The organism is Rhodoligotrophos defluvii (assembly GCF_005281615.1).
In the GTDB taxonomy this organism is placed as follows: Bacteria; Pseudomonadota; Alphaproteobacteria; order Rhizobiales; family Im1; genus Rhodoligotrophos; species Rhodoligotrophos defluvii.
This window is the reverse complement of sequence record NZ_SZZM01000005.1, coordinates 1-57,671: the sequence shown is the minus strand read 5'-3', so window position 1 is coordinate 57,671 and position 57,671 is coordinate 1. Positions and strand designations below refer to the sequence as shown.

At 65.3% G+C, this 57,671-nt stretch carries 48 protein-coding genes (1 of these 48 running past the window's edge); 25 read left to right on the top strand and 23 right to left on the bottom strand.

Going from position 1 to position 57,671, the window contains the following annotated elements; translation table 11 throughout:
* The 3 genes in view from E4P09_RS19335 to crtI are tightly spaced (at most 5 nt apart) and all read right to left on the bottom strand, a layout consistent with a single transcriptional unit that may run on beyond the window.
* Nucleotides 1-771, bottom strand: partial view of a lysophospholipid acyltransferase family protein gene (locus E4P09_RS19335; RefSeq protein WP_170984512.1) — the 5' portion only. 27 nt of this gene lie to the left of the window's left edge; 771 of the gene's 798 nt are visible here — the first part of the coding sequence; it begins with the start codon at nt 769-771; its stop codon lies off the left edge, out of view.
* A complete protein-coding gene (locus E4P09_RS19330; protein WP_137391595.1) occupies nt 768-2,294 on the bottom strand; it encodes a phytoene desaturase family protein in 1,527 nt (508 codons plus the stop codon). The genes E4P09_RS19335 and E4P09_RS19330 overlap by 4 nt, the downstream gene beginning before the upstream one ends.
* Before the next feature lie 5 nt (nt 2,295-2,299).
* Entirely contained in the window at nt 2,300-3,835 is a 1,536-nt protein-coding gene (crtI, locus tag E4P09_RS19325; RefSeq protein ID WP_239025274.1) for a phytoene desaturase family protein, read from the bottom strand.
* A gap of 186 nt (nt 3,836-4,021) precedes the next feature.
* Between crtI and E4P09_RS19320 the strand changes: the two genes are divergently transcribed.
* The 4 genes from E4P09_RS19320 (at nt 4,022) to E4P09_RS19305 (ending at nt 8,244) form a co-directional block, all read left to right on the top strand.
* The gene (locus tag E4P09_RS19320; protein ID WP_137391283.1) at nt 4,022-5,491 is read left to right on the top strand and encodes an aldehyde dehydrogenase family protein; all 1,470 of its coding nucleotides are present in this window, start codon (nt 4,022-4,024) and stop codon (nt 5,489-5,491) included.
* 15 nt (nt 5,492-5,506) lie between these two features.
* Complete coding sequence (locus E4P09_RS19315; RefSeq protein ID WP_205042198.1) at nt 5,507-6,544, top strand: ABC transporter ATP-binding protein; 1,038 nt, start codon at nt 5,507-5,509, stop codon at nt 6,542-6,544.
* On the top strand, nt 6,541-7,338 hold the full coding sequence (locus E4P09_RS19310; protein ID WP_170984510.1) for an ABC transporter permease: 798 nt from the start codon (nt 6,541-6,543) through the stop codon (nt 7,336-7,338). The genes E4P09_RS19315 and E4P09_RS19310 overlap by 4 nt, the downstream gene beginning before the upstream one ends.
* An 87-nt stretch (nt 7,339-7,425) precedes the next feature.
* The gene (locus tag E4P09_RS19305) at nt 7,426-8,244 is read left to right on the top strand and encodes a phosphodiesterase (protein ID WP_137391281.1); all 819 of its coding nucleotides are present in this window, start codon (nt 7,426-7,428) and stop codon (nt 8,242-8,244) included.
* 15 nt (nt 8,245-8,259) lie between these two features.
* Here the strand turns inward: E4P09_RS19305 and E4P09_RS19300 are convergent, their stop codons facing one another.
* Nucleotides 8,260-8,631, bottom strand: a complete 372-nt coding sequence (locus E4P09_RS19300) for a hypothetical protein (RefSeq protein ID WP_137391280.1) — start codon at nt 8,629-8,631, stop codon at nt 8,260-8,262.
* A 43-nt stretch (nt 8,632-8,674) separates the two neighbouring features.
* Entirely contained in the window at nt 8,675-10,129 is a 1,455-nt protein-coding gene (locus tag E4P09_RS19295; RefSeq protein ID WP_137391279.1) for an amidase, read from the bottom strand.
* Between the two features lie 220 nt (nt 10,130-10,349).
* Here E4P09_RS19295 and E4P09_RS19290 point away from each other — a divergent pair, with 220 nt between their 5' ends.
* Nucleotides 10,350-10,877: a hypothetical protein gene (locus tag E4P09_RS19290; RefSeq protein WP_137391278.1), complete on the top strand. Its 528-nt coding sequence runs from the start codon at nt 10,350-10,352 to the stop codon at nt 10,875-10,877.
* A 119-nt stretch (nt 10,878-10,996) separates the two neighbouring features.
* Here the strand turns inward: E4P09_RS19290 and E4P09_RS19285 are convergent, their stop codons facing one another.
* On the bottom strand, nt 10,997-12,565 hold the full coding sequence (locus tag E4P09_RS19285; RefSeq protein ID WP_137391277.1) for a trimethylamine methyltransferase family protein: 1,569 nt from the start codon (nt 12,563-12,565) through the stop codon (nt 10,997-10,999).
* Between the two features lie 1,702 nt (nt 12,566-14,267).
* On the opposite strand from E4P09_RS19285, the gene E4P09_RS19275 reads away from it, so the two are divergent.
* The 3 genes from E4P09_RS19275 to E4P09_RS19265 are packed head-to-tail and all read left to right on the top strand — an operon-like array spanning nt 14,268 to nt 17,611.
* Entirely contained in the window at nt 14,268-14,573 is a 306-nt protein-coding gene (locus E4P09_RS19275; protein ID WP_137391275.1) for a virulence factor, read from the top strand.
* A 39-nt stretch (nt 14,574-14,612) separates the two neighbouring features.
* Nucleotides 14,613-15,551 carry a methyltetrahydrofolate cobalamin methyltransferase gene (locus E4P09_RS19270; RefSeq protein ID WP_137391274.1) on the top strand — a complete coding sequence of 313 codons (939 nt, stop codon included), beginning with the start codon at nt 14,613-14,615 and terminating at the stop codon, nt 15,549-15,551.
* Nucleotides 15,552-15,556: 5 nt separating this feature from the next.
* A complete protein-coding gene (locus E4P09_RS19265) occupies nt 15,557-17,611 on the top strand; it encodes an ASKHA domain-containing protein (RefSeq protein ID WP_137391273.1) in 2,055 nt (684 codons plus the stop codon).
* 136 nt (nt 17,612-17,747) lie between these two features.
* Here E4P09_RS19265 and gcvA read toward each other — a convergent pair whose 3' ends face one another.
* On the bottom strand, nt 17,748-18,680 hold the full coding sequence (gcvA, locus tag E4P09_RS19260) for a transcriptional regulator GcvA (RefSeq protein ID WP_170984509.1): 933 nt from the start codon (nt 18,678-18,680) through the stop codon (nt 17,748-17,750).
* 240 nt (nt 18,681-18,920) lie between these two features.
* On the opposite strand from gcvA, the gene E4P09_RS19255 reads away from it, so the two are divergent.
* The 4 genes from E4P09_RS19255 to E4P09_RS19240 all read left to right on the top strand — a co-directional run bounded on the left by E4P09_RS19255 (nt 18,921) and on the right by E4P09_RS19240 (nt 21,474).
* Nucleotides 18,921-19,874, top strand: a complete 954-nt coding sequence (locus E4P09_RS19255) for a DMT family transporter (RefSeq protein ID WP_170984508.1) — start codon at nt 18,921-18,923, stop codon at nt 19,872-19,874.
* A gap of 4 nt (nt 19,875-19,878) precedes the next feature.
* Nucleotides 19,879-20,556 carry a hypothetical protein gene (locus tag E4P09_RS19250; RefSeq protein WP_137391270.1) on the top strand — a complete coding sequence of 226 codons (678 nt, stop codon included), beginning with the start codon at nt 19,879-19,881 and terminating at the stop codon, nt 20,554-20,556.
* 118 nt (nt 20,557-20,674) lie between these two features.
* On the top strand, nt 20,675-21,079 hold the full coding sequence (locus E4P09_RS19245; protein ID WP_137391269.1) for a hypothetical protein: 405 nt from the start codon (nt 20,675-20,677) through the stop codon (nt 21,077-21,079).
* A 44-nt stretch (nt 21,080-21,123) separates the two neighbouring features.
* Complete coding sequence (locus E4P09_RS19240; protein WP_137391268.1) at nt 21,124-21,474, top strand: hypothetical protein; 351 nt, start codon at nt 21,124-21,126, stop codon at nt 21,472-21,474.
* On the opposite strand, the gene E4P09_RS19235 is transcribed toward E4P09_RS19240, so the two are convergent.
* On the bottom strand, nt 21,425-22,054 hold the full coding sequence (locus tag E4P09_RS19235; RefSeq protein ID WP_137391267.1) for a DUF1638 domain-containing protein: 630 nt from the start codon (nt 22,052-22,054) through the stop codon (nt 21,425-21,427). The two genes, E4P09_RS19240 and E4P09_RS19235, sit on opposite strands and share 50 nt — an antisense overlap.
* A 245-nt stretch (nt 22,055-22,299) precedes the next feature.
* Here E4P09_RS19235 and E4P09_RS19230 point away from each other — a divergent pair, with 245 nt between their 5' ends.
* Nucleotides 22,300-22,665: a hypothetical protein gene (locus E4P09_RS19230; RefSeq protein WP_137391266.1), complete on the top strand. Its 366-nt coding sequence runs from the start codon at nt 22,300-22,302 to the stop codon at nt 22,663-22,665.
* A 7-nt stretch (nt 22,666-22,672) separates the two neighbouring features.
* Here E4P09_RS19230 and E4P09_RS19225 read toward each other — a convergent pair whose 3' ends face one another.
* Complete coding sequence (locus E4P09_RS19225; RefSeq protein ID WP_137391265.1) at nt 22,673-23,374, bottom strand: corrinoid protein; 702 nt, start codon at nt 23,372-23,374, stop codon at nt 22,673-22,675.
* Nucleotides 23,375-23,605: 231 nt separating this feature from the next.
* On the opposite strand from E4P09_RS19225, the gene E4P09_RS19220 reads away from it, so the two are divergent.
* Nucleotides 23,606-24,028 carry a hypothetical protein gene (locus tag E4P09_RS19220; protein ID WP_137391264.1) on the top strand — a complete coding sequence of 141 codons (423 nt, stop codon included), beginning with the start codon at nt 23,606-23,608 and terminating at the stop codon, nt 24,026-24,028.
* A gap of 21 nt (nt 24,029-24,049) precedes the next feature.
* Here the strand turns inward: E4P09_RS19220 and bmt are convergent, their stop codons facing one another.
* Nucleotides 24,050-25,081, bottom strand: coding sequence for a betaine--homocysteine S-methyltransferase (gene bmt, locus E4P09_RS19215; RefSeq protein WP_137391263.1), 1,032 nt, complete (start codon nt 25,079-25,081; stop codon nt 24,050-24,052).
* A gap of 132 nt (nt 25,082-25,213) precedes the next feature.
* Here bmt and ald point away from each other — a divergent pair, with 132 nt between their 5' ends.
* Entirely contained in the window at nt 25,214-26,332 is a 1,119-nt protein-coding gene (gene ald / locus E4P09_RS19210) for an alanine dehydrogenase (protein ID WP_137391262.1), read from the top strand.
* Nucleotides 26,333-26,493: 161 nt separating this feature from the next.
* On the top strand, nt 26,494-28,146 hold the full coding sequence (locus tag E4P09_RS19205) for a thiamine pyrophosphate-dependent enzyme (protein WP_137391261.1): 1,653 nt from the start codon (nt 26,494-26,496) through the stop codon (nt 28,144-28,146).
* Between the two features lie 1,125 nt (nt 28,147-29,271).
* Here E4P09_RS19205 and E4P09_RS19200 read toward each other — a convergent pair.
* Nucleotides 29,272-30,621 (bottom strand): glutamine synthetase family protein, encoded by a 1,350-nt coding sequence (locus E4P09_RS19200; RefSeq protein WP_137391260.1) that lies wholly within the window; start codon nt 30,619-30,621, stop codon nt 29,272-29,274.
* A 176-nt stretch (nt 30,622-30,797) separates the two neighbouring features.
* Here E4P09_RS19200 and E4P09_RS19195 point away from each other — a divergent pair, with 176 nt between their 5' ends.
* Together E4P09_RS19195 and E4P09_RS19190 are read left to right on the top strand one after the other, a co-directional pair.
* Nucleotides 30,798-32,189 carry a glutamine synthetase family protein gene (locus E4P09_RS19195; protein WP_137391259.1) on the top strand — a complete coding sequence of 464 codons (1,392 nt, stop codon included), beginning with the start codon at nt 30,798-30,800 and terminating at the stop codon, nt 32,187-32,189.
* Nucleotides 32,186-33,493, top strand: a complete 1,308-nt coding sequence (locus E4P09_RS19190) for an NAD(P)/FAD-dependent oxidoreductase (RefSeq protein WP_205042197.1) — start codon at nt 32,186-32,188, stop codon at nt 33,491-33,493. The genes E4P09_RS19195 and E4P09_RS19190 overlap by 4 nt, the downstream gene beginning before the upstream one ends.
* A gap of 150 nt (nt 33,494-33,643) precedes the next feature.
* Here the strand turns inward: E4P09_RS19190 and speB are convergent, their stop codons facing one another.
* The 6 genes from speB to E4P09_RS19160 all read right to left on the bottom strand — a co-directional run bounded on the left by speB (nt 33,644) and on the right by E4P09_RS19160 (nt 40,546).
* A complete protein-coding gene (speB, locus tag E4P09_RS19185) occupies nt 33,644-34,633 on the bottom strand; it encodes an agmatinase (RefSeq protein ID WP_137391257.1) in 990 nt (329 codons plus the stop codon).
* Nucleotides 34,634-34,649: 16 nt separating this feature from the next.
* Nucleotides 34,650-35,732, bottom strand: a complete 1,083-nt coding sequence (locus tag E4P09_RS19180) for an ABC transporter ATP-binding protein (RefSeq protein WP_205042196.1) — start codon at nt 35,730-35,732, stop codon at nt 34,650-34,652.
* Nucleotides 35,733-35,746: 14 nt separating this feature from the next.
* Nucleotides 35,747-36,643, bottom strand: a complete 897-nt coding sequence (locus tag E4P09_RS19175) for an ABC transporter permease (protein WP_137391256.1) — start codon at nt 36,641-36,643, stop codon at nt 35,747-35,749.
* Nucleotides 36,644-37,561 (bottom strand): ABC transporter permease, encoded by a 918-nt coding sequence (locus E4P09_RS19170; protein ID WP_137391255.1) that lies wholly within the window; start codon nt 37,559-37,561, stop codon nt 36,644-36,646. It lies immediately after the preceding gene.
* Nucleotides 37,562-37,686: 125 nt separating this feature from the next.
* On the bottom strand, nt 37,687-38,766 hold the full coding sequence (locus E4P09_RS19165) for an ABC transporter substrate-binding protein (protein ID WP_137391254.1): 1,080 nt from the start codon (nt 38,764-38,766) through the stop codon (nt 37,687-37,689).
* Nucleotides 38,767-39,160: 394 nt separating this feature from the next.
* Complete coding sequence (locus E4P09_RS19160; protein WP_137391253.1) at nt 39,161-40,546, bottom strand: aspartate aminotransferase family protein; 1,386 nt, start codon at nt 40,544-40,546, stop codon at nt 39,161-39,163.
* A 301-nt stretch (nt 40,547-40,847) separates the two neighbouring features.
* On the opposite strand from E4P09_RS19160, the gene hpnC reads away from it, so the two are divergent.
* The 6 genes from hpnC to E4P09_RS19130 all read left to right on the top strand — a co-directional run bounded on the left by hpnC (nt 40,848) and on the right by E4P09_RS19130 (nt 48,951).
* Nucleotides 40,848-41,720 (top strand): squalene synthase HpnC, encoded by an 873-nt coding sequence (hpnC, locus tag E4P09_RS19155; protein ID WP_137391252.1) that lies wholly within the window; start codon nt 40,848-40,850, stop codon nt 41,718-41,720.
* Nucleotides 41,721-41,989: 269 nt separating this feature from the next.
* Nucleotides 41,990-43,909, top strand: a complete 1,920-nt coding sequence (gene dxs, locus E4P09_RS19150) for a 1-deoxy-D-xylulose-5-phosphate synthase (RefSeq protein WP_137391251.1) — start codon at nt 41,990-41,992, stop codon at nt 43,907-43,909.
* A 58-nt stretch (nt 43,910-43,967) separates the two neighbouring features.
* Complete coding sequence (gene hpnD / locus E4P09_RS19145) at nt 43,968-44,870, top strand: presqualene diphosphate synthase HpnD (protein WP_137391250.1); 903 nt, start codon at nt 43,968-43,970, stop codon at nt 44,868-44,870.
* 53 nt (nt 44,871-44,923) lie between these two features.
* Nucleotides 44,924-46,192 carry a hydroxysqualene dehydroxylase HpnE gene (hpnE, locus tag E4P09_RS19140; RefSeq protein WP_137391249.1) on the top strand — a complete coding sequence of 423 codons (1,269 nt, stop codon included), beginning with the start codon at nt 44,924-44,926 and terminating at the stop codon, nt 46,190-46,192.
* 73 nt (nt 46,193-46,265) lie between these two features.
* Complete coding sequence (gene shc, locus E4P09_RS19135; RefSeq protein WP_137391248.1) at nt 46,266-48,266, top strand: squalene--hopene cyclase; 2,001 nt, start codon at nt 46,266-46,268, stop codon at nt 48,264-48,266.
* Nucleotides 48,267-48,282: 16 nt separating this feature from the next.
* Nucleotides 48,283-48,951 (top strand): phosphorylase family protein, encoded by a 669-nt coding sequence (locus tag E4P09_RS19130; RefSeq protein ID WP_137391247.1) that lies wholly within the window; start codon nt 48,283-48,285, stop codon nt 48,949-48,951.
* On the opposite strand, the gene hpnH is transcribed toward E4P09_RS19130, so the two are convergent.
* Both hpnH and E4P09_RS19120 read right to left on the bottom strand, forming a co-directional pair.
* Nucleotides 48,922-50,121: an adenosyl-hopene transferase HpnH gene (gene hpnH / locus E4P09_RS19125; RefSeq protein ID WP_137391246.1), complete on the bottom strand. Its 1,200-nt coding sequence runs from the start codon at nt 50,119-50,121 to the stop codon at nt 48,922-48,924. The genes E4P09_RS19130 and hpnH overlap by 30 nt on opposite strands.
* A gap of 209 nt (nt 50,122-50,330) precedes the next feature.
* Nucleotides 50,331-52,916 (bottom strand): MMPL family transporter, encoded by a 2,586-nt coding sequence (locus tag E4P09_RS19120; RefSeq protein ID WP_137391245.1) that lies wholly within the window; start codon nt 52,914-52,916, stop codon nt 50,331-50,333.
* Nucleotides 52,917-53,017: 101 nt separating this feature from the next.
* Here E4P09_RS19120 and E4P09_RS19115 point away from each other — a divergent pair, with 101 nt between their 5' ends.
* Complete coding sequence (locus E4P09_RS19115) at nt 53,018-53,368, top strand: hypothetical protein (RefSeq protein WP_137391244.1); 351 nt, start codon at nt 53,018-53,020, stop codon at nt 53,366-53,368.
* On the opposite strand, the gene pssA is transcribed toward E4P09_RS19115, so the two are convergent.
* The 4 genes from pssA to E4P09_RS19095 all read right to left on the bottom strand — a co-directional run.
* The gene (gene pssA / locus E4P09_RS19110) at nt 53,348-54,211 is read right to left on the bottom strand and encodes a CDP-diacylglycerol--serine O-phosphatidyltransferase (RefSeq protein WP_137391243.1); all 864 of its coding nucleotides are present in this window, start codon (nt 54,209-54,211) and stop codon (nt 53,348-53,350) included. The two genes, E4P09_RS19115 and pssA, sit on opposite strands and share 21 nt — an antisense overlap.
* Nucleotides 54,212-54,249: 38 nt before the next feature.
* The gene (locus tag E4P09_RS19105) at nt 54,250-54,954 is read right to left on the bottom strand and encodes a phosphatidylserine decarboxylase (protein WP_137391242.1); all 705 of its coding nucleotides are present in this window, start codon (nt 54,952-54,954) and stop codon (nt 54,250-54,252) included.
* 32 nt (nt 54,955-54,986) lie between these two features.
* Nucleotides 54,987-57,029, bottom strand: a complete 2,043-nt coding sequence (locus tag E4P09_RS19100) for an ABCB family ABC transporter ATP-binding protein/permease (protein ID WP_137391241.1) — start codon at nt 57,027-57,029, stop codon at nt 54,987-54,989.
* A gap of 248 nt (nt 57,030-57,277) precedes the next feature.
* Nucleotides 57,278-57,671 (bottom strand): LysM peptidoglycan-binding domain-containing protein (locus tag E4P09_RS19095; RefSeq protein ID WP_137391240.1); only part of this gene is annotated, 394 nt, incomplete at its 5' end.

Sequence of the window (57,671 nt, the reverse complement as noted above, 5' to 3'; positions counted from 1 at the left end):
CTCGCCCCTGACCCTGGCCCTGAGCCAGCGCCATCCGTCATAGGCGGGGCTGACCCGCGCCCGGCCGACCACCAGCTCATCGAACCGTTCGGGATCGCGGGCAATGGCCGCTGCGGCAAGCCGCTCCATCTGATCAATCATGCGCTGTTCGAGCAGCGCATTCCACTGCGCGGCAGTCCGGTCGCCATGGTCGCGCGGATCGATGATCGGGCCGAACGAGAACAGGGCCTCCGGCCGCCGCTCGCTCCAGAAGGGGTATTCGAGCGCCACCGGCACCAGCACGGCGTCCGGCACGTCGCGGGCGAGATGGGCAAGCCCCGGACGGAACGCGATGGGCCGCTCGCGGCTGTCGGCAAAACGGCCTTGCGGGGTGATCCAGAGCGCCGTGCCCGGCGCAGCGAGCAGCCCACGGGCCGTGGTGAGGAACTGCGCGGCGCCGCGGGCCGTGTTCTGCTCGACAGGGAAAATCCCCAGGCGCCTGAGAAAGCGGTATTTGCGCAGGGATGCCGCATCGATCGGGCCGAAGCTCCGGTACCCGGGAAGCAGCCGGGCCGCGATCAGCACATAGAAGATCGGGTCCCACCAGCTCACATGATTGCTGAAGAAGATGGGCGGCCGGCCGGCTGGGAGATGGGGAAGCCCCGGCTTCAGAACGCGCACGGCGGTGAAGTTTGCCGCGAAATAGCGGTCGAGATAGCGCGCGAACAGCTTGAAGAGAAACGGCGAATAGGCATTCAGCGCCGCCGTCGCCCCTGTCGCGCGTCCGCTCAAGCCGCTATACGCCCCTTGGCGTCCTGATCGAGGGCATCGGCGGCGATCCAGCCGGACATCATCACCATGGGCATGCCGGGACCGGGATGGGCCGCCCCGCCCGCGAGATAGAGCCCTTGCACATGGCGGCTGCGGTTGCCTGGCTTGAACGCGCCGAGAAAGCGGCCGTGGCTGGCGAGCCCGTAGATGGCGCCGTTGAGCACCTTGTAGCGGTCGTGAATGCCCTGGGGCGTCAGGCTGTCTTCGAACACGATCCGCTCCTCGATATCCTCCATGCCGGCCGAGCGCTTGAGCTTGTCGAGGATGATCCGGCGGTAGGCCGGCAGCATCTTGGACCAGTCGTGGTGCGGACGCAGGTAAGGCGTGTGCACGAGCACGTAGAGCGCCTCGCCACCTTCCGGCGCCACGCCCTTTTCGGTGCGCGCCGTTGCCGCGAGATAGCAGGTGGGGTCCGGCGCCGGCTCGCCTTCGTTGTAGATCGCGTCGAACTCCTCCTCGGGGTCGCGGGAGAAGACGAAGCAATGGTGCAGCAGATGGTCGTAAGCCTTGCTGAGGCCGAGATAGAGCACCACGCCCGAGCAGGCCGGCTCGTATTTGCGCATGTCCATATAGCGCGCGCCGGCCTCGCCGCCGATCAGCTCCGCATAGGTCCTGATCGCGTCCATATTGGACACGACAGCGTCCATCGGAAACTGCTCGCCCTTGTCGGTCACCACCCCGACCACCCGGCCTTGCGCCTGCGCAATCCGCTGGACATTGGTGCCGAGGTGGAATTTCACGCCGAGCTCGCGCGCCAGCTTCTCCAGGGCGACAGGCACCGCCCGCGTGCCACCCATGGGGTACCACACGCCGAGCTCGGTCTGCATGTGGGCGATGGAGCAAAGCACCGCCGGCGAGGCATAGGGCGAGGAGCCGACATACTGGGTGAAGTGGTCGAGCATCTGCGCCACCCGCTCGTCCGGCACCTTGCGGCGAATGGTGCCGGCCACCGTCGCGCCCATACGCAGCGACATCACGTCGGCCAGGGTCTTGGCATCGAGATTGCGCTTGAAATCAATGGTGTCCTTGAGGTCCTCCACCGATTTCCAGAAGAAGAAGCGGTTGGAGACGTCGTGCAGGCGCTCTGAAAGCTTGATGAACTGCTTGTAGCCTTCGGAGGAGTGAGGGTCGCCCGTATAGTTGGCGATGTTCTGCGCCATCTGGTCGACGTTCTCCACCAGGTCCAGCACGGAGCCATCGTCGAAGAAGCAGCGCCATTGCGGGTCGAGCCGCACCAGCTCCACATAGTCCTCCAGCTTGCGGCCGGCCTCGCTGAAGATCCGGCGCAGGACGCCGGGCACGGTCAGGATGGTCGGCCCCATGTCGAAGCGGAACCCTTGGCCTTGCAGCACCGCGGCCTTGCCGCCGGCCCAGGGGTTCTTGTCGAACAGGGTGACGTCGTGGCCGCGGGCGGCCAAGGTACAGGCTGCCGCCAGGCCGCCGAGCCCGCCACCCACAACCGCCACGCGCTTGACTGTCTGCATCTGCATCAGACTTTCTCCAGTTCCAATTCCATGGGCGGCATGACCGTGGCCGCGGCAAGGCTTGATGGTGCCTCCAGCGCCAGGTCCGCAGCAAGCAGGCGGGTCGAGATGCGCGCCGATTCGAAGATGACCGGCAGGCCGCTGCCGGGATGGGTCCCGCCTCCGACGAGATAGATCCGATCGAGATCCTCGAAGCGGTTATGCGGCCGGAAATACAGCATCTGGCCCAGCGTATGGCTGAGATTGAAGGTCGCCCCCTTGTAGATGGCAAGATCGTTCCGCCAGCCCTGGGGCGTGAGGATCTTTTCGAAGCGGATACGCTCCCGTAGATGCTTCACGCCCATCAGCTCGAGGCGGTCGATCACCTGCTCACGGAACTGCGGCACAACCCTGGGCCAGTCGATCGCGCCCGTGACATGGGCCACCGGCACCAGCACGTAGAGCGTGCTCATGCCGCGCGGCGCCAGGCTCGGGTCGGTCACCCCCGCGTTCTGCAGGTAGATCGACGGGGCCTTCGGCAGCACCCGGCCGTCCTGGATGTCCCTTATGTTGGCCTCGAGGTCCTCGGCCAGCATGATGCTGTGGTGCGGCACGTCCTCGTAGAGGCCATCGATGCCGAGATACATCATGAAGGTCGAGCAGGAATATTTCTTCGCCGCGATGTTGCGGTCGGTCCACCGCCGGCGCAAATGGTTCGGGATCAGGGCACCCATGGCATGGCCGAAATCAGCGTTGATCACCAGCGCATCCGCGGGATAGCGCCCCTTGGTGGTCTCGACGCCGACGGCGCGGCGGCCCTCGAACAGAATACGGACTGCCGGCTCCTGAAGCCTGATCTCAACGCCCATGTCCCGGGCGATCTCGGCCATCTTGTCCATGACGACCGCATGCCCGCCGATGGGGTGCCATATCCCGAATTCGTGCTCGAGAAAGGCGAGGATGGTGAACAGGCTCGGGCAGTTGAACGGCGACATGCCGAGATATTTGGCCTGGAACGAAAAGGCCTGCCGAACCCTTCTGTCCCTGAAATATTTCCTGAGATCCCGATCCAGCGACAGCTGCGGCCGCAACATGAACAGCGACTTCAGCACGTCGCCCTTCAGATAATCCGTGAGCGCGTTGAATGGGCTCTCCAGAACCGGCCGGAAGGATGCAAGCTTCTTACGGTTGTCCGCCAGGTAGCGGGGCAGATGGGCGGCATCCTCGGGGCTCAGCCTGGCGATCTCGGCGGCCATGCTCTGCGCATCGGATCTTGCATCGAGATGGCCGGCATTCTCAAACAGGACGCGATACATGGGATCGATTCGCTCGAACCTGAGCTCGGTCCACAAATCGCGGCCGCATTCACGGAATATGTCTTCGAGAACCCGAGGGTAGAGGAAGAAGGTGGGGCCGATGTCGAAAGTGAAGCCGTCCTGGCGCCAGCGGCCGGTGCGCCCGCCGACCTGCGGCAGCCGTTCGACAACGGTGACCTTGGCGCCTTTGGCCGCCAGCAGCATGGCCGAGGCAAGCCCGCCCGGCCCCGCGCCAATGACGACCACGCGACGGCTCCTTCGATCGCTCAAACCTCGGCTCCCCCGACACGTTCGTATAGCAAGCGCCCGAACCCCGGCGCAATTTCCCTCTCGCGCGCAGTTTACGAGATCGCATGTCCTTCGCGCTAGCCTAATAAGATTACCACCGCCAACCGACCATCCACTCCTTTTTGATCGCAAACGAGCAGGCGAATGAACCGCGCAACGCCTATTCACGAACGGATCGCCATACTGCGCGCGGCTCAGCGCGATTGGGCCGCCACCCCGGTCGACCGGCGCGTCGCGGTCGTGGCGGAACTGCGGCACCTGATTGCCGAGCGTGCGCCCAAGTTCGTGGGCACCGTTGCCCCGACATTGGCCAAATCGCTTGCCGATTTCACCGCGGCGGAGGTCGTGCCGCTGGTGGATGCCTGCCGGTTCCTGGAGCGCCGCGCGGCGGAGCTCCTGAGGCCGCGGCCGCTCGGCAAGGAAGACCGTCCCTTGTGGCTTGCGGGCAGCGAGGTGACCATAAGGCGCGAGCCCTTCGGCCTGGTGCTGATCATCGGGCCTTCCAACTACCCCCTGTTCCTGCCCGGGGTGCAGGCCCTGCAGGCGCTGGTCGCCGGCAACGCGGTGCTGATCAAGCCTGGCCAGAACGGCGAGCAGCCGATCCGCTGGCTGATCGAGCTGCTCGATGACGCGGGCCTGCCGCCGAATCTGGTCTCCGTCACGTCCGACAGCCTGGACGACGCGCGCGCGGCGCTGCGCGATCAGATCGACAAGGTGGTGCTGACGGGAACGGCCGAGACCGGGCGCATGGTGCTCGGGCGGCTGGTCGATCGAATCATCCCGGTTGTGCTCGAGCTCTCGGGCAACGATCCGGCCCTCGTGCTGCTCGATGCGGATCTCGACCTCGCAGCACGGGCCATCGCCTACGGGCTGCGTCTCAATGGCAGCGCAACCTGCATTGCGCCGCGCCGGGTGATCGCGCTGGAACCGATCTATGACGCGCTGCGCGGGCGGCTGCTGGCGGAGGTTGCAAAGCTTCCTCCGATTGAGGTTGCGGAGCCGGCCAGAACCAAGCTGGCCGAGCTGCTCGACAAGAGCAAGGCGGCCGGCGCCGTGGTGCATGGGGTGTTTCCGCCGCCGGAGGGCGAAGCGGCCATGGCGCCGCTGGTGATCGAGAATGTCAGCGTCGAGGACCCGCTGGCCCGAGCCGACATCTTCGCGCCGGTGGTCATGCTGTTCCGGGCCGCGGACGTGCATGAGGCGGTCGCCATGGCCAATGCCTCGCCCTATGCGCTCGGGGCCTCGGTGTTCGGCTCCGAGTACGGCGCCCGGGAGGTTGCCGCGCGAATCAATGCCGGGGCGGTCTGCATCAACGACATGATCGTGCCCACCGCCGATCCCCGCGCGCCATTTGCCGGCCGCAAGCAGTCGGGCTACGGGGTCACCCGTGGCTCGGAAGGCCTGCTGGAGATGACCCAACCGAAGGCCGTGTTCCTGCGCAAGGGCACATTCCGGCCGCATTTCGAGCCGCCGGGCCCAGACGACCACGCATTCCTGCTCAGCTACGTGGCCGCCATCCATGGCCGCAATTGGACAACACGCCTGGGTGCCGGTATGAAGATGATCAGGCATATGATCGCTCGTGGCGCAAGACAGAGGCGCCGGCACCGTTGAGAGGGGTTGTTCAGCGTGCTGCACTGGCCGAGGCGGAAGCTCGCCAAGCGTTCGATGGCCAAGGCTCGGCTCATGGTGGAGCTAGCGACCACGGCGCAGCCTCTCGCGCCGCGAAGGTCGCCGCCGCCGGTGTTCGTCGACGATTTGCGCAAGAGCTATGGCGGCGTGCAGGCGCTACGCGGTGTCACGTTCCATGTGGAGCGGGGCGAGACCTATGCTCTGCTCGGGCCGAACGGCGCGGGGAAGACGACCACTATCGAGATCCTGGAGGGCTATCGCCGGAGGGATGGGGGCCGCGCTGCGGTTCTCGGCATGGATCCTGGATCCGGCGGCCGGCGGTTTCGCGAGCGAATCGGAATCGTGCTGCAATCGACGGCGCTCGAGCCGGAACTGACCGTGCGGGAGACGGCCCAAGCCTTTGCGCGGCTTTATCCGGAGCCTCTGGCGGTGGAGCTGACACTTGATCTGGTCGATCTCGGCCACGTGGCCGGAAAGCCGGTCAAGGTTTTGTCCGGCGGCCAGAAGCGGCGGCTCGACCTCGCCCTGGGCATCATCGGCAATCCCGAGGTGCTGTTCCTCGACGAGCCGACCACCGGGCTCGACCCGGAGGCGCGGCGCAAGATCTGGTCGCTCATCGGCCGCCTTACCACGTCGGGCAAGACGATCCTTTTGTCCTCCCACCACATGGACGAGGTGACAACCCTGGCCGACCGGCTGGCCATACTGGTGGGCGGGGTGATCTGCGCCGAAGGCACGCCGGCCGAGCTTCAGGACGCCTTCGGCGGCAAGAGCGAGATCCGCTTCACCCTCGGCACGTCCGAACTGCCGAATTCCTATCCGCGGCCGCTGCGGCAGGTCACCCAGTTCAGGCGGGGCTGGATCGAGATCCGCGTCGACAATCCGACGCCCATCCTGGCCGATCTCACGCACTGGGCTTTCCGGCAGCGTATCAGTCTGCAGCACCTGACCGTCACCCGGCCGAGCCTGGAGGACATCTATCTGGACCTGGTGCGCGCGGCGGACTCAGCTCATGCGGGAGGCGCCGCACCGTGAGCCTGCTCCTCGACCAGACGCGGCATCAACTGCTGTTGTTCTGCCGGAGGCCGGCAGCGGTGTTCTTCGTCACCATCATGCCGCTGATCCTGCTCGTGCTGTTCACCGAGATTTTCGGCAACGAGCAGGTCGAGGGCGAGACCTACACCACCGCGCAGTTCTATTCCCCGGCGCTCGCCGTTTTCGGGGTGGTGACCGCCTGCTACACCTATCTTGCGGTCTCCACCGCCACGGCGCGCGATCAGGGCATATTGAAGCGGGTGCGCGGCACACCCCTGCCCCCCTCCATCTATATCGCCGCCCGGATCCTGGCCGTCGCCCTCATCGCCATGGTGTCCGCCGTCATCGTCATGGGCGCGGGCATGCTGTTCTACGGCATCCAGCTTTATGCGGACCGGCTCGCCGCCGCCTTGCTGGTGCTGGCGGTCGGAAGCTGCGCCTTCGCGGCTCTGGGCATGATGGTGGTGGCTTTGTGCCGGTCGAGCGAGACCACGCAGGCGGTCACCAATGCAACGCTGCTGCCGCTGGCCTTCCTGTCGAATATCTTCATCCGGCCCTTCCATGACCTGCCGGCGTGGATGACGATCACCGCCGACATCTTTCCGCTGAAGCATTTCGCGGTGGCCTTCGGCAATGCGTTCCGGCCCGACCTTTCCGGCTCCGGCTTCGCCTGGAGAGGGGCCGAGAACGTCTATGCCATGCTGCCCGACCTCACTAACGTGGCCGTCTGGGGTATAGCCGCGGCCATCATTGCCGCCCAGCTGTTCGCTTGGGACCCGGCCGGCGAGCGCTGAAGCGCGGGGCTGCCACAATGAGGCCCAATCTCTGTCGGGACCCTGTGGGAGGAGGCGGAACCCGCGGTTCACGGGAGGGGACATCCGATGAAGATCATTCATATGAGCGATCTCCACCTGGTCGCGCCGGGAAATCGTCTCTGGGGCATCGACCCGTGGGATCGCTTCCTGGCTGCGCTGCGCGATATCGCACGCCACCACGGGGACACGGACTTCTGCGTGATCACCGGCGATCTCACCAATGATGGCGACACGGCAGCCTATGCCGCCCTGAAGGGCACGCTCGGCCGCTTCCCGATTCCCACCCTGCTCACCCTCGGCCCCCATGACCGCCGTGACGCCTTCTTCGCGGTATTCGGGGAGGCTCCACGGGACGGCGACGGATTTGCGCAATTCACTCGGGAGACGGAAGACGGCCTGTTCGTGTTCCTCGACACGCTCGATTCAGACGACATCGCGGGCGACTACTGCGTGCAGCGGCAGGCCTGGCTGAGCGGCGTGCTGGCGCGCGCCCATGAGCTGCCGGTCTATGTCTTCGCCCATCATCCGCCATTCGACGTGGACGTGCCGCTCGTGGACCGGACGAAGCTCAAAGCCAGCGAAGCGCTCGCGGATATCCTGGCCGAGCATGCGGTGCATCATCTGTTTTTCGGCCATGTGCACCGTCCCGTCTTCTGCACGTGGCAGGGATTGCTCTGCTCCGGAGTTCCGGGCATGGCCTATCAGGCGCCGCTGGTTGCCGGTAGCGTATCCTCGCCGTTCAGCATCGAGCCCCCGATGTATGCGGTCGCGCGGATTGAGGGCGACCGCACGGTGGTCCATTTCGATGCGTTCATGCACCGCCATTCCGCCGACATGCGCGAGCGGCACGTGACGACGGCATCGACCGGAGCGGCGGACGGCTGAGCACCCTCCCCGGGGTCAGTTGCTGCTGGTGATCCGTGGTGCGTCGTTCTCGATGGCAACGGTCTCGGTGCCGGTCATCGTGATCTCCTCGCCATTGCCGAAAATGGCGGTGCAGCCGCTTTTGCAGAGGTCGGTCACCGTCTCGCCCGGCGCCAGCTCATAGGCCTGCTCCTCGCCATTGGCGATGATGACCACCATGGCCGCATCGTCGTCGTGGTTGGCGACGGTGAGCGCCTGGGCGGGGAAGGATTGCACCAGCCACACGGCGGCTACGGTCAGAGCCAGAGTCGGCAACCGGCTCGGCAGATGCCGGGCAACGGGATCGGTCAGGCGCATAGGGATCTCCGGACGTGAATGGTCGCCGCTCAGGGCAGGCTCGTCCGACATTGCGCGCCAATCATGCAAGGACTATGGCGAGGTTGGCGCAGGATCACGAAAATCCCGGCGGCGGCTGAAACGCACGATATTCCCGTTCCAGCAGCTGGGCGAAGGCAATGGTCGTGTAATCCTGGTAGTGCGGCCCGACGATCTGCACCCCGATGGGCAGGCGGTCAGGGCTGAGGCCGATGGGCGCAACCGTGCCGGGCAGATAGAAGGCGCCGGGATAGCCCGCCCAGAACAGCTGGTCTGTGGTGGGCACCTGCCTGCCGTTCACCAGGATCCTGCGATCGTATCGTTCGCCCTCCTGATCGTGGGGGAAGGCGGCGGAGGCGGCCGCCGGGCACAGGAACAGGTCCCACTCCTGGAAGAAGTGCGCCCAGGCCTGGCGCATGTGGTGGCGCCGCTCGTTCACCTGCAGCCACGTCCGGTGCGGCATGGCATGAGCCCTGACCATGCGCGCAAAATAGCTCTGATCCTTCGGATCCAGCTTGGCTGCGAGCTCCACGTGCCGGGCAAAGCCCTCGTCGGTCTGTGCACGGCTGGTGGCCGCCCGCAGCAGAGCGATGTAGATATCGAAGGCTTCCGCGGTGCTGAACGCCGGCCGGGCGGTATAGCTGATCTTCGCGCCACGGCTGCCGAGGAACTCCGCAAGCCTGCCGATCTCGTCCTGCACCGGCTGGTCCACTTCCGAGCACGGGTCGCTCAGCATCACCGCGATCTTGAACTCGGATATGGCGGTTTTCGTCGGCCGCTTGAGATCAAGCCGCCAGCCGGATGCCTCGATCGCCTCCGGTCCGGCGATCACATCCAGTTCCAAGGCAAGATCCGCTGCCGAACGGGCCAGCGGCCCGGCGACCGTTATGTCCGACGTGGTGACGATGCCCGGCAGTGCATGGCCGGCATAGGAAACCACGCCATAGGTGGGCTTATGGCCGAAGACGCCGCAATAATGGGCGGGATTGCGGATCGAGGAGCCGATGTCGGAGCCCATGTCGAGGGCGGTGAGCCCCGCAGCCAGCGCGGCCGCCGAGCCGCCGGACGAGCCGCCCGGTGCCCGCGACAAATCCCACGGGTTGTTGGTGGTGCCATAGATGACGTTGAAGCTCTGCCAGTCAGCCAGCATCAAGGGCACGTTGGTCTTGCCGAAAATGATCGCCCCTTGCGCCTTTAGCCTTGCCACCGCATCGGCGTCCGTATCGGTAATGTTGTCCCGGTAGTGCGGCACGCCCCAGGTGGTGGGCGAGCCGGCCAGCTGGAACGACTCCTTGATCGTCATCGGCAAGCCGTCGAGCACCCCCGCCGGCCTGCCCTCATCGAGCCGCCGGTCGGCCGCATCGGCCGCCTGCCTGGCCGCTTCGATATCGCTCCAGATGATGGCGTTGATCGCCGGGTTATATTTTTCCACCCGCGCCCAATACAGCTCCAGGAGCTCTCGCGCCGAAACCGTGCGGTCGCGTAGCGCCCGGACGAGCGCGGTGGCTGATGCGAAGGCAAGCTCAGTCATAGGAGGATCCGTTTCCTAACGGGCGTTCACCACAGGCCGGCGCAAGGTGAATCCAAGTGGCTTCATGGGCCAGCATTTCAAATGCCAGCGGTTTCTCTCACCGTTCCTTCAGATAGAATCTCGATACTCCTCAATTCTAAAGTTGTGCAATCCATTTTTACTCCATCTCAGGTAGCGATAGCTTATTTAAATAACGTCCAGCTGTTGATGGAGGACTGCCTTGCCACCTCTCTATCAATCCCAGTCACCGCTCTATCAGTCCCAACCAGCGCCCGCCGACCCTGTGCAGGCGACCGCGGAATACGATGCCAGGAACGGGTCTGTTGCAAGCACAGCGGCACCGGAGCGATATGTCGCGTTCGGGCCCGACCCGGCGCAAATGGCCCGCCACCAGGGCGGTTACGACCCCGGGCCTGTGCGCTGGCATTCGGGCCCGGAGCAACTTCCTCCCGCCGGCGTGCCGATGGACCCGAACAAGCTGTATATAAACCCAAGCGTCCGTCTCAGTCCGGACCAAGCAGCCGGGCGTTTTCTCGTCTATGATCATGCGCACCATGGATTGGTGACCGATCATACCGTGGTGCCCGGCGAGTCGGTTGGTCCCAATGCCGCAGCGCCGCTGTGGAATGACGCCGGTCCGTATCAGAGCCAATCCATGCCGCACCCCGATCAGCACGACGCGTATCGGCAGACGGATCACGGGCACTACAGCGATTCGCAGGCATCGGATTACTGGAGCACGTCATAGCCCCTTCGATGGGTCATCCGAGGCAGAGCGTGCGCGCCAGAGAGCGGACGCTCTGCTCAAGCCCATGTCCCGAAACCCGGTGGCATCGATCCAGATGCCACTTGGCCCGGAAAACCACGCTAGGTCAGCGAGTCCGGCAGAACCGCCTTGCGGCGGGCAATGAAATCCTTGAGCGCTTCATCGGTGCCCTCATCCAAGGCTGGCGGAACATAGTCCTGCAGCATCTGCTTGTAGATCCGGTTGGCCCGTTGCGCAGCGTCCTGCTCACCCTCGGCCAGCCACTGCTCATAGGAATTGTTGTCCGCCACGGTCGAGCGGTAGAAGGCCGTCTCGAAATTGGCTTGGGTGTGGTTGCATCCAAGAAAGTGGCTGCCCGGGCCAACTTCGCGGATGGCATCCAGCGCCTGGCCGTTTTCCGAGAGATCGATGCCTTCGGCGAAGCGTTGCATCATGCCGAGCTGATCAGCATCGATGATGAGCTTCTCATAGGATGAGACGAGGCCGCCTTCCAGCCAGCCGGCTGCATGGAGAACGAAATTCACGCCGGCATAAAGGGTTGGGATCAGGGTTTGCGTGCTCTCGTGGGCGGCCTGCGCATCGGGCACTTTCGAGGCACAGAGCGAACCGCCGGAGCGGAAGGGAATGCCGATGCGCCGGGCGAGCTGCGCGGCACCGTAGAGCACATGGGCCGGCTCCGGTGTGCCGAAGGTCGGCGCGCCGGACTGCATGGAGATCGAGCTCGCAAACGTGCCGAACACCACTGGCGCGCCGGGGCGGCACAGCTGCGAGAAGGCGCAGCCGGCCAGGGCCTCGGCCAGGATCGTGGTCAGCGTTCCAGCCACGGTCACCGGCGACATGGCGCCGGCGAGGATGAAGGGCGAGACGACGGTTGCCTGGTTGTTGCGGGCATAGACCTTCAACGCGCCCAGCATGGTCGCATCGAATACCAGGGGTGAGTTGGCGTTGATCAGACTGATCATCACGCAGTTCTGGTCGACGAAGTCATCGCCGAACAGCAGCTTGGCCATTTTGACCGAATCTTCGGCCCGCTCCGGATGGGTGACTGAGCCCATGAATGGTTTGTCGGAATAGCGGATATGCGCATACACCATGTCGAGGTGGCGCTTGTGCACGGGCACATCCACCGGCTCGCAGACGGTGCCGCCGGAATGATGCAGGGTCGGCAGAGCGTAGGTGAGCTTCACGAAATTCTGGAAGTCTTGCAGCGTGGCATAGCGGCGGCCCTCCTCCAGATTGCGGATGAAGGGTGGACCATAGACCGGCGCGAAGACCGTGCTGTTGCCGCCGATCAGCACGCTGCGCTCGGGGTTGCGGGCATGCTGGGTGAACACGCTCGGCGCGCTCTTGAGCAGCGATCGGCACAGGCCCTTCGGAAAATGCACGCGCTCGCCGCGCACATCGGCGCCGGCTTCGCGCCACATGGCCAGTGCCTCGGCATCGTCACGGAACTCGATGCCGACCTCTTCCAGCACTGTGTCCGCATTGCGCTCGATAAGCGCCAGCCCCTCCTCGCTCAGCACCTCGTAAAGGGGAATCTTGCGCGAGATGTATTTGAGCTGGGGACGCGTGCCGCCGCTGCGCCGCTGCCGCCGCTCGGCTGCCCCGCCGCGACGGGATTGGCGCCCTGACGCAGGTGTTCCGCCGGTTCCAGTGCTCACGTCAGCCATAGCGCCAAAGCCTCCCGATGCCAGACCATTCTCTCACCCATAGCGCTGACGCACGCCCGACGGTAAGCGCGAAACGTCAGAGCATGGCCTGGGAACGACGCGCAAGCTCCATCGTGTCCGCATTCATCAAATACCAAGGCTAGTCTAGTGTTAACTCAAGTTATAGTTGTGTATTTTTGCGATTGCGCCTACCTTGAATTGATCAAGTCCATGCATGCTCCCGGGAACGACTTTCAGGACTCCGGAGAGGCACCCGATTTTGATTGGAAGAAAATCATTGCTCTTGAGAGGAGAAATACTATGGCGACATTTGAATCGTCCGGTGGCACTCCGGCCGTGAGCCCGCAGGAAGGCCAGCCCACGACTCCCGCCTTTACTCATGGCCAGCCCATGGTGCCCGCCTTTACCCACGGCCAGCCCATGGTGCCCGCCTTTACCCACGGCCAGCCCATGGTGCCCGGCGTATCGGGCCATGCTCTTCCTCCGGATGGCGGTCAGCCAGCAGTTCCGGGGACACCGGCCTATACCCTGCCGCAGCCTGGGGTGGCGCCGCAGCCATTTATCCACGGCGGACCTGGGCCTGTCCTGCCGCAGGGTGACGGCCACAACTCGGTTCCCGCTATACAGGGTCAAGCGCCCCTTCCGGGCCATGGGACACCCTCCTGGAATCCGCATGCGGGCGTTGGACCTGTCCTGCCGCAGGGTGACGGCCACAACTCGGTTCCCGCTGTACAGGGTCAAGCTCCCCTTCCGGACCACGGGACGCCCTCCTGGAATCCGCATGCGGGCATTGGACCTGTCCTGCCGCAGGGCAGCGCTCAGCCGGCGGTTTCCGGAACGCCGGCCTATGCCCAGCCACAACAAGGTGTGCCGGCGCAGCCCGCCGGCCATATGTATTCCGGCGCCGAACACCATGAAGCGACAGATCTGGGTGTTCAGCATTTGCCCGCCTCTGACAGCGTTCATTTGTAGGCGTTGGATCGGGAAGCTCGAACCCAGGTCTCCCGTGATGCGCAAGCCCGGCCTCGTTTGCCGGGCTTGTCGCTTTCGGCAGTCGCCATGTCGGCCTGCCGCGCCCGATCCCAAGCGCTATGGCCGCCATAGGCAGCAGGGCTCCGGATGCGCCGAGCCAATGAAGCCTTTACGCTGTCGGATGAGATAATGCAATCTTAGGTTGATTACCCTGAAGAAGCACATTAACTTGAAGAAGAGCTCCAGACGCCCATGTGTTGAGTTCAAGTAAATTTCTCTATTTCAAGGAAAAATTCCATGGCTGCACTGTATCGAGTTCACCCGAGTAATGGGCATTTCACGATTACCTACATGTACCCCCCGTCGCATGATGCAACTGCTGGGCAGGCGACGCATAGCCCCATGCATCCCGGTCCAGTCATTCCTGACTCTTCCATGACCGGTCACCATGACCATGGCTACCATGATCATATCGATCCGGCGAACAGTGATGCTCTGCACGTTGGCCACGGTGCTGATTGGATGGGTTGATGTAATCGCAAGCACACCAAAAGGAATTGGCATTAACCCGTGCTTTGAGTGGCCAACCTGATGCCCGGCCGTTCCCGACGGCCGGGCTTGTCGTTTTCGTAAAGCCGCATGTCGGCCTGCCGCGCGCTCTGCCGGACGTCCTCCCCCCATATGGTCCATATCCGGGCAAACAGGCCCGCGTGGGAGCGAGGCGCTTTTCATGGGCGAGCTGGTCGTCGTCTATTGGCGGGACATACCGGCGCAGGTCATTGCGAAGTCTGGACGCAGAGCCGAGAAGCGCCAGCTGTCGGAGCGCTTCCAGGAGGCGATCGATATGGCCGCCATGCGCAGTGGCGCTGCGGAAACCGGCGCCTATCTCGATGAATGGCGGCGGGGGGCGCCCGAACCCTGCGGCGATGATCTCGCCGCCGAGGCGGGCCGGCTCGCCGCATCCCTCGAGCAGACCTATGACCGCGCGCGGCTGAAGGCACTGATCGCCAATGGCGGCCGGGCGGCCGCGTCGTGACCCCCAAATCCACCTATTCCGCCAGGACGGAGAGATGAGATGACCGAAACGGTGTTGGCATCCGCCACCAAGGAGGTGGTGATCGGTTTCGAGCGGCCCTTCTGCGTGATTGGCGAGCGGATCAATCCCACCGGCCGCAAGAAGCTGGCGGCGGAGATGAAGGCGGGGGACTATTCCACCGTGGAGCGCGACGCGATCGCCCAGGTGGCGGCCGGCGCCAACATGCTGGACGTGAATGCCGGCATTCCGCTGGCGGATGAGCCGCGCATCCTGGCGGAGACCATCCAGCTGGTGCAGAGCCTGGTGGACGTGCCGCTCTCGATCGACTCCTCCATCATCGACGCGCTGGAGGCGGGGCTCAAGGTCTACAAGGGTCGGCCGCTGGTCAATTCCGTCACGGGCGAGGATGAAAGCCTCGAGCGGGTGCTGCCGCTGATCAAGAAATATGATTGCGCGGTGGTCGCCATCTCCAATGATGAGACCGGCATTTCCGAGAACCCGGACGTGCGCTTCGCGGTGGCCCAGAAGATCGTGCACCGGGCAATCGACCACGGGATCAAGCCTTGCGACGTGGTGGTGGACCCGCTGGTGATGCCGATCGGTGCCATGGGCACCGCCGGCCGGCAGGTCTTTGCGCTGCTGCGCCGCCTCAAGGAGGAGTTGAAGGTGAACACCACCTGCGGTGCCTCCAATATTTCCTTCGGCCTGCCCAATCGCCGGCTGCTCAACGGGCATTTCCTGTCCATGGCCTCGTCCAACGGGCTTACCTCCGCCATCATGAACCCCCTACATGATGAGGACATGCACGCGATCGCCGCGGCGAACGTGCTCAACGGCGTCGATCGGGACTGTCGCGCCTGGGTGCGCAAATTTCGCGAGCCGGTGCCGGAGGCGGCGCCGGCGGAGAATGGCGCGCCGGAAAGCGAGATCGAGGCCCGGCGCCGCGAGCGCGAGGCCCGGCGGCGGCGCCGGTTGTGACAGGCATGAGTGGATCAGGCGACAGGGCAAAGGACGCATTGCTGGTGTTCACCCCCTCGGGCAAACGGGGGCACTTTCCCGTGGGCACGCCCATTCTGCAGGCGGCGCGCAGCCTGGGCGTCGACATCGACAGCGTGTGCGGCGGCCGGGCGATCTGCGGCCGCTGCCAGGTGCAGCTGTCCGAGGGCACGTTCGCCAAGCATGGGGTGACCTCCACCGCCGACCATCTCTCCCCCGTATCCGCGACGGAGCAGCGCTATGCGGAGAAGCGCGCGCTGCCGCCCGGACGCCGCCTCTCCTGCCAGGCGCGGCTCATGGGCGACGTGGTCATCGACGTGCCGCCGGAAAGCCAGGTGCACAAGCAGGTGGTCCGCAAGCGGGCCGAGGTTCGGGCGATCGCGCTCGATCCGGTCACCCGCCTCTACTATGTGGAGGTCGCGGAACCGGACATGCACAACCCCTCCGGCGACCTCGAGCGGCTTCATGCGGCGCTTGCGGCGCAGTGGAACGTGACCGGCCTCGAAGCGGATCTGCATGTGGTCCAGGCCCTGCAGAAGGCGCTGCGGGCGGGCCAGTGGACGGTGACCGTCGCCGTGCATCATGGCAATCCGCCGGAGGGCAACCGCATCGTGGCGGTCTGGCCCGGCTTCCATGATCAGATTTTCGGGATTGCCTGCGATATCGGCTCGACCACGATCGCCGCTCATCTGTGCGATCTCTCGACGGGCGAGGTGGTGGCTTCCGCCGGGCTCATGAATCCGCAGATCCGCTTCGGCGAGGATCTCATGAGCCGGGTGTCCTATGTGATGATGAACCCCGGCGGGGACGCGGAGATGACGGCCGCGGTGCGCGATGCGGTGAATACGCTGCTCGTGCAGGTGACGCGGGATGCCGGGATCGACACGAGCCTGGTCCTGGAGGCGGTGTTCGTCGGCAATCCGATCATGCATCACCTTTTCCTGGGCATCGACCCGGTGGAGCTCGGCGGGGCGCCGTTCGCGCTCGCCACCTCCGGTGCGGTGAACCTGCGGGCGCGCGAGCTCGGCCTGCGGATGAACCACGGGGCGCGCGTTTACGTGCTGCCGTGCATAGCAGGCCATGTGGGGGCGGATGCGGCGGCGGTCGTGCTGTCGGAAGGGCCGCACCTGCAGGATGAGAACTGGCTCATCGTGGACGTGGGCACCAATGCGGAAATCGTGCTCGGCAACCGCCAGCGCCTGCTGGCCTGCTCCTCGCCCACCGGCCCCGCCTTCGAGGGCGCGCAGATCTCGTCGGGCCAGCGGGCAGCGCCAGGGGCGATCGAGCGGATCCGGATCGACCCTGAGACGCTTGAACCACGCTTCAGGGTGATCGGCTGCGATTTATGGTCGGATGAGCCAGGTTTCGATGCCGCCGTGGAGACCACGGGCGTCACCGGGATCTGCGGCTCCGGGATCATCGAGGCGGTGGCGGAGATGTTCCTGGCCGGCATCGTCTCCCAGGACGGGGTGATCGAGGGTGCGCTCGCCGCGCGAACGCCACGGATCGAGCCGCAAGGCCGCACCTTCAGCTATTTGATCAAGGACGGCGAGCCCGAGATCCGCATCACACAGAACGATATCCGGCAGATCCAGCTGGCCAAGGCCGCGCTCTATGCGGGCGCGCGTCTGCTCATGGACACCATGGGCATCGATCAGGTCGACCGCATCACCCTCGCCGGCGCTTTCGGCAGCCATATCGACGTGAAGCATGCGATGGTGCTGGGCATGATCCCCGACTGCCGTTTGGAGCGGGTCTCGTCCGCTGGCAATGCGGCGGGCACCGGCGCCCGTATCGCCCTGCTCAACGGCGGCGCGCGGCGCGAAATCGAGACGGTGGTCGGCCGGATCGAGAAGATCGAAACGGCGTTGGAGCCTCGCTTCCAGGAGCATTTCGTGGCGGCCATGGCCTTTCCGCACAAGACGGCGCCCTACCCCCATCTCGCCCAGGTGGTGGCGCTGCCGGCATCCAAGGCACCTTCCCGCGAGGATGATGGGCGCACGGGGCGCCGCCGCCGCAGCTTGGACCGTCGAGGTGTCTAAGCGCGATGCCCGCGGCTGGGGGCTTTGGCGGCCCTATGGCCCGGGCTCCCGCTTGGCCCTGCATTTGCCGCGTCAAGCGCGGCAATGACGAGGGTGCGCGTTGAAATCATCGTCATGCCGGCCTTGAGCCGGCGCTCTACCGATCCGCTGCCCCGACCAGCAGCTGCTGAATGGCGGGGTCGGCGGCGATCTGCTCGCGCAGCCAGGCCTCGAAACGGCGGATCTTGGGCCGGGTGCGCTCGGCCATTTCGCATACGAAATACCAGCCGCGCCGGTGCGCCACCGGCGGCGGGAAGGGACGCACCAGACGGCCCAGTCGGATTTCGTCCTCGGCGAAGGGGCTCAAGGTCATGGCGATGCCACGCCCGTCGATGGCCGCCTCCTGGGCCAGGAGATAGCTGTCATAGACCGGCCCGCCCTCGATCAGCATCGGATCGAGGCCGCGGGCCTCAAGCCAGGTGGCCCAGTCCTCGTCGGCCCCAAGTACCCGGATCAGGCGGTGATGGCCGAGATCCGACGGCTGATCGAGCGGGACGGTTCCGCCGAGCAGATCAGGGCTGCAGACCGGTGACAGCAGACCGGGGAACAACGGCTGATAGTGCAAGCCCGGTGTCTTGTGGCGGACCAGCAGAAAGGCCGCATGCACCTCGCCGCGTTCGAAATCCCAGCCGATCGAGGTGGTGGACAAGCGCAGCTTGACGTCGGGACAGCGCCGCTCGAAGTCGTGCAGCCGCGGGATCAGCCATTTGAGTGCGACGGTGACATAGACCTGCACCACCAGCTCGCCGCTGTCGCTCGCCGGCTTTATGGTGCGGGTCTTGGCCTCGATCTGGTCGAATGCATCGCGCAACGTGGGATAATAGTCCTGCCCGGCCTCCGTCAGGTCCGCCCGCTGGCGGTCGCGGCGGAAGAGGCTGACCCCGAGCATCTCCTCCAGCTGGCGTATCTGGTGGCTGACGGCGGAGCGGGTGACCGCAAGCTCCTCCGCCGCCAGGCGAAAGCTGCCGAGCCGCGCAGCGGCCTCGAATGCCTGAAGGGCGCGCAGAGATGGAAGGTGACGTCTCGCCATGCTCAGCCCCCAATTGACATCGACACCCAGGCACCGCTGCGCCGCCGCCGCGCGACGCCCCCGGGGGCAAATCCAGCTCACCACGGGTGAGGCGCGCTCATGCGCGTAATGCCGCAGCCCTGCGCATTTGGCAACCCAGCCATGCCAAGTGCAGCGAGCCAGCTTTCCACCTTGGTCTGCTGCCACAGACAGGATACAGCCAAAGTAGACCTTAGAATTCCTCCCGTCCGGCGGCCTGACGTGACCGAGCAGCTCAACAGAAACATGGCAAGCTTCCATACGCGCCACCTCGCGCACGGGGCGTTGCAGCGGGCGCCGCGCAAGGCGATCCTGTTCGCGCTCGCGGCCATTTTCTGCCTGTGCACGCTGGACGTGCTGGTGAAGTGGCTGGCGGCGCGGTACTCGATCCCGCAGATCATCTTCCTGCGCTATATCGGCGGCCTGTGCCTCGCGCTGGCGGTGGCCCATGGCAGCGGCGGCTTCGGGCAATTCCGGACGAGGCGGCTTTCCGGGCATCTCACCCGGGCGGTGTTCAACCTGATCACCATGCTCCTCTTCTATTACGCGCTGCGCGCCCTGCCCTTGGCGGATGCCGTGGCAATCGCTTTTGCCGCGCCCCTGTTCATGACGCTGCTGTCCATCGGGCTGCTCGGCGAGCGGGTCGGCATCTACCGCTGGAGCGCGCTCCTGGTGGGCATGGTCGGCGTGGTGATCATCATGCGCCCGGGCGATGCGGGGTTCGGGCTTGGTGGCCTGGCGGCACTCGCCTCGGCCTTCTTCTATGCGCTCACCCAGATCTCGGCCCGCCAGCTCAGTAATTCCGAGAGCAGCGCCACGATCCTGTTCTACTACAGCATCCTGGTGCTGCTGGTCAGCGCGGCGCTCATGCCCTGGTATTGGCAGATGCCGAGCCTGACCGATTGGGGACTGTTCGTGCTGCTGGCCCTGTTCGGCAGCGTCGGCCAGCTGTTCCTCAATCAGGCCTGCCGCTATGGCGAGGTTTCGATGATCGCGCCCGTGGAATATACAGGGCTGTTCTGGGCGGTGCTGTTCGGGTTCCTGGTGTGGGGCGACATTCCCTCGTGGTCGGTGATCCTCGGGGCGGTGGTGATCATCCTCAGCACCTTCTACATCACGCGCCGAGAGTTGATGCAGAACGCGCGGCAGGAGGGTGCCCCGCCCGTCGAAAGATAGGCCGATGAGCCGGGACGTGCTGGAGGTCATAGCAGCCGCGGGGTTCACGCCGCTGGGCTGGTTCTCGCCCGGTCAGGAGCACGCCGTGCCCGATCTCGCGCCCGGACTTCCGGCTCGTACGGTGGTGCTGATCGGGAACGCCGGCGCCCGGTTCTGGCAGCGCTTCACCGCGGAACAACGCGGCGGGGATGATCCCATGGACGCGTGGACCCGGGAAGCGGTGGCAGCGCTCGTCGGCACGCTTGGGCGTGGCACCGGGGCGGTATTCCCCTTCGATCGCCCCTACCTGCCGTTCCAGCGCTGGGCACAGGCGGCAGGCGTCGGCTTCTCCTCACCGCTCGGGCTCACCATCCACCCCGTCTATGGCCTGTGGCATGCCTATCGCGCGGCCTTGCTGTTCTCCGAGCCACTGGCGCTGCCGCCGCAAGGGGCGCAGGTCAACCCGTGCGACAGCTGCGCCGACCGCCCCTGTCTCAGCGCCTGCCCCGTCGGTGCCTTCACCGGCCATGCGTATCGGGTCGATGCGTGCATCGCGCATCTGCAGACCCCTGGTGGCGAGAATTGCTTCAGCGGCTGCCTTGCGCGCCGCGCCTGCCCGGTGGGTCGGGCGTTCACCTATCGGCCGGCGCAGGCGCGCTTCCATATGGAGCATTTCCTCAAGGCGCGTGCGCAGCCACGGTGATGTCCGGCCGGCCTCCCGCGCGGATGCCGACTTTAAACCCCCGGATGCGGTTTTTTCATCAAGTCTCTGTCTAATGGCGTGATTTGGAAGGACTTCAAGTCAATTTGGAGTAGGCGTTATGATGAGGACTTTCGAGCCACTGGTCGATCTTTGCCACGTAATGCCGCCAGTACCAGACGACGAGACCGTGCGCATTGCCTTCCTCGGCGCTCACAGCAAGCATATCCTCTACAATATTACCTGTAGAGACGGTAATCATTTGGTTACCCGGACCCGCAGACGGATCGAGACCCAGCACCTCAGGATCGAGAACGAGCCGCGCCAGAACATTCATGTCGAGGCTGGGCCCGAGATGTTCAAAATCACAATCGGCACGCACGGCACTCTAGAAATTCCCTATAAAGACCTGGATGCGACCGACCACATCTATGAAATCACGCAACTTCGGAACGGAACCGTCGACATCCGTTTCTATGAGGAACATGCCTCGCACCATAACCCGTTAACTCTTTTGCCGGCATGATCCTTGGCTCGTGCGGATGAATATCGATTTGGATTGGGCTGTCCATGGTTCTTCTTCTGACCTACATACCGAAGGGTTCGGTTCAGGGCCGGCCTGACGAGGATGCGGCGTCAAAACCGGCGCCGACCGCGCAAAGCAGGGACGCCGAGGCGAAGACTGACGATGCCCAGGCTGACTCCACCGATTACATGGCGGAGATTTCCCGTTTTGCCTCCGCAGCCCTTGCGGGCAAGGTGGATCCCGAAGAGGTCGCGCGCCTGCCCAAAAGCTATCGGCGCACCGACTGCTTTCCGATCGGCGTCCTGTCGCAGCCGTCGCCGCAACCGGTGCAGACGAAGCCCCAGGTCAAGTCGCCCGCGCGAAAAGGTAAGGCGCCAGATCCCCAAAACCCGTGAACCGGTGCTCATAGGCAAGGCCTAGCCGCGCGGCAGCTTGCTCGGCGCGCTGGGCGAGACCGGCATCCTCCGTCTGGGCGAGATAGACGAGCCGCTCGTAATTTCCGAAATAGAGCGGCAAGAGCTCGGGGTGGCGGTCGATGCCGAGCCCCTCCCAGATCAGCTTGTCGAAATGGCGCGCCAGATAATCGGTGAGGTAGAAGCTGGTCACGTCATCCTCTGTCCGCGTTGCAAACAGGGCATTGCCGGTGAAGAACGCATAGCAGTGCGGGCCCTCGATCCGCTCCACGCCTTCCTCCGCCAAGACCCTGTCGAGCTCGCCACCGGTGCCGCAATCCCCATAAAGGACGAAGATCTTCCGGTATTTCGCCCGCCCCTCCCGGATCTTGTCCCGTACCGCCTGCGGGATGCGCTCGGGACGGTTGTGCAGCTTGGCCGGCAGACAAGCCAGGTCAAAATGCGTCCACCGGTTGGCCTCGATCAGAGCGACGATCTCGCGCGCGAGCGCACCGCAGGCGATCAGGAGCACGCTGCCCTGCCCGCGTCTGAACTCATAGGGCGCATCCGGTTCAATAGACATATCCGCAATATAGGGGGCGCCACGGGCGACGGCATGCCCCCTGCGACGAGATCCCGGACAAAACCGCCAATTAAGTATGCACCAGGAATTCCCCCTTTGCGAGCATGGCAATTCACTGCTCGTTATGGGTGAATTCCTATGGTCATTCGTCAGTGGCGAATGGAGCTCAACGAATGCGGTGGTCGTTTCTGACGCTGTTTGGTAGGCGCCGAGACCATAGCCGACATTGGGACGAGGGTTGCGCTTTGCGAGAAGACGATACGACTCTGCCCATCATCATCGATATTCTGGCCCCGACGCTCGGCGGACGGGGGCAGCCGGCACAACATTCCGTCTATGGGGAAACGCGCGGCAAACTTGAAATCAAGCGCGTCACGATCAAGAATGTGAAGCTCTCGGCTGTGTCGGTCGCCAATCTGGAGGATTGTTTCAGGCTCCGCGTGGGCCGGCGCACCGCCTACGTGCCGCATCTGCTGGATGCACGCAACTATTCATTCCTGGCGGAGCAGTCCGGCAGCAATGTGGTGGTGCATCTCTACCGCAATCGCCACACCCGGCACGGGCTCGGCCCGGACCAGGATCGCGATCTCGACACCCTGGTCGACGCGTGAGGCGGCCTCAAGCGGAAGCGCGCTGGTTGTGGCGCCGGCGGATCATCTCGCGCGCCGTCTCAACCGCAACAGCGGCATCACGGCAATAGGCGTCAGCCCCGATCGCGGTCGCGAACTCCTCGTTCAGAGGCGCGCCGCCGACCAGCACGATATAGTCGTCGCGGATGCCCTTCTCCTTCAGCGCATCGATGACGACCTTCATGTACGGCATGGTGGTGGTGAGCAGCGCCGACATGCCGAGAATGTCCGGCTTATGCTCCTCGAGCGCCTCCAGGTACTTCTCGACGGGATTGTTGATGCCGAGGTCGATGACCTCGAAGCCAGCCCCCTCCATCATCATGCCGACCAGATTCTTGCCGATGTCGTGGATGTCGCCCTTGACCGTGCCGATGACCATCTTGCCGATCTTCGGGGCCCCGGTCTCAGCCAGCAGCGGCCGCAGAATGGCCATGCCCGCCTTCATGGCATTGGCCGCCAGCAGCACTTCGGGGACGAAGAGGATGCCGTCGCGGAAGTCGATGCCGACGATGCGCATGCCTTCCACGAGCGCCTCGGTGAGCACCCTGTATGGTGCCCAGCCCCGCTCGAGCAGGATGTTGACGCCCTCGACGACCTCGTCCTTCAGGCCGTCATAGAGATCGTCATGCATCTGCTGGACGAGCTCTTCGTCGTTCAACGCATTGAGGTCGAGTTCGCCGTCGTCGCTCATCCCAAGGCTCCAATCCGGTGCCGCGTCCGGCAGGCTGCGCAAACCGCAGCGTCCTGCATCGCTCAAATCCAGCTATCGCACGCCGGGCCATCCCTGCACCGCGCGTTGCGACGTGAACCAGCCTGAAATCGACCTGCCGTGCCGTCGCGCCCGATTTCTCCTTCTAGTTGAATCTCCCCTCGACTACCTTATATGGAATGTATCCTTGCGTATTATTGAGGCAAACTTGCAATGGCTCGATTTGTTGCGCCCGTGACATTTGACGTGGACCAGACGCACGAGGCGCCTGAGACCACGACGTTTTTCGACACCAATGGTCGGCTGACGCGGGAGCTGAGGTCAACCGATTATAAGGAGGCGGTCTCGACGGTCGTAGGGCACGTCACCATCGGCGGGGCCCAGCTGGCGGATGTGACCGTGCGGATCACGGACAAGGACTACATCATCTCGGCAAGGGGCGAGACCCTGGCCCTGCCGCACCAGCCGACCGTGCTCGATGAAAACGGATTCGGCCACAAGTCCGCCGCCACCATTGCCCAGCAGGCGGATGGGTCGGTTGTCGTGAGTCTCGTGGAGCAGGAGATCTTCCAGGACCCGCACAATCCGCTTTCGGCGTGGTTCCACTTGCCCCCCGTGCACGACCAGATCAGCTGATCGGGACGGATCCTGCCCGCATCAATGGGCGCGCCTGCGGCGGCGTTCGCCCCGCTGCCCGCGTTCGGCGCGGGCGGGTGCCTGGCCCTGGGCCAGCGCCGAGACCTGGCCCAGGCGTAAGCTCACCTCGTCCACACTGGGCCGTGCGCCTTGCTCATGCGCCTCTAATGCTTGGCGCATGGCGGCGAGATGGGCGGGCTTCGTGCCGCAGCAGCCGCCGATGATGCGGGCGCCGGCATCGCGCGCCAGCCGGGCATAGTCGGCCATGATCTCGGGCGTGCCGCTGTAATGGATGTGGCCGCCAACGAATTCGGGGATGCCGCAATTACCCTTGGCCACCACCACCGCCTCGGGACAGGCGGCGGTGATCCCGAGAACGCTGGCGACCAGCTCGGCCGCGCCGGTGCCGCAATTGGCGCCGATAGCCACGGGACGCGTGGTCAGGCCCATGGCCATGCGCGCGAAATCACCGGGGGTGATGCCCATCATGGTGCGGCCGTTGGTGTCGAAGCTCATGGTGGCAACGATGGGCAGGCCGGCACTCGAGGCGCCCATGACGGCCGCCCTGAGTTCCTCTTCCGAAGAAATCGTCTCGATCCACAGCACGTCGGCGCCGCCCTCGGCCAGGGCTTTGGCCTGCTCGGCAAAGGCCTCGGCGCCATCGGCCACCGCCAGCGGCCCGACCGGCGCATAGATCTCGCCCGTGGGTCCCATGGAACCCGCCACCAGCGCCGTCCTGCCCGTTGCGGCCGCAGCCCGGTCCGCCTCGGCGCGGGCCAGCCTCGCCGCCTCCCGGTTCAACTCACGCACCCGGTGTTCGGCATCGTGTAGCTTGAGCCGGTAGCGGTTGGCGCCGAAGCTGTTGGTGAGCACGATATCCGCGCCAGCCTCGAAAAACTGCCGGTGCAGCTGGCGAACCCGCTCGGGGTGCGCAAAACACCAGAATTCCGGCGCATCGCCGGACTGCAGCCCCATCTCAAAATAGTTGGTGCCCGTCGCTCCATCGGCCAGCAGCCATGGCCGCGACCTGAGAACATCGAGGAATATCGACATGGCTTGTCACTTTCGTTTCGGCAGGCGCAGGGCGCGCCGGCGGCCGGCCAAGGGATGACGCCGCGCTGGCTCGGCGCTCGATTTGAGCGTAGAAGGAAGCGGCATGCAATCGCGTTTGCTGGAGACACGAACATGTTGATTGGGGTGCCGAAAGAGGTCAAGCCGCAGGAATACCGCGTGGGCTTGACGCCGACGGGGGTGCGCGAGCTCCGTCATCACGGCCATGAGATTGTGGTTCAGTCGCGTGCGGGCGAAGGGGTTGGCCTCAGCGACGACCACTACCGGGGGGCGGGCGCGGAGATCGTGGAGGGGCCCGAGGAGATCTTCGCGCGCGCCGACATGATCGTGAAGGTGAAGGAGCCGCAGGCCGCGGAACGGAAGATGCTGCGGCCGGACCAGGTGCTGTTCACCTATCTGCATCTCGCGCCGGATGCCGATCAGGCGCGCGATCTCGTCGCCAGCGGCGCCGTCTGCATCGCGTATGAGACTGTGACCGGCGCGCGCGGCGGGCTGCCTCTGCTTGCGCCCATGTCGCAGGTGGCGGGCCGCATGTCCATTCAGGCGGGCGCCCATTGCCTGGAGAAGCGGCAGGGCGGCATGGGGCTTCTGCTCGGCGGCGTGCCGGGCGTGGCGCCGGCGCGGGTGGTGATCATCGGCGGCGGCATGGTGGGGCAGCACGCAGCAGTGATGGCTGCGGGCGCCGGAGCCGACGTGGTGATTCTGGAAAAGAGCCCGGAGACCATGCAGGCCATCGACAACCGCTTCGGCGCGCGGGTCAAGACGCTCTATTCGAGCCGCGGCAGCATCGAGGACGAGGTGACGGCGGCGGATCTGGTGATCGGCGCCGTGCTGGTGCCGGGCGCCGCCGCGCCGAAGCTCATCAGCCGCGAGCTGGTCGAGCAGATGAAGAAGGGCTCGGTGATCGTGGACGTCGCCATCGACCAGGGCGGCTGCGCCGAGACCTCGCATCCCACCACCCACGCGGATCCCACCTATCAGGTGGATGGCGTCGTGCATTATTGCGTGGCCAATATGCCCGGTGGCGTGGCGCGCACGTCCACCTTCGCGCTGACCAACGCCACGTTGCCCTTCGTCGTCGCCCTGGCCGACAAAGGCGTGCGGCGTGCTCTCGAAGATGATCCGCATCTGCGCGATGGGCTCAATGTCTATCACGGCCATGTGACCTGCAAGCCGGTGGCGGATGCGCTGAACTACGACTATGTGGAGCCGCTGCTCGCCATGGCGGCGTGACGCGCTGAAGCGGGCTGCGCCGGTGGGCGCGGCCCGCGCGGCAGCCCTCGACATCGGCCGTAAAGCCGGTCATCCTACCCAGGCTGCCGTTTGAAAGTACGCTTTCGATGTTCACCTGAGACCTGCTGTCCGGCGGGCCCCACCTTTCATGAGATCTCCCCATGCGTGCCGCGGATGTGATCGTTGAAGCCTTGAGGCAGCACGGTGTCGAGCGCGTGTTCTGCGTGCCCGGCGAGAGCTATCTGAGCCTGCTCGATGCGCTGGTGGACGCGCCCGAGATCGCCACCATCCCGTGCCGGCATGAATCGGGCGCCGGCTTCATGGCCGTGGCCGAGGCGAAGCTCACGGGCAAGCCGGGCGTATTCATGGTGAGCCGCGGACCCGGCGCCACCAACGGCTCCATCGCCCTGCACGTGGCGGAGCAGGATGCGGTGCCGGTGATCTGCTTCATCGGCCAGGTCTCCCGCGAAGAGCGCACCCGCGGCGCGTTCCAGGAGGTCGACTACGGCAAGTTCTTCGGCCCGATCGCCAAGGGCGTATGGGAAGTCTCGGATGGGGAGCGCCTGCCGGAGGCACTGGCGCGCGCCTTTCATCTCGCGGCGAATGGCACGCCCGGTCCGGTGGTGATCGCCCTGCCCGAGGACATGCTCGGGGACGAGGTGCACACGGCGCTCCCCTCGCCTTTCCCGCTGGCGCGCTCGGCGCCGGCGCTCGACCAGGTGGGGGCCGTGGCCAAGCGGCTGGCCGCGGCGGAGCGGCCGCTGCTGATTGTAGGCGGTGCCGTCAAGACGCCGGCGGGCACGGCGGCCCTGGCCGCGCTCGCGGAGCGGCACCAGGTGCCGGTGGCGACCACCTGGAAGAACCAGGAGGCGTTCGATAACAATTCCCGGCTGTTTGCCGGCCATCTCGGCTTCGGCGTGCCGGCCGCTTTCAAGGAGCAGCTGTCCAGGGCCGACCTGATCATCGCGATCGGCACCCGGCTCGGTGATGTCGGCACGCTGAACTACCAGCTGCCGCAGGCGCCGGAACCGCGCCAGCCGCTGATCCACGTTTATCCCGACCCTGCCGTCATCGGGCGGGTGTTCCGCACCGAGCTCGGCATCGTTGCCGATCCCGTGATGTTCCTCCAGGCGCTTGCCGCCTGTCCCGCCACGGTACCTGCCGGGCGGGAAGCTTGGGTTGCCGATATCGCGCGCTTCATCGAGGGCTATTCCGCCTTTTCGCCGCGCAACGTGGATGACGGGGTCGATTTCGGCGCCGTGGTTCATGCGCTCAGCCGGCAGGCGGCGGAGGATGCGATCCTCATCACCGACAGCGGTAATTTCTCGAGCTGGCTGCACCGTCACTGGAAGCTGACGCCGAAGAACACCCTGCTCGGCGCCATAGCCGGGGCCATGGGGTTCGGCGTGCCGGCCGGCGTGGCGGCCAGCCTGATCGCGCCGGGACGGCAGGTGATCGTGCTGGTGGGGGATGGCGGCACCTTGATGACCGGCCAGGAGCTGGCAACGGCGATTGCCATCGGCTGCGCGCCGAAGCTGTTCATCTCCGACAATGGCAGCTATGGCACGATCCGCACCCATCAGGAGCGGGAATTCCCGCGGCGCGTGTCCGGCACCGAGCTCGTCAGCCCGGATTTCGCGGCCTGGGCCCGGTCGTTCGGCGCCAAGGCGATCACCATCGATAAGGGCGATGACATCGCGGCCAAGGTGCGCGAGGCGCTGGATGCCACCACCCCGGTGGTGGTGCATGTGAAATCGAGCCTGGAGTCGATCTCGGCCTATACCACCCTGAGCGCGCTGCGCGGCGGGCGGTGACCCCGGCGGTGCCTGGCGCAAGCTTTGACGCCTGGCCCTGGATTACCGCGGCGAATCGTCATGCCCGACCACCGAGCCGGGCATCCAAGGCCGCACGGCGAGGGCGTTCCGCTTGGCCCCCGGATTGCCGCGTCAAGCGCGGTGATACGCAAACGGCTGAAACAAACCCGTCATGCCGGCCTTGAGCCGGCATCCAGGGCCACATGGCACAAGCCTTCCCTGCTGGCCCCTGGATCACCGGGTCAAGCCCGGTGATGACCTAAGTAATTGATTTTGAACGGCAACCGTCATGCCCCGGCTTGACCGGGGCATCCAGGGCAACACGGCAAGGGCGTTCCGCTTGGCCCCTGGATTGCCGCGTCAAACGCGGTGATACGCAAACGGCTGAAACAAACCCGTCATGCCGGCCTTGAGCCGGCATCCAGGGCCACATGGCACAAGCCTTCCCTGCTGGCCCCTGGATCACCGGGTCAAGCCCGGTGATGACGTAAGTAATTGATTTTGAACGGCAACCGTCATGCCGGCCTTGAGCCGGCATCCAGGGCCACATGGCACAAGCCTTCCCTGCTGGCCCCTGGATCACCGGGTCAAGCCCGGTGATGACGTAAGCAATTGATTTTGAACGGCAACCGTCATGCCCCGGCTTGACCGAGGCATCCAAGGCCGCACGGCGAGGGCGTTCCGCTTGGCCCCTGGATTGCCGCGTCAAACGCGGTGATACGCAAACGGCTGAAACAAACCCGTCATGCCGGCCTTGAGCCGGCATCCAGGGCCACATGGCACAAGCCTTCCCTGCTGGCCCCTGGATCACCGGGTCAAGCCCGGCGATGACGTAAGTAATTGATTTTGAAGGGCAACCGTCATGCCCCGGCTTGACCGAGGCATCCAAGGCCGCACGGCGAGGGCGTTCCGCTTGGCCCCTGGATTGCCGCGTCAAACGCGGTGATACGCAAACGGCTGAAACAAACCCGTCATGCCGGCCTTGAGCCGGCATCCAGGGCCACATGGCACAAGCCTTCCCTGCTGGCCCCTGGATCACCGGGTCAAGCCCGGTGATGACCTAAGTAATTGATTTTGAACGGCAACCGTCATGCCCCGACCGCGCCTAGGGCGCCGAGCCGCGCATTACACGTTGAGCAGCAGGAACTCGCGCTCCCAGGACGAGATGACGGTGCGGTATTGCTGCATCTCGTATTCCTTCACATCCTGGAAGGCCTCGACGAAGCGTTCGCCGAACACCTGCTTCAGGGGCTTGGTGTAGTTCAGCTTGGACAGGGCCTCTTCCAGGTGCAGAGGCAGGGTGTGGGCATAGCGATAGGCGCTGCCTTCCACCGGCGGCGTCGGCTCGAGCTCCTCGACCATGCCGAGATAGCCGCAGGCGAGGGACGCGGCGATGGCGAGATAGGGGTTGGCATCCGCGCCTGGCACCCGGTTCTCGACCCGCATGTTGGCCGCGTCCGATGTGGGCACCCGGAAGCTGACGGTGCGGTTGTCGCGCCCCCAGTGGACATTGGTCGGCGCATCCGAATCGGGCACCAGCCGCCGGTAAGAGTTCACATTGGGGGCGCAGAACGGCATGGCCGCACCGAGATAGCGCTGCAGGCCGCCGATATGGTGCAGCAGGAGCTCCGTGGGCTCGCCGCTCTCGTCGGCAAACAGGTTCCGGCCGGTCTTCACATCCACCACCGACTGGTGGAGATGCATGGACGAACCGGGCTCCTTCTCATGGGGCTTGGCCATGAACGTGGCATACATCTCGTGTTTCAGCGCCGCCTGGCGCACGGTGCGCTTGAACAGGAACACCTGGTCGGCCAAAAGCAGCGGATCACCGTGGTTGAAGTTCATTTCGAGCTGCGCGGGCCCGCTCTCGTGGCTCAGGGTGTCGAGGTCGATCTTCTGCGCCTCGCACCAGTCGTAGATATCCTCCACGATCGGGTCGAAGTCGTTGGCGGCGTCGATGCCATAGGCCTGGCCGAACGCCTCCTGGCGGCCCGAGCGGCCGACTGGCGGCTCGAGCGGGTAGTCCGGGTCGAGATTGCGCTTGACCAGGTAGAATTCGAGCTCGGGCGCCACCACCGGTTTCCAGCCCCGCTCGCGATAGAGCCCCAGCACGCGCTTGAGCACGAAGCGGGGCGCCATCTCCACCGGCTGATCATCGAGATAGAAACAGTCGCAGATCACCTCGGCGGTAGGCTCGCTGTACCAGGGCACGAGCCGCAGGGTCGACATGTCGGGCTTGAGGTACATGTCGATGGCGGCATCGTTGAATGCCTCGGTTTCCCAGACGTAGCGGCCGGTGACGGTGAGGCTGAAGATTTCCTCGGGCACTCTCAGGCCGCGGTCGGCCGAGCCCTTGATGAACTTGGTGGCCGGGAGGATCTTGCCACGCGCCGTGCCGGACATGTCCGGCACGAGACATTCAACCTCGTCGATCTTACGCGAACGAAGCCATTCTTCGAAATTGTCGGAAGCCATGAAGACTGCTCGTTTGGAAGCATCGGGCGGAGGCCTGACGCCGTCGGGACCGGCTGATGTACCGGGCGCCGAGGATAAGCCGGTTGCTTGACGAAAGGAACCGACATCTAAAGAATGATCCTGACCGTGCCATACCTTCATCAGCTCCATGCGGAGTCAAGGCCACCAAGGATATCATGCTGAAGCAGAGAGCCGGCGCAACCGAGGCAGAATTGTTCCTCGATGCGCATCCGGAGATTGCAGCTGTCGACATGCTGCTGCCCGACATGAACGGGATTCTCCGCGGCAAGCAGCTGGCCCGGGATTATCTGGGCAAGTTGTACAACAGCGATGGCGTGCGCATGCCCGGCTCGATTTATCTGCTCGATTCGACCGGGCAGAACGTGACGGCTTACGCCTATGGCACTCGCGACGGCGACCCCGACTATCTCTGCCATGCGGTGCCCGGCACCCTGGCCTGCGTGCCGTGGAGCAAGCGCCCTGCCGCCCAGGTGCTTGCTTCCATGTATGAGAATGATGGCGCGCCGTTCTTTGCCGATCCGCGCCATGTGCTGGCCGCCGTCGTCGGCCGCTTGGCCGAGTTGCGGCTGAAGCCGGTGGTGGCGATCGAGTATGAGTTCTACCTCCTCGATGGCGAAGCGGCCGCGCGGGGCGAGATCAGGCCGGCCAAGCCCACCACGCCTGCCTATCCGACGCGCCAGACCAATGTCGGCGGGATGGAGGACCTGGCCGATTTCGAGCCCGTGCTGGCCGACATTCATGTGGCCTGCGAAGCACAGTCGCTGCCGGCGGAGACCGTGGTCTCCGAATATGCGGCCGGCCAGTTCGAGATCAATCTGCACTACTGTGCCGATGCGCTCACCGCGTGCGACCAGGCCATCTTGCTCGAGCGCTGCATCAAGCAGGTGGCGCGCAAGCATGGGATCGTGGCCACCTTCATGGCCAAGCCATTCGCCGAGCAGGCAGGGTCCGGACTGCACGTCCATGTCAGCCTGCTGGACGAGGCCGGGCGCAATGTGTTCGGCGGACCGCTCGACAAGCGGATCAAGCGGCCGGTCAGCGAGACCATGCGGCATGCCATTGGCGGGCTGATCGCGGCCATGCCGGAGTCGATGGCGCTGTTTGCGCCCAACGCCAATTCGTATCGCCGGCTCCGGCCAGGCACCTATGCGCCCACTCGGGCCAATTGGGGCGGCAATAACCGCACCGTCTCGATCAGGCTGCCCGGCCATGATGACGCCTCTGCCAGGATCGAGCACCGGGTTGCGGGCGCGGATGCCAATCCTTATCTGGTAACAGCGGCCGTGCTGGCCGGGATCCACCACGGCATCACCCATCGGCTGGAGCCGCCGCCACCGGTGGTGGGCGATGCCTATGCGCAAGAGGCGCCGGAGATGCCGGTGCGCTGGTCGCGCGCTCTCGATGTCTTCCAGCAAGGCCGCATCATCCGCTCGTATCTCGGCGACCGCTATGCGGACGCCTTTGCCACGGCTCGCCGCTTCGAATGCGACAACTATCACTACCAGATCCAGCCGCTCGACTATCAGTGGTATCTGAGGAACGCGTGACGCGTGGTCGCGATGCAGAGCGGCTTGCGGCCGGCGGCAGGCAGCCGCTGACCTATTACCACGCCACCGCCAATGCCCATAAGCTGCGCCCGCGGCTCCAAGGAGAGCACACCGCGGATGTCTGCGTGATTGGCGCTGGTTTCACCGGCCTCTCTGCCGCCTATGAGCTCGCCCGGCACGGCTTCCGGGTCATTCTGCTGGAAGGGCAGACCATCGGCTGGGGCGCTTCCGGCCGCAATGGCGGGCAGATCTGCACCGGGTTTTCCAGCGGCATGGGCAAGGTCGAGGCGCAGCTCGGCCGGGCAGATGCGGAGCGCTGCTTCCGCATCGCCGAGGAAGGCAAGGTGATGATTGCCTCCAACATTGCGGAGCATGGCATCGCTTGCGATCTGCAATGGGGCTACCTGCACGTGGCACCCAAGCCTTCCGCCGTGGATGACCTCAAGCAAATGCAGGAGGAGCTGGCGTCCTACGGCTATACCCACACCAGCGTGCTCGACCGGGACGCGCTGATGGCGCGCGTGGCGACAACAGCCTATCACGGCGCCCTGCGGGAGGCCCATGCCGGCCATTTCCACCCGCTGAATTATTGCTTGGGGCTGGCGGATGCTTGCGAGGAATGCGGCGTGGAGATCTACGAGCAATCGCAGGCGGTGCGCGTGGAGGGCGGACGGGCGCCGCGGGTGACCACCGCTGAGGGAAGTGTCAGCGCCCACTTCGTGGTGGCGGCTGGCGGGGCCTATCTCGAAGGCGTGCTGCCGGGCCTGCGCCGGCGGGTGATGCCGGTGGGCAGCTTCGTCGTCACCACCGAGCCGCTGCCGGACGAGCTCGCCTACAGTCTGATCCGCGACGACGAGGCGGTGGCGGACACGAATTTCGTTTTGGACTATTTCCGGCTCACGGCCGACCGGCGCCTGCTGTTCGGCGGCCGCTGCACCTATTCCGGGCTTATCCCCGAAAATGTGGAGCCGTGGATGCGGCCTCGGCTCAAGCGCGTCTTCCCGCAGCTTGCGGATGTGCCGTTCAGCCATCGCTGGGGCGGCTATATCGGCATCACCATGAACCGCATGCCCGACCTCGGCCGGCTCGACCAGACCATTTATTATGCGCAAGGTTTCTCGGGCCAGGGCGTGGTGGTGGGCACGGTGTGTGGGCGGCTCATGGCGGAAGCGATCGCCGGACAGGCCGGCCGCTTCGATTTGCTGGCGCGCATCCGGCACCAGCCCTTCCCCGGCGGCCCCATGCGCACGCCGCTCCTGGTTTTGGCCATGCTGTGGTACCGCATGCGCGATGCGCTGGGTTGAGCCGTGTCCCGGAGCCGATGGCACTGCTCTCCCGCTTGGCTCCTGGATTGCCGCGTCAAGCGCGGCAATGACGCAACCCAAAGCACTGAACAACGTCATGCCACGGCTTGACCGTGGCATCCAGGGGCCGGACTGCACAGACCTCGTCCGTCAGTCACCGACGGGCATGCCGCGGGCGCCCTTCTGGTAGGCCTTCAAGCAGAGATATTCCAGCGCGATCATCGCGGCGGCATTGGCGGTGATCTCGGACGTGTCGAAAGGCGGCGAGACTTCCACGATATCCGCACCGACGAAATTGACCGGGGTGAGTTTACGCAGGATCGCCAGGGCCTGATAGCTCGACAGGCCACCCGGTACCGGGGTGCCGGTGCCCGGGGCGAAGGCGGGGTCCAGGAAATCGATGTCGAAGCTCAGATAGGCGGGCCCTGCACCCACCACATTGGTGATCATCTCGGCAATCTCCACCGCCGAGGCATGGTGCACCTCGTCGGCATAGATGACGCGGATGCCGTGGTTGCGCTCGCCGTGATAGGTGGTGCGGATACCCAGCTGCACCGAGCGGGCGGGATCGATCAGGCCGTCGCGTATGGCATAGCCGAACATGGTGCCGTGATCGATACGGCCGCCCGGGTCGGGCTCGACGTCGCGATGGGCATCGAACTGCACGAGAGCCACAGGCCCGTGCTTCGCTGCATGCGCCTTGAGCAGGGGATAGCTGACATAGTGATCACCGCCCAAGGTGAGCATCTCCGCGCCGCCCTCCAGGATGGTGCGGGCATGCTGCTCGATCGTGGCGGTGATCTCGCCTTGGGTTCCCCAGTCGAACCAACAGTCGCCGTAGTCGATCACCGCCAGGGTGTCGAACGGGTCGAACATCCATGGCCACACCGGGCCCCAGGCATGCTGCACCGAGGCGCGGCGGATCGCCTCCGGTGCAAACCGGGTGCCGGGCCGGTTGGTGACCGCCTGGTCGAAGGGTACTCCGGTCACGGCAATGTCGACGCCCGTGAGGTCGCGGGTGTATTTGCGCCGCATGAACGAGCGCGCGCCGGAATAGGACGGCTCGATATTGGTGCCGCGCAGGTCTCTCCTGCGGAAGGCCTCGTCGCCCGGCGGGCGGGTCGCCTCGTTGGCGGTCATTTCGTCTCCTCGTGGATCACCCCTGCAGCACCAGCGTGTCCTCGGGCCGCCAGGATACCCAGACCTCTTCGCCCGTGCTGAGGCTCATTTCGGTCCGGCGCGCGTCGTTGCGGATGTCGGCCGTGATCTCCAGCCCTGAATCGGTGGCAACGAACACATGGCTGAAATCGCCGAAATAGGCAATGTCGCGCACCCGGCCGCGCACGATGATATCGCCGCCGGCCGGCTCCGCGCGGGAGAGCGCCAGCTTTTCCGGCCGCACCATCACCGACACGTCCTGCGCGGCGATGCCCGTCTGCGGCACCCGGATCGTCCCCAGGCCGCCGGCCCTGACCGTGAGGCCCGTCTCGTCCTGGGCGAGCACCCTGCCCTCGAACAGGTTCACCTTGCCGATGAAATCCGCAACGAAGCGCGAAGCGGGGTTCTCGTAGAGCTCCAGGGGCGTCGCGACCTGCGCCACCCGGCCGGCATTCATGACCGCGATGCGGTTGGCCATGGACAGCGCCTCGTCCTGGTCGTGGGTCACGATGATGAAGGTGATGCCCACCGAATGTTGGAGCCGGGTGAGTTCCAGCCGCATCTGCTCGCGCAGCTTGGCATCGAGCGCCGACAGCGGCTCGTCCAGCAGCAGCACCTTGGGCCGCTTGATGAGCGCGCGCGCCAGGGCCACCCGCTGCCGCTGGCCGCCGGAAAGCTGATCGGGCTTGCGGTGGGCGAGACCGCTGAGCTGAGCGGTCGCTAGCGCCTCCTCGACCCGCGGCCCGATCTCGGCCCTGGGCACGCCGCTCACCTTGAGCCCGTAGGCGACATTCTCGGCCACCGTCATGTGCGGGAACACCGCATAGGACTGGAACACCATGTTGACCGGCCGCTCGTTGGGGGGCGTGTGAGCCACGTCCTGCCCGTCAAGCAGGATCTCGCCGGAGGTCGGCACCTCGAAGCCGGCAATCATGCGCAGAAGCGTGGTCTTGCCGCAGCCTGATGGTCCCAACAGAGCGAAGAACTCGTTCGGCCGGATGTCGAGGCTCACATTGTCGACGGCGATGACGCCGGGGAAAGCCTTGGTGAGATTGCGGATGGAAATGATGGCGTCGGGCACGTGGCTTGCTCCGGCTATTCGGCTGCCCGTTCGGGGGACTGCAGCCGCACAGCGGCGATGGTGGCGATCACTGTGATGAGAATGAGCACGGTGGAGGCGGCATTCACTTCCGGGGTCACGGAGAAGCGCACCATGGAATAGATCTTCACCGGGAAGGTGACGGCGTTGGGCCCCGAGGTGAAGAAGGTGATGACGAAGTCGTCGAGCGACAGGGTGAAGGCGAGCAGCGCACCGGCCACCAGGCCAGGCTTGAGGAAGGGGATGATGACATAGCGGAAGGTCTGCCATTCATTGCCGCCGAGATCGCGGGAAGCCTCCTCGAGCTCGCGGTTGAAGCCGGCCAGCCGCGCCCGCACCACGATCGCCACGAAGGGAAAGCAGAAGGCGATATGGGCGATCATGATGGCGGACAGGTTGAGCGGCCAGGGTCCGCCGCTCGGCCAGCCGACGCTGCCGAAGAAGGCGAGCATGGCCACGCCCATGCAGATCTCCGGCACCACGATGGGCAGCACCATGAAACCCTCATAGGCTGCCTTGAAGGGAAAGCGGAAGCGCCAGAGCATGAGCGCCACCATGGCGCCGATGACGGTCGAGACGATGGTGGCGACCACGGCGATGGTGAGCGAGTTGGTGAAGGCCTCGATCAGGGAGGCATTGTTCCAGGCGCGGACATAGTAGTCGGTGGTGAAGCCCTGCCACACCACGTTGCGCCGGGAATTGTTGAAGGAAAACACCATCAGCGACAGGATCGGCGCGTAAAGCAGCGCCAGGGTCACGCCGAGCACCGCCCACAGCCATTTGCGGCGATGGAACTCCAGGGGCCCTGCCCGGTCGCGCACCCTGCGCGTGGCGCGCGTGCGTGCCTCGGCCGAGGCCCCGAGATCGCGGTGTCCGGCCGTGATCTGCGCCATTCACGCCTCCAGCTGCGAGCGGCGGCCGGCAAACAGCGAGCGAAGCGCCAGGGCCGCGAAGGTCGCATACATCAGCAGGAAAGACAGGGCGCTGCCGAAGGGCCAGTCATTCGCTTCCTTGAACTGACGGGTGATCACGTTGCCGATCATCTGCGCATTGGTGCCGCCGAGCAGGTCGGGGATCAGGAAGGCGCCGAGGCACGGGATAAACACCAGGATGATGCCGGAGATGACGCCCGGCATGGTCAGCGGCAGCGTCACGGAAAAGAAGGTGCGCACCTGGCTTGCGCCGAGGTCAAGACTTGCTTCGAGATAGGATTTGTCGAGCCGGTCGATGGTCGCATAGAGCGGCAGGACCATGAAGGGCAGGAAGACATAGACGAGGCCCACCATCACCGCGAAGTCGTTATAGAGGAGCGGCAGCGGCTGGAAGCGTTCGCCCAGCAGCTGGTATTGCCCCAGCCCGATGGCGGTCAGCAGCGAATTGCCCAGTTCCCAGAGCCACTCCAGGATGCCGTTCACATGGCCGTTGCGCCGGAACACGGCGATCAGGGCATAGGTGCGGATCAGCATGTTGATCCAGAACGGCAGGATGACCGCGAGCAGGAACAGCGTCTTGAGCCGCGGCGGCATGAACGAGATCAGGAAGGCGATGGGGTAAGCCACAAGCAGGCAGAGCGCGGTGGCGATGGCGCTCACCCATATCGATTTCCAGATGATCTCGAGATAGATCGGCTGGAATGCCCGCTGGTAGTTGGCCGATGTCCAGGTGATGGCGATGTCGACGATCGAGGTCTTTTCCCCGAAGCTCAGGATCCACACCATCCCGAGCGGTATGAGGAAGAAGACCACGAGCCAGAATGTGCCGGGCAGTGCGAGCACTGCAAAGACGAGAGGATTGCGCCGCCAGCTCTCCACGCGTTCGAGCCCCCTTCAACCCGCCCATTGTTCTGATAACTTGCGTGCTGGCGCCTTGGTGTCCAGCCCTGCTTTTGTTCGAGGGGCACGGCGCCTCGCAGCCGCGCGCCCGTCGCAAGCCTGGTTCAGGCGGCGTTGATGCGGGTCCATGCCTCGTCGTAGAGGCGCGTCACCGCCTCGCCCTGGTAGAGACCGGGCTCGTAATTCTCCAAGGTTCCGGCAGGCGGGAAGATCACCGGGTTCTCCGTGTAGCTTTCCGGCAGAAGCTTCAGGGCCGCCGCATTGGGGGTTGCGAACTGAATGGCCTCGGCGATGGCGGCATTCACCTGCGGGTCGTTGATGAAGTTCAGGAACTTGTGCGCATTGTCCGGATGCGGCGCGCCGACGGGGATCGCCACGCAATCCTGCCAGAGAAGGCCGCCTTCCTTGGGCGCGACATAGCTCAGCTCGTCGTCCTCCTCCATGACCTGGAGGATGTCGCCGTTCCATTCCTGCACGATCACCACCTCGCCGGAGGCCAGCAGGTCCTGGCCGTTGTCGTCGGCGAACACCTTGATGCGCGGCTTCTGGGCAATGATCAGCTCTTCCGCCTGCTTGATCTGGGCGGGATCGGTGGTGTTCAGGGAATAGCCGAGATATTTGAGAGCCGCCTGGATGACGTTCTGGGCATCCCCCAGCAGGGCCAGGCGGCCGGCATAGGTGTCGGAATCGAACAGCCATTTCCAGCTGTCCGGCGTGCCCTCGACCTCGCCCTTGTTGTAGCCGATGCCGACCGTGCCCCACATATAGGGGAGCGAATACTTGCGGCCGGGATCGAAGTTGGCGTCCTGGAAGCGCTTCTCGATATTGGCGAAGTTCGGGATCTTGTCGTGGTCGAGCGGCATGAGCATGTTCGCCTTGATCATGCGCTCCACATAGTCGTTGGTGGGAACGATCACGTCATAGCCGGGATTGCCGCCCCTCAGCTTGGCGAACAGCTCGTCATTGTCGGCGAACAGGTCCATCTTGACCGCGATACCGGTCTCCTGCTGGAAGTCCGACAGCGTGTCGGGACCGATATAGGTATCCCAATTATAGAAGTTGAGCTTCTTCTCCTCCTCGGAAAACACGTCGCGACTGGCAAAGGTGAGCCCCATGGCGAAGACGGCGCTGCCCGCCAGAAACGAGCGGCGGCTGGGACGAAGACGCGGTTTCCTCATGGTCATGACACGACTCCCGGAATGGCTGGCTAGGGCACCTTAAGCGGATCCCGGCAAGTATTGAACTATGATCCGGTCCGTTCAATACCGTTATTAGTCCTGGAGGCTGTCAGCAGCCTCTAACCAATCGTCGTTTTCAGCCGTTTGTCATCGCGGCCCCTGGATGCCCGGCTTGGCACCTAGGCGCGGCCGGGACAAGACAAAATCGTCATCACAGGGCTTGACCCGGCAATCCAGGGCCAAGCGGAACGCCCAGGCCATGGCGCCCTTGGATGCTCCGGTCAAGCCGGGGCATGACGTAAGCTATGATTACCAAACAAAATCGTCGTCACCCGCCCTGACCCGGTGATCCAGGGCCGATAGAACCAAGGCCCGTCTTGGCATCCTCCCCGGGAGGATCCTATTCGACCAGGTGCTTCACGTCGCGATAGGTGAGATCGAAAGCCTGCCGCGCCAGGCTCACCATTTCATCGATCTCCTGCTCGGTGATGACAAAGGGCGGCGCCACGACCATGGTGTCCGCGCACGAACGCATGATCAGCCCCAGATCGAAGCAATGATCGCGGCAGACCAGGCCCACCGCGCCCAGGGGATTGAAGCGGGCGCGTGTCTTCTTGTTGCAGGTGAGCTCGCAGGCGCCGATCAATCCCATGGACCTCACCTCGCCGACAATGGGGTGATCGGCCAAGGTCGTGAGCCTGTCGTGGAAATAGGGTGCAAGGCGGCGGACGCGATCCACCAGGCCTTCCTCCTCCAGAATTCTCAGGTTCTCGTGGGCCACCGCGCAGGTGGTGGGGTGGCCCGAATATGTATAGCCGTGGAAGAACTCGCCGCCGTGCTCATGGAGGAAGTCGGCGACCTCGTCGGACACCGCCACGGCGCCGATCGGCAGGTAACCGGAGGACAACCCCTTGGCCATGGAGACCAGATCGGCCTCGATGCCGAAGGTGTCAAGGCCAAACCACTCGCCCGTCCGGCCGAAGCCGCAGACCACCTCGTCACAGATGAGCAGGACATCATACTGCTTGCAGATGCGGTTGATCTCCGGCCAGTAGGTCTGCGGCGGGATGATCACGCCGGCTGCGCCCTGGATCGGCTCGCCGATGAAGGCGGCGACGTTTTCCGGCCCGAGCTCGAGGATTTTGTCCTCCACCGCCTTGGCCGCCTTGAGCCCGAACTCGTCGGGCGTGAGCTCGCCGCCGAAATCGAACCAGTGCGGATGCAGCACGTGATGGAAGCCTGGCAGCGGCAGGTCTCCCTGCTTGTGCATGGGCTCCATGCCGCCGAGGCTCACGGTCGCCAGGGTCGAGCCGTGATAGGCATTGCGCCGGGCAATGAACGCCTTTTTCTGCGGCCTGCCGCGCAGGTTGTTGTAGTGCCGCACCAGGCGGATGATGGTGTCGTTGGCCTCGGAACCGGAGCTGACAAAGAAGATCTTGTTGAAGCGCTCAGGGAGGAGGCTGGCGATCTTGGCCGCGAGCGCGATCGCCGGTACGTTCGAGGTCTTGAAGAAGGTGTTGTAGTAGGGCAGCTCCAGCATCTGCCGGTAGGCGGCTTCGGCCAGTTCCTTGCGGCCATAGCCGACATTCACGCACCACAGGCCCGACATGGCATCGAGCATCCTGCGGCCGTCCGCATCCCACAGCCAGATGCGGTCCGCGTGGGTGATGATCCGCGTGCTGCCTTCCTGGTGCAGCAGCTTGTGGTTGGTGAAGGGATGCAGATGATGCGCGTGGTCCAGCGCGCGCAGCTCGTCCGGGTTCCGGTTGGTCGATTGAAGATCCATGGTTTTCTCTCCTGCTGTTGCCGATGCCACACGGTTCGGCGCGAACGCGACGGGGCGGTTACGCAGGAGACCTCACGGATTGTAGCCCATCCGGGCGCAGAGAATCAGAAGCTCGTCGTGAAGGGTTCGCGCAGTCATGACCACGGCTGGTGTGGTTTGACAAGGGGATCGGCGTATAGGCACGTGCATTCTCGTTTCTGGCGCAACCAGTGTGACCTATGCCGCGCGCGACCGTCAAGCAGAGGTACCCGCACGCAACTCGCTCTTGAGATCGCCGCAGAAATCAGCCAAACACCGGTGCATGATCGCCAATGCTGCCGGCCGGCCGCCGGCCTCGATTGAAGCCCCGTCGGGAAAGGGGGCCTCAGATGAGAACTTCCCCGTCGGGTCTTGGCTGCTGCCGGCCCGCCTGCGGCCGCATGTGGCCTGCTACTATGCCTTTGCCCGGGCGATCGACGACATTGCCGATGATCCGAAGCTTGCTTCGGCAGAGAAGCTAGCCCGGCTCGACCTGTTCGGCCGGGCCTTGCGCGATCCTGTCCTGGCCCAACAGCCGGGCCTGGAGAAGGCGGCAGCGGCTCGAGGCATGCTGGCGGCGACGGGCATCACCGACCAGCATTGCCTGGACCTGGTGTCGGCGTTCAAGCAGGACGCGGTGAAGAACCGGTACAAGACCTGGGCCGAGCTGATGGACTACTGCGACCGCTCGGCCTCGCCGGTCGGCCGCTTCCTCCTCGACCTCCATGGGGAGGACCAGGCGGGATACGTCTCCTCCGATGCGCTGTGCAACGCCTTGCAGGTGATCAATCATCTGCAGGATTGCGGAAAGGACCGCGCCAATCTCGACCGGGTCTACCTGCCCACCGACTGGCTGGATGCCGAGGGCGAGACGGTGGAGGCGCTGGACCGGCCGAGCGCCAGCGCGGGTCTGCGGCGCGTGCTGGACAAGTGTCTCGACGGTACGGAAGAGCTTCTGCGCGAGGCCGACCGCCTGCCGGGCCGGCTGAAGAGCCGCCGCCTCGCCATGGAGTCGGCGGTGATCGTCAAAATTGCCTGGCAGCTGGCGGATGAGCTTCGTCGCCGAGATCCCCTCGCAGAGCGTGTGGTTCTGACGAGGCCTCAATTTTTGCGATGCGGCGTCAGGGGCGTCCGAATGGCGTGGTTCGGGAACTGAGCCGCCCGCCATGGTTTTCACTATGGCAAAAGGGCCACATTTATCCGCCTTGGAAACTATAAAGCCATTGAAATCCCCACGTTTTGGGAAAGAGATTTGCCAGAAAGCCGGCCGATGTTAAAGTCTTTCCAAAGGAGCGTGCCTTGGACACGGGGGTGGCAGTGCGTGGTTGCCGCGCAATGAAGACAAGGTATTGACGGTCAAAACCACTGCTGGAGTGAAACCGGGCATCCGCTTCGACGGGGATGCGCTGAGTAATTCGAGGAAAAATGGTTGTTACACCGCTTCTAGATACGGTCGCGTGCCCGGCCGATCTGCGCAAACTCGACAAGCGTCTGTTGCGTCAGTTGGCGGACGAGTTGCGCGCCGAAACCATTGATGCCGCCGCCGTGACCGGTGGGCATTTCGGCGCCGGCCTGGGCGTCGTCGAGCTGACGGTTGCTCTGCACTACGTCTTCAACACGCCGGAGGACCGGCTGATCTGGGACGTGAGCCACCAGGCTTATCCGCACAAGATACTCACGAACCGGCGGGAACGGATCCGCAGCATCCGCCAGCGGAACGGGCTGCACGGCTTCACCAAGCGCACCGAGAGCGAATACGACCCTTTCGGTACCGCGCACAGCTCCACATCCATTTCAGCCGGGCTGGGCATGGCGGTCGCGCGCGACTTCGCCGGCCGCGACAATCATGTCATCGCCGTGATCGGGGATGGCGCCATGAGCGCCGGCATGGCTTACGAGGCCATGAACAATGCGGGCGCGCTCGATTCACGGCTGATCGTGATCCTCAACGACAATGGCATGTCGATCGCACCGGCTGTGGGGGCGCTGACCAACTACCTGTCGTGGTTGATTTCCTCGCGGCCGTTCCTGTCGCTGCGCGATATCGGCAAGCAGCTCGCCAGCCGTTTTCCCAAGAGCTTCCAGAAGGCCGCCGCCCGCGCCGATGAATATGCGCGCGGCATGCTGTTCGGCGGCACCTTGTTCGAGGAGCTGGGCTTCTATTACGTCGGCCCCGTCGATGGGCACGACATGGACTCGCTGGTGCCGATCCTGCAGAACGTGCGCGATGCGGACACGCTCGGCCCGATCCTGCTGCATGTGGTGACGGAAAAGGGCAAAGGGCATCCGTTCTCCAAGCCGCACGCGGAAAAGTACCATGCCGTCGGTAAGTTCGATCCCGTCACCTTCGAGCTCAAGACGGTGGCTTCGAACCATCCGACCTATACCCAGGTGTTCGCGGATGCCCTGATCAAGGAGGCGGAGAAGGACGAGAAGATCGTCGCCATCACCGCCGCCATGCCGGCGGGCACCGGTCTCGACAAGTTCGCGCAGCGCTTTCCCAAGCGGTGTTTTGACGTGGGCATCGCCGAACAGCACGCGGTGACCTTCGCCGGCGGGCTTGCCACCGAAGGCATGAAGCCCTTCGCTGCCATCTATTCCACCTTCCTGCAGCGCGCCTACGACCAGGTGGTGCACGACATCGCCCTGCAGCATCTGCCGGTGCGCTTCGCGATTGACCGGGCCGGCCTCGTCGGCCAGGACGGACCGACGCACGCGGGCAGCTATGACGTGACCTATCTCGCCTGCCTGCCCGATTTCATCGTGATGGCGGCGGCGGACGAGGCGGAGCTCGTGCATATGGTGGCGACCGCCGCCTCGATCGACGACCGGCCCTGCTCGTTCCGCTATCCGCGCGGCGAGGGCGTCGGGGTCGAGCTGCCGCAGGAAGGCGTGCCACTGCCCATCGGCAAGGGCCGCATCATCGAGGAAGGCACCAAGGTGGCGCTCCTGTCCTTCGGCACGCGCCTTGGCGAGTGCCGCAAGGCGGCCGCTGAATTGAAGGCCCTGGGGCTTTCGACCACGGTTGCGGACGCGCGGTTCGCCAAGCCGCTGGATGAAGACCTCATCCGTCAGCTGGTGCTGCATCACGAGGTGCTGATCACCATCGAGGAGGGCGCGATCGGCGGGTTCGGCTCGCACGTGCTGCATTTCCTCGCGGGGAACAATCTGCTGGACCGCGGTGCCAGGGTGCGGACGATGTGCCTGCCCGATCGCTTCATCCTGCATGGCGCGCCCAACGAGCAGTACGAGGATGCCGGCCTGCAGGCCCAGCATATCGTGGCCGAAGTGTTCAAGGCTATCGATCGGGAGCATCGGGTGCTCGAGCTCAAGGCCAAGGCTTGAGGCCTGAGGCCCGGCCTCAGCGTACTCGACCCGTTCCATCATGGTTGCCGCCGGTCCCATGCCTGGCCAACAAACTGGCCGAAGCGCGATCAATCTCCCGGACGAGTTCGGTGAGGCCAGTCGCGCGCAGGTCGAAGCGGTGGTCCGCAATGCCTCCTCCTCGTTCTTCTGGGCGATGCGCATTCTGCCGCGCGCCAAGCGCGAGGCGATCTTCGCGGTCTACGCCTTCTGCCGGAACGTCGACGACATCGCGGACGAGGAGGCGCCGCTTGATGAGAAGCGCGCCGGTCTCGACGCCTGGAGGGGGCAGATCGATGCGCTTTACGGAGATGGCCGGCTCGACCATCCGCTGGCCAAGGCTCTGGCCGGTCCGGTTCGCGACTATGGGCTCATGAAGGCCGATTTCGAGGCGGTGATCGACGGCATGGCCATGGATGCGGGGGAGCCGATCTTCGCTCCCTCCTCGGTCGAGCTCGACCTCTATTGCGACCGGGTCGCCTGCGCGGTCGGACGGCTGTGCGTGCATATCTTCGGCGAGCCGAATGCCCGCGGGCGGGCCGTGGCCGATGCTTTGGGCCGCGCCTTGCAGCTCACCAACATCCTGCGCGACGTGCACGAGGATGCTGAGCGCGGACGGCTTTACCTGCCGCGGGAGCTGCTGGACCGGCACGGCATCACCGCCGGCTCGGCGCAGGCAGTCGTCCGGCATCCCGCCTACCCCGCTCTGTGGCGCGACCTTGCACGGCGGGCGGAAGAGGCTTTCGTCCGCTCCCGCGAGGCGCTCAAGGCCTGCGACCGGCGCAAGATGCGGCCCGCGCGCATCATGATGGAAGTCTACCAGCGTGATCTCACGCGGATGATGGCCCTGCCCGACCGCGATCTCGCCGACCCCCGCGTGTCGAAGCGACGGGTGGGCAAGGGCGAGCGGCTGCTGATCGCCCTGCGCTACGCCATTCTCTAGATGCTCGCCGGATCTGTTCTTGCTAAGGAGGGCACAAAGCCATCGTCCGGTCCATGTCACATGTCCACATCATAGGCGCAGGTCTTGCGGGGCTCTCGGCGGCGGTCGAGCTGTCCAAGGCCGGGTTCGCCGTCAAGCTGTGGGAGCAGGCGGTGCGCGCCGGCGGCCGCTGCCGCTCGTTTCATGACGCGGCCCTCGACCGGCTGATCGACAATGGCAACCACCTGCTGCTCTCGGGCAATCGCTCGGCGGCACGGTTTCTCGAAACGATCGGCGCCGCCGACCGGCTGATCGGGCCCGAGCGTGCCCGGTTTCCTTTCCTGGACGTGCGCACGGGGGCGCGCTGGATGATCGCGCCCAATCGCGGCCGCCTCCCCTGGTGGATGTTCTCGCCGTCTCGCCGGGCGCCGGGAACCCGCGCCGGAGACTATCTGGCCGGTCTGCGCTTGCTGCGCGCCCACCCCAAGGCCACGGTGAGCGAAGTTCTGGCGGTGGATGACCGCGCCATGGAGCTCTACTGGGACCCGCTGGTGGTGGCGGTGCTCAATGCGCCGCCCGACCACGCAGCAGCAACGCTGCTGAAGCCGCTTCTGACGGAGATCTTCGCCCGGGGCGGCGCGGCCTGCCGCCCCCGCATCGCCGCACGCGGGCTTTCCGACACCTTCATTGAGCCGGCGCTGCATTGGCTTGCCGGACGCGGCGCAGAGATCGCCTACGGGGCACGCCTTGCCAGCATTGTGCACGATGGCAAGCGGCTTACCGCCTTGAACCTTACCCGCGAGGCGGTCGACCTCGGCCCTGATGATCATGTGGTTCTGGCGGTGCCGGCGCCGGTTGCCGCGGATATCCTGCCCGGGCTCGCGGTGCCGGAGGCGCATGCGCCGATTGTCAACGTGCATTTCCGGCTCGACCGGCCGGCGCGGCTTCCCGAGGACCTTCCCCTGATCGGCATCGTCGGTGGCGTGGCGCAATGGGTTTTCGTGCGGGACGACGTGGCATCGGTCACCGTCAGCTCCGCGCAGGCGCTGGCCGAGCAGTCGGCGGAGGCGGTTGCCGAGGCGGTGTGGGCGGACGTGGCCAAGGCGCTCGATCAGCCCCTGGCGCCCATGCCGCCCTGGCGGGTCATCAAGGAGCGCCGCGCGACATTCGAGCAGACGCCGCAGCAGGTGGCATTGCGCCCGAAGCCGCAGACGCGGTTCACGAATCTGGTGCTGGCGGGGGATTGGACCGCGACCGGGCTGCCGGCCACCATCGAGGGCGCGATCCGGTCGGGCCATTTTGCCGCCGAAGCTCTCATTAAGCCCAACACCGCTTCAGCTTGACAAACCCCCGCCGACGCGCAACTCAACCGCTGCAAATTCATTGTGAGCTACCGAGGCCCATCGAAGGAAGATCATGACATTCACAGCCACCGGCCACCGGACCAGTGCAACTGCGAAAGGACCGGAAAGCGTCGATGCGGATCTCTTTCGCCGGATCGATCAGACCGTCGCCGAGGCGGCGCAGTCGCTGGCCGCCTTGCAGCAGCCTGACGGGCATATCCTGTTCGAGCTCGAAGCCGACGCGACCATCCCGGCAGAGTACATATTCCTCAACCACTTCCTCGGGGATCTTGAACCGGAGATCGAGGCCGAGCTGGGTGAATATCTGCGGTTGACCCAGTCGGACAAGCATGACGGCTGGCCGCTCTATTATGACGGGGATTTCAACATCTCCGCATCCGTCAAGGCCTATTTCGCCTTGAAGCTGATCGGCGACGACCCGGAAGCGCCGCACATGGTGCGGGCCCGCAACGCCATCCTGGCCCATGGCGGGGCGGAGACGTCCAACGTGTTCACGCGCTATGCCCTTGCGCTGTTCCGCGAGGTGCCATGGCATGCGGTGCCGGCCATGCCGATCGAGCTCATGCTCATGCCGCGCTGGTTCCCGGTGAACATGTGGAAGTTCTCCTACTGGTCGCGCACGGTGATCGCGCCGCTGCTGATCCTGGCATCGCTCCGGCCCAAGGCGGTCAATCCGAACGGCGCGACCTGCCGCGAGATCTTCTGCACGGCCCCTGAAAAGGTCAAGCAATGGCTGACCAATCCCACTGGCAGCGCCTGGGGCGAATTCTTCCTCAACCTGGACAAGATCCTGCAGCCGACCGAGAAGCACGTATTCCCGAGGCTGTTCACACGCAAGCGGGCGCTCAAGGCGGCGGTCGACTTCATCACGCCGCGGCTCAACGGCGAGGACGGGCTCGGCGCGATCTTCCCGGCCATGGCCTATACATCCATGGCCTTCCGTGCGCTCGGCTATCCCGATGATCATCCGGACGCCCGCATCGTGCGGCAGTCCGTGCGCAAGCTCATCGTCGAGCATCGCGACAAGCGGGCCGACCGGCCGCGCTATGTGCAACCCTGCGTATCACCGGTCTGGGATACGGCGCTTGCGGGACATGCCCTCGCCGAAGCCAAGATCGACAAGGCTGATGGGCACATTGCCAAGGCCTGCGAATGGCTGGTCGGGCGGCAGATCACGGATGTGAAGGGCGACTGGGCCATCAACGCGCCGGATCTGGAGCCTGGCGGCTGGGCCTTCCAGTATCGCAACGACTACTACCCCGATGTGGACGACACGGCGGTGGTGGGCATGCTGCTGCACCGCATGGATCCCGAGGCGCACAAGCAGGCCATCGAGAAGGCGCTGGTGTGGATCGAGGGCATGCAGAGCAGCAACGGCGGCTGGGGCGCCTTCGACATCGACAACAATGCGGATTTCCTCAATTCCATCCCGTTCGCCGATCACGGCGCCCTGCTCGACCCGCCCACGGCAGATGTGACCGCCCGATGCCTGAGCTTCCTGGCGCAGGCGGGCTATCCGCGCGAGCATCCCGTCATTCAGCGCGGCATCGCGTTCCTCAAGGCCGAGCAGGAGGAAGACGGCTCGTGGTTCGGGCGCTGGGGCACGAACTACGTCTATGGCACCTGGTCGGTGTTGTGCGCGCTGAATGCCGTCGGCGAAGACATGCAGGCGCCCTATGTGCGCAAGGCGGTCGACTGGCTGCTCAAATGCCAGCGCGAGGACGGCGGCTGGGGCGAGGACGGCGCCACCTACTGGACGGAACGCAAGGGGGAGGCCAAGGAATCGACCGCGTCGCAGACCGCCTGGGCGCTGCTCGCGCTCATGGCCGCCGGAGAGGTCGATCATCCGGCTGTTTCCCGCGGCGTGCGGCACATTCTGGAGACCCCGCGCGAGGGCGCGAACTGGAAGGAGCCGTGGTACACGGCCGTGGGTTTCCCGCGGGTCTTCTATCTCCGCTATCACGGCTACAGCTCCTATTTCCCGATCTGGGCCCTTTCCCGCTTCCGCAACCTGAAGCGCGGCAACAGCAAGCAGGTGCTGTGGGGCATGTGATCCGGCCAGTGGCGCCATGACCACGCTGCCGGTGAAACCTGGCATTGTCACCGGGCTCGTGTTCGAGGCCGAGATCGTGCGCCATGCCGCGCCGCAGCAGCTCGTCGCCTGTCATGGACCGGGGCTAAACCAGGCCGAGGCGGCCGCGCGGGATCTGATCCGCCAGGGCGCCGACGGACTGGTCAGCTTCGGTGTTGCCGGCGCACTCGATCCGGCCTTGCGCTCGGCCACCGCGCTGATCCCCGCACGGGTGCTCGACGAGAGCGGGGCCGCCCACATCTGCAGCCCGATATGGCGCGGCGCGATCCTGGCCCATGCGCCGGCGCTGGAGGGCCAAGGCGATCTGCTCAGCGTGGCCAGCCCGGTGACCGGTCCGGCTGACAAAGCGGTGCTGCGGGAGAGAACCGGGGCCCGTGCCGTCGACATGGAAAGCCTGGCTGTTGCCCGGGCAGCGGAGGCTCACGGCCTGCCTTTCATCGCGCTGCGGGCGGTGCTGGACGAGGCGGAGGACGTCATCCCAGCGACAGCGATGGCCGGAATGCGGGCTGACGGACGGACAGACATGGGCGCCACCCTTGCCGCGCTGGCGCGCCGGCCGCAGGACCTGCCGGCGCTCGTCCGCTTGGCCCGCGCCAATGCTGCGGCGGGCAAGACGCTAGCTCGCCTTGCTCATCTCGTCGCTTGAGCCGGTCCGGTCGAGCAAGGTGACCTTGGCGCGCTTGGCCTGCTTCTGTTGCGGATTCTCGTGAATCTCCGCCAGGACCTGGTTCACATGGCTCTCGAACACGTATTGGGCCGGGCGCTGCTTGTCGAGCGCGATCTCCGGCGCCATCCCGCCTTCGGTGCGAACACCGCCCAGCCACACCTTCAGGGCCTTGAGCGGCTTGGCGATGGTGTCATTGACGGCGGTGGGCTCGAAGCCGCAATGCACCATGCAATTGGCGCACTTCTCGTACTTGCCGGTGCCGTAGCTGTCCCAGTCGGTGGTCTCCATCAGCTCCTTGAAGGAGGAGACATAGCCTTCGCCGATGAGATAGCAGGGCTTCTGCCAGCCGAAGATGTTGCGGGTAGGATTGCCCCAGGGCGTGCAGGAATAGTTCTGGTTGCCTGCCAGGAAGTCGAGATAGAGGCTCGACTGGTTGAAGATCCACTTGGTCGCGCTTTGCTTGCCCCGGCGGAAGATGTCGCGGAACAGGTCCTTGGTCTGGCGGCGCGACAGGAAGTGGTCCTGGACCGGGGCGCGCTCATAGGCATAGCCTGGCGAGACGGTGATCCCTTCCACGCCAAGCCCCATGACGAAATCGAAGAACTCGGCCGTCCGTTCGGCGTTGGCGGTGTTGAACAGGGTGCAGTTCACGGTCACGCGGAAGCCGCGCTTCACCGCTTCCTGAATGGCTTCGACCGCGCGGTCGAAGGTGCCCTCCTGCGCAACAGCATGGTCGTGCTCTTCCTTCAGCCCGTCGAGATGGATCGAAAAGGTGAGGTAAGGGCTCGGCTTGAACAGGTCGAGCTTCTTCTTCAGCAGCAGCGCGTTTGTGCAGAGATAGACGAACTTCTTGCGCGCGATGATCCCGTCGACGATCTGGTCGATCTCCTTGTGGATCAGCGGCTCGCCGCCCGGAATGGACACGATCGGCGCCCCGCATTCGTCGACCGCCTGCAGGCATTCCTCCACCGAGAGGCGCTTGTCGAGGATCTGCTTGGGGTAATCGATCTTGCCGCAGCCGGGGCAAGCGAGATTGCACCGGAACAGCGGCTCGAGCATGAGCACCAGCGGATAGCGCTTGTTGCCGACGATCTTCTGCTTGAGGATATAGGCCCCCACGCGCGCCTGCTGGATGAACGGTACTGCCACAGCGGCCTCTTGTTTGATCGCCTCGAAACGGGACGGCACTTGTCAGGAGCCGTCACCCGGTGAAAAATCCTGAGGCCCCCAAGACCAGCGTTCAGCAATGGCTGAAAACGGCCTCGACCGTCAAGTGCGACATAGGCGTCAGGCGGCCCTGTTGAAGGCCGAGGGTTAATTTGGCGTGGCCTGTGCCTTCCTCGCCGCAGCTCTCCGGCCTATTTCCGGTACCTGGGCTGTGTGAGCTGCACCAGGGTGGGCAGCACGAGAAAAATGCAGACGAGCAGCAAGGCAACGCCGATCAACAGGAATTGTCCGACCGCGACCAGCATCGGCACGGGCGACATCAGCAGAACGCCGGCGGCCGCGATGGTCGCCAGCATCGACCAGAGCACGGCGCGCGGCGTGCTTGGCCTGCTCATGCCGCTGAACCGGATACTCTCCCGCGCCCGCATGATCATTTTCACGCAATTGCCCACGCCTATGCCGATGAGGACCGGCAGCGCCAGCAGAGCCATTGGCACGATCTTCAAATCCATGACCACGGTCGCACCGCTGAGGATCAGCCCCGCCAGGCCGATCGGCACCGAGACGAGGAACACGTCATAGGCCTTGGGCAGAAGCAGCAACAGCAGGAGAGCTATTCCGGCGGCGGCGACCGCGAGCACGCGGAGCGTGGAGAGTTTCAGGAAATGGCCGGTCTCGACGGCATCGATCGCGGGGCCGCTTGCGCCAGGCGCAACGGCACGGACGGCGTTGGCGAAACGGTGGAGCTGGTCGGTCTGGCGGAGATCGCCCGTGGCTTTGACCTCGACCAGGTAGTCGCCGGCCGGACTGACATAGCGCCGCTTCAGGTCGGGATCGAGCGTGTCGAGCGAGATGCGGCTCGCCTCGGCAAGGGTGCGGATCTTGGCCGTGGTCTCGCGCAGGCTGCCAACGAGAGCCGCATCGAGCGCTGCGGCGGCGGCGGTCTTGTCACCGGCCCTGGCGATGAACTTCTCCATGGTGCCGTCCAGGGTCTGCGCGGCGGCGCGGGCGGCCGGCGGCACGTCCGCACGGGCGATGCCGCTGATGGCTTCGGTGAACTGGTCGAGCGCGTTCGCCTCCGCGCCATGCTGCAGGCCGGCGGCTATGATTTGCGAGCCCTCCGGCTCTTGGCCCACTTGGTCGAGGGTCGCCTGGATGCCGCGCAGCAGGGCGAGCTTCGTGCCCTGCTCGCCGGGGATGTAGCTCAGGACGCTGGTCACGCCCGCAACCTCGGGCAGCGCTTCGAGGCGGGCGACGAGCGTCTGGGCCTCGTCCAGGCTCTTGGCGACCGCATGGGCAGCGGCTTGCGGCGGCAGGCTGGCGCCATAATCGAGATCGCGATCGAACTGCACCTGAGGCAGGAGCAGCAGCGCGGTGATGGCAGCGATCATGATCGGCAGCGTGATCGCGAGGCGGACCGGCTGGGCCGTGAGCGCGGCGCCCACCGCCTGCAGGACCGTGTGGACGGCGGGCGCCGGGCGCCGCGGCGCGATCGGCAGCAGCGTCAGCAGGGCGGGCATGGCCGCCATGGTCACCAGCCACGCGATCACCATCGCCACGGCGGCGAACATCGCCAGCCGGGCGATGCCGGCCAGATCGGTAATCCAGAATGCGGCAAAGGCCACGACCATGACCAGGGCACAAATCAGAAGCGGCGGGCCGAAGGAGCGGGCTGCATTGGCAAGCGCACGGTCGTGGTCACGGCCGTTGAGCCGTTCCTCGCGATAGCGTAGGGCGGCGAGCAGCGGGCCATCGGCGCTCAGGCCGATGAGGACAATGGCCAAAATCAGGCCGGGCAGCGAGATCGTGCCCAGCAGGAGCCCCGCTGCACCGGCGATCAGGGCAAGGCTGAACAGCGAGGCCATGACACAGGCGAGAAACAGCTCGGTGGAGCGCACCCCCAGCAGAACGATCACCACGACCGCGCCCAACGCCAGCAGCAGCGCCTGCACGGCCCAATCGGTGAGCCGGCCGAGGTCGAGACCACCGGCGCCAGGGCTCACCAACACCGAGACCCGGGCGGCACCGGACGCGGTGAGCGCGGGATCGGCGGCCAGCCGGCGCAACATCGCCAGCGCCTCGGGCTGGTGCTCGAGCCCGATCGATATGGTCCAGCGCTGCCGGTTCTGATTGAGATCGCCCACCAGGATGCCCTGCCAGTCGGCCACCGCGGGCCGGCCATCCATGAGGCTCTGCACCACCCGGTCGAGCTCGGTCAGCAGCGCGGTGCCTTCCGGCGGGAAGATGTGCATCTGGGCGGCGATGCCGAGCTGGTCGAGTGCCGTGGCCAGGCCGACCAGGTCCGGCTGGGTGGACAAGAGCTCGATCAGCGGCATCCAGCGCTGCAGTCGGGTGGCCACGGCTTCGGTCTCCTGGGGAGAGAGCAGCAGGAGACCGTTCTGCTCGTAGAACGGGCCGAGGCCGGGGGCGAACACGCCGCTGAACAGGCTCGGCCGATCACGCACAGCGGCGAGCAGACGGCTTGCCGTCTCGCGCGCGACGACCGGGTCGTCGGACTCGATCACCGCGACGACGCCATCGCCGCCGATCCATGGAAATTGGGCTTCGGCGGCTCTGGCATCCTCCCGGAACGGCACGTCCCTGGCGATGATCCGGGTGTCGCGGAAGTCGAAGTCGAGCCTGTCATAGCCGAGATAGGCGCAGGCGCAGGCCAGCGCGACCAGGCAAAGCACCAGCAGCAGCGGGCGGCGCGCCGCCCGGGGGGCCCAAGCGGCAGCCATGGCGCCGAGCTTGATATCCATACGCGACAACAGCATCAGGACCTGTTCATTTCACGCATGCTCACCATAGGATCTTGTTTTTTCTGTGCTAGCTGTCGTGCTTCTATACTGATCCGCCCGTCGAGAGGGAGCCGTCCATGTCGAAAGCACGGTGGAGCATCAGCTGCTGTGCCGCGCTGCTCATCGCGAGCACGGGCGGCATGGCGCTCGCTTCCGAGGACCTGGAGAACACCCCGTCCGGTCAGTGCTGGCACGAGCATACGCTGTGCAACGAGGCGGCCTTTGGCGAAGAAGCTTGGCGCGGCGCCTGCTATGCCGATCTCACCAGCTGCCTCAAAACCGTGCGGCCGGCGCGCTGCATGCCCGGCGCGGCGCGCTTCTGCGCCGATTTCCTCGCCCGGTGTCAGGATGTCGGCGCAGGCTCGCCCAGCATGCAGGAGCAGTGTCAGGCCGATCACGACGCCTGCCTATTGAGCTTCGGGTGTTGAGGCCTGCGCCTCGCCATTGCGCTGCGCGGCGAGCCGCAGCTGGTATTCCCGGGCCTGGCGCTTGTAGCTGCGGTAGCCGATCGGCAGCATGACGAGGTAGGCCAGCGCCAGCGCGGTGAGCACGTGCCAGGGAAAGCTGATCAGGAGCGCGATGAACAGCACCATCAGCAGCAGGATCGGCAGCACGATATCCCGCCGCACCCGCTGGCCCAAGGTCTTGCCGGACAGGGTCGGCAGCTTGCTGACCATCAACACCGCGATGATGGCGGTATAGGGCAGGATGAACCAGGCGGCGTCGCGGCCGTCAGGGATGATCCCGAGGAATCCGAGGAAGAGAGGCGCCAGGGCGAGGCCGGCGCCGGCCGGTGCCGGCACGCCGGTGAAGAAGTTGCTCATGTAGGGGGGCGCATCGGGATCATCCAGCGCCACGTTGAACCGCGCGAGCCGCAAGGCGCAGCAGATGGCCAGCACCAGGCACACGATCCAGCCGATGCTCTTGAGCGTATGGAGTGACCAGAGATAGAGCAGCACCGCGGGTGCGACGCCGAAATCCACGAAATCCGCAAGCGAATCGAGTTCCGCCCCGAAGCGGGAGGTCCCCTTGAGCAGGCGCGCGATGCGGCCATCGAGGGCGTCGAGCAGTATGGCCAGGATGATGCCGCCGACCGCCAGCTCGAACCGGCCTTCCACACCGAGGCGGATGGCGGTCACCCCGGCACAGAGGGCCAGCAGGGTGATGAGATTGGGCAGGAGAAAGCGGACCGGCACCTGCTTGAAGCGGCGCAACCGGCGCTCGCGGGATCGCTGAACCGGATCAAGCGATTCGCTGCCGCGCCACTCCATTCACCACTCCTTCCCGTTGGGATGAACGCTCACCAATATCACCCAAGCCGCGCCTGGCGTTCCGGCTCGGGCGAATGAAGGTCGGCAAGCACCGTCTCGCCTGCGACCGCCCGCTGGCCAATCGCCACCAGCGCCGTCTTGCCCGGGGGCAGGAACACGTCGACGCGGCTGCCGAAACGGATGAGCCCCACCCGCTCGCCCACCTGCACCTGGGTTTCCGGCCGCACGAAGGGCACGATGCGCCGCGCGATCAGCCCGGCGATCTGCACCATGCCGATATCCGTTCCGTCTGCCGCTTCGATGACCATGGCTTGGCGCTCGTTGTCTTCGCTCGCCTTGTCCAGCTCCGCGTTGATGAACTTGCCGGGTATATAGTTCATCCGGGTGACGCGGCCCGACACGGGCGCCCGGTTCACATGCACGTCGAACACGTTCATGAAGATGGAGATGCGCATCCGCGGCTCCAGGCCGAAGCCGAGCTCCGGCGGCGGCACCACCGATTGAATCGCGCTGATGCGCCCGTCGGCCGGGCTGATCACCAGCCCCTCGCGCAAGGGCGTCACCCGGTCGGGATCGCGGAAGAAATAAGCGCACCACAGGGTCAGAATCACGCCGATCCAGCCGAGCGTGTCGGAAACCAGCCAGAACAGCAGCAGGGTGATCACCGCGAAAATGGCGATGAAGCGATAGCCTTCCCGGTGGATTGGCGTCAGCGCCGCCCGGATCGATGCCAGAATGTCCATAGCCGCTCAACGTCCTTTGATGGCGCCGCGCATCAGCGCCCGGCAATCTCTTCCGGTGCACGCGCCCCGGACGCGTGCGCCCCGGGCGCACGCGCCGTTGCCGCACGATCCTCCACATCAGGCCGCGAGTCGGCAATGTCTGTTTCATCGACCCTGTGGATACCATCATCATCCAGCCCATGATCATCGGCAGGGAACGGCTCGCTGAAGGGGAATTCGGCCTCCTCGATAACCTCGCGCGCATGCTCCTCCTCGCGCTGCCGGTTCCACATGCCGGCATAGATGCCGCCGCGGGCCAGAAGGGCTGAATGGGTGCCGCGCTCGGCGATACGGCCGTCGACCAGAACGATGATCTCATCCGCATCCACCACGGTCGACAGGCGGTGGGCAATGACCAGCGTGGTGCGGTTGCGCGAAACCTGGCTCAGGGCTGCCTGGATTTCCCGCTCCGTATGGGTGTCGAGCGCCGAGGTCGCCTCGTCCAGCACCAGGATCGGCGGCCCCTTCAGTATGGTGCGCGCGATCGCCACGCGCTGCTTCTCACCCCCCGACAGCTTGAGCCCGCGCTCGCCCACGATGGTCTTGTAGCCGTGGGGCAGCCCCATGATGAACTCATGCACCTGCGCGAGCCTTCCGGCTTCGATGATCTCCTCGTCGCTGGCGCCGGGCCGGCCATATTCGATGTTGTAGCGGATCGAATCGTTGAACAGCACCGTGTCCTGCGGGACCATGCCGATGGCGCGGCGCAGGCTCACCTGGGTGACATCGGCGATGGATTGTCCGTCGATGCGGATCGTGCCGCGGTTCACGTCGTAGAATCGATAGAGGAGGCGCGAGATGGTCGACTTGCCGGCGCCGGACGGACCGACGATCGCCACAGTCGCGCCGGCGGGCACCGTGAAGCTCACCCCACGCAGGATCGGCCGCTCGGGGTCGTAGGCGAAATGCACGTCGTCGAACACGATCTCGCCGGCGCTGACGCGCAAATCCGGCGCGCCGGGCTTGTCCCTGATCTCCGGCGCCACGCCGAGCAGCTGGAACATGGCCTCGATATCGATCAGCCCCTGCTTGATGTCGCGATAGGTGGAACCGAGGAAGTTCAGCGGCATGTAAAGCTGGATGAGAAAGGCATTGATCAGCACGAAGTCGCCTACGGTCATGGCGCCTGAGACCACGTCGCGCGCGGCCATGATGGTGATGGCGGCCAGCCCGATGGTGAAGATGACGATCTGGCCGGAGTTGAGCACCGCAAGCGAGGTCATGGTGCGGGTCGCCGCCTTTTCATAGCGCGCCATGGACCTGTCGAAGCGGCTCGCCTCGTGCTCCTCGTTGGCGAAATATTTCACCGTCTCGAAGTTGAGCAGGCTATCGATGGCCTTGGTGTTAGCGTCGGTATCCGCATCGTTCATGGCGCGGCGCAGGCCCAGGCGCCACTCCGTCGCCCGGTAGGTGAAGGCGATGTAGAACAGCACGGTGACCGCCGTCACCGCCGCATACACCCAGCCGAACTGCCAGGCGAGAATGCCGCAGACGAACGACAGCTCCACCAGCGTCGGCACGGTGTTGAACACCGAGTAGCGCAGGATGGTCTCGATGCCCTTGGTGCCGCGCTCGACGATGCGGCTCAAGCCGCCGGTGCGGCGCTCCAGGTGGAAGCGCAACGACAGATCGTGCAGATGGCGAAAGGTGCGGTCCGCCAGTCTGCGCACCGCGCTTTGCCCGACCCGGGCGAACAGCCCGTCTCTCAGTTGCGCGAACAGCACCATGGCGATGCGCCCCGCCGCATAGGCGAGGATCAGGGCCAGGGGCACTGCCGCCACGGCGAGTGCTGCACCCGGGGCCCGCGCCGCATCTGCCGCACTTACCGGCGCCAGGGCGTCCACCGCGTATTTGAAGGCGTAAGGGGTTGCCACGGTGGTGATCTTGGCCGCCACCAGCGCAATGAGCGCGAGCACCACCCGGAGCCGCAGGTCTGGCCGATGCTCGGGCCAGAGGTAAGGCAGCACCGCCCGCATGGTGGCGATATGGCCGCTACGCGACGGTGCTGGTGGCATGGCCTTTGTGTCTGCGGGCATCGGGTCCCTGGATCATGGTGGCAGGCCGCGAGATGGCTTCGGGCACGGCAGCGATGCCGAACGCTGGCTCTGCCGGCGCCGCATCCCGGCCGATTGGCCGCTCGACGCCCCTCTGGCCGCAGCCGGCCTTTGGCTTCATGCGGTATTTAGGCCGTTTCGCGCCGCAATCAAATGCAACCCGCGGAATTCCCGGCCGTCCGCGCGAAGAGCTCCATGCGCCAGAGCCCGCCGCAAAGGCCAGAGGTGGGTCAGTCCACCGGCACCTCCTCCATGGGCCGGCGGCGCCCCGGCGGGATGGTTTCGGGCGGTGATACGCCCGGCGTGGCGAAGATCTGCCCGGGATAGATCAAGTCGGGATCGCGGATCTGATCCTTGTTGGCCTCGTAGATCACGGTGTAATGGACGCCCTTGCCGTAGATCACACGGGCGATGCGCCAGAGATTGTTGCCGGGCTGGATGACCACACGGCCACTGCCTTCCGTTGTCTCCGCGTCGGCCGTTGCCGGCGCGACCGGCTCAGGCTCCGGCGCGGCCACGGCCGGGGCCGGTTCCGAAGCAGGTGCCGCCGGTTCGGGCGCGGCCGCCGGCGCAGGCGGTGCGGGCTCCGCGGCCGCCGGCTGCTGCGCGGGCTCCGCCGTCGCC

Coding starts and splice junctions, on each gene's coding strand:
- E4P09_RS19330 (WP_137391595.1), bottom strand. CDS start 2,294: ATGCAGACAGTCAAGCGCGTGGCGGTTGTGGGTGGCGGGCTCGGCGGC.
- E4P09_RS19320 (WP_137391283.1), top strand. CDS start 4,022: ATGAACCGCGCAACGCCTATTCACGAACGGATCGCCATACTGCGCGCG.
- E4P09_RS19305 (WP_137391281.1), top strand. CDS start 7,426: ATGAAGATCATTCATATGAGCGATCTCCACCTGGTCGCGCCGGGAAAT.
- E4P09_RS19300 (WP_137391280.1), bottom strand. CDS start 8,631: ATGTCGGACGAGCCTGCCCTGAGCGGCGACCATTCACGTCCGGAGATC.
- E4P09_RS19295 (WP_137391279.1), bottom strand. CDS start 10,129: ATGACTGAGCTTGCCTTCGCATCAGCCACCGCGCTCGTCCGGGCGCTA.
- E4P09_RS19285 (WP_137391277.1), bottom strand. CDS start 12,565: ATGGCTGACGTGAGCACTGGAACCGGCGGAACACCTGCGTCAGGGCGC.
- E4P09_RS19275 (WP_137391275.1), top strand. CDS start 14,268: ATGGGCGAGCTGGTCGTCGTCTATTGGCGGGACATACCGGCGCAGGTC.
- E4P09_RS19270 (WP_137391274.1), top strand. CDS start 14,613: ATGACCGAAACGGTGTTGGCATCCGCCACCAAGGAGGTGGTGATCGGT.
- E4P09_RS19265 (WP_137391273.1), top strand. CDS start 15,557: ATGAGTGGATCAGGCGACAGGGCAAAGGACGCATTGCTGGTGTTCACC.
- gcvA (WP_170984509.1), bottom strand. CDS start 18,680: ATGGCGAGACGTCACCTTCCATCTCTGCGCGCCCTTCAGGCATTCGAG.
- E4P09_RS19250 (WP_137391270.1), top strand. CDS start 19,879: ATGAGCCGGGACGTGCTGGAGGTCATAGCAGCCGCGGGGTTCACGCCG.
- E4P09_RS19245 (WP_137391269.1), top strand. CDS start 20,675: ATGATGAGGACTTTCGAGCCACTGGTCGATCTTTGCCACGTAATGCCG.
- E4P09_RS19240 (WP_137391268.1), top strand. CDS start 21,124: ATGGTTCTTCTTCTGACCTACATACCGAAGGGTTCGGTTCAGGGCCGG.
- E4P09_RS19235 (WP_137391267.1), bottom strand. CDS start 22,054: ATGTCTATTGAACCGGATGCGCCCTATGAGTTCAGACGCGGGCAGGGC.
- E4P09_RS19225 (WP_137391265.1), bottom strand. CDS start 23,374: ATGAGCGACGACGGCGAACTCGACCTCAATGCGTTGAACGACGAAGAG.
- E4P09_RS19220 (WP_137391264.1), top strand. CDS start 23,606: ATGGCTCGATTTGTTGCGCCCGTGACATTTGACGTGGACCAGACGCAC.
- bmt (WP_137391263.1), bottom strand. CDS start 25,081: ATGTCGATATTCCTCGATGTTCTCAGGTCGCGGCCATGGCTGCTGGCC.
- ald (WP_137391262.1), top strand. CDS start 25,214: ATGTTGATTGGGGTGCCGAAAGAGGTCAAGCCGCAGGAATACCGCGTG.
- E4P09_RS19205 (WP_137391261.1), top strand. CDS start 26,494: ATGCGTGCCGCGGATGTGATCGTTGAAGCCTTGAGGCAGCACGGTGTC.
- E4P09_RS19200 (WP_137391260.1), bottom strand. CDS start 30,621: ATGGCTTCCGACAATTTCGAAGAATGGCTTCGTTCGCGTAAGATCGAC.
- E4P09_RS19195 (WP_137391259.1), top strand. CDS start 30,798: ATGCTGAAGCAGAGAGCCGGCGCAACCGAGGCAGAATTGTTCCTCGAT.
- speB (WP_137391257.1), bottom strand. CDS start 34,633: ATGACCGCCAACGAGGCGACCCGCCCGCCGGGCGACGAGGCCTTCCGC.
- E4P09_RS19175 (WP_137391256.1), bottom strand. CDS start 36,643: ATGGCGCAGATCACGGCCGGACACCGCGATCTCGGGGCCTCGGCCGAG.
- E4P09_RS19165 (WP_137391254.1), bottom strand. CDS start 38,766: ATGACCATGAGGAAACCGCGTCTTCGTCCCAGCCGCCGCTCGTTTCTG.
- E4P09_RS19160 (WP_137391253.1), bottom strand. CDS start 40,546: ATGGATCTTCAATCGACCAACCGGAACCCGGACGAGCTGCGCGCGCTG.
- hpnC (WP_137391252.1), top strand. CDS start 40,848: ATGATCGCCAATGCTGCCGGCCGGCCGCCGGCCTCGATTGAAGCCCCG.
- dxs (WP_137391251.1), top strand. CDS start 41,990: ATGGTTGTTACACCGCTTCTAGATACGGTCGCGTGCCCGGCCGATCTG.
- hpnD (WP_137391250.1), top strand. CDS start 43,968: ATGCCTGGCCAACAAACTGGCCGAAGCGCGATCAATCTCCCGGACGAG.
- hpnE (WP_137391249.1), top strand. CDS start 44,924: ATGTCACATGTCCACATCATAGGCGCAGGTCTTGCGGGGCTCTCGGCG.
- shc (WP_137391248.1), top strand. CDS start 46,266: ATGACATTCACAGCCACCGGCCACCGGACCAGTGCAACTGCGAAAGGA.
- E4P09_RS19130 (WP_137391247.1), top strand. CDS start 48,283: ATGACCACGCTGCCGGTGAAACCTGGCATTGTCACCGGGCTCGTGTTC.
- E4P09_RS19120 (WP_137391245.1), bottom strand. CDS start 52,916: ATGCTGTTGTCGCGTATGGATATCAAGCTCGGCGCCATGGCTGCCGCT.
- E4P09_RS19115 (WP_137391244.1), top strand. CDS start 53,018: ATGTCGAAAGCACGGTGGAGCATCAGCTGCTGTGCCGCGCTGCTCATC.
- pssA (WP_137391243.1), bottom strand. CDS start 54,211: ATGGAGTGGCGCGGCAGCGAATCGCTTGATCCGGTTCAGCGATCCCGC.
- E4P09_RS19105 (WP_137391242.1), bottom strand. CDS start 54,954: ATGGACATTCTGGCATCGATCCGGGCGGCGCTGACGCCAATCCACCGG.
- E4P09_RS19100 (WP_137391241.1), bottom strand. CDS start 57,029: ATGCCCGCAGACACAAAGGCCATGCCACCAGCACCGTCGCGTAGCGGC.